This window comes from Paracoccus sp. SSJ (assembly GCF_030234105.1).
GTDB lineage: Bacteria > Pseudomonadota > Alphaproteobacteria > Rhodobacterales > Rhodobacteraceae > Paracoccus > Paracoccus denitrificans.
Genome location: NZ_JASSPE010000012.1, coordinates 1 through 56,620, shown reverse-complemented (window position 1 = coordinate 56,620; position 56,620 = coordinate 1). Strand labels below are relative to the sequence as shown.

53 protein-coding genes and 2 pseudogenes (1 of these 55 cut by a window edge) are annotated in these 56,620 nt (G+C 66.9%); 31 read left to right on the top strand and 24 right to left on the bottom strand.

The features are described 5' to 3' along the window. Both QPR87_RS14180 and QPR87_RS14175 read left to right on the top strand, forming a co-directional pair. On the top strand, positions 1–2 hold a 2-nt sliver of the coding sequence (locus tag QPR87_RS14180) for an ABC transporter permease (protein ID WP_011751177.1). 841 nt of this gene lie to the left of the window's left edge; just 2 of its 843 coding nucleotides fall inside the window; its start codon lies beyond the left edge, outside the window; its stop codon straddles the left edge of the window (only 2 of its three bases are visible, at positions 1–2). Further along, positions 2–1,663 carry an ABC transporter ATP-binding protein gene (locus tag QPR87_RS14175; protein WP_011751176.1) on the top strand — a complete coding sequence of 554 codons (1,662 nt, stop codon included), beginning with the start codon at positions 2–4 and terminating at the stop codon, positions 1,661–1,663. Before QPR87_RS14180 ends, QPR87_RS14175 begins: the two co-directional genes overlap by 1 nt. 18 nt (positions 1,664–1,681) lie before the next feature. Here the strand turns inward: QPR87_RS14175 and QPR87_RS14170 are convergent, their stop codons facing one another. Continuing rightward, on the bottom strand, positions 1,682–2,158 hold the full coding sequence (locus tag QPR87_RS14170) for an Lrp/AsnC family transcriptional regulator (protein ID WP_011751175.1): 477 nt from the start codon (positions 2,156–2,158) through the stop codon (positions 1,682–1,684). A 236-nt stretch (positions 2,159–2,394) separates the two neighbouring features. On the opposite strand from QPR87_RS14170, the gene QPR87_RS14165 reads away from it, so the two are divergent. Further along, positions 2,395–3,714: an NAD(P)/FAD-dependent oxidoreductase gene (locus tag QPR87_RS14165; RefSeq protein WP_104492930.1), complete on the top strand. Its 1,320-nt coding sequence runs from the start codon at positions 2,395–2,397 to the stop codon at positions 3,712–3,714. A gap of 15 nt (positions 3,715–3,729) precedes the next feature. Further along, complete coding sequence (locus tag QPR87_RS14160; RefSeq protein ID WP_285049934.1) at positions 3,730–5,058, top strand: NAD(P)/FAD-dependent oxidoreductase; 1,329 nt, start codon at positions 3,730–3,732, stop codon at positions 5,056–5,058. Positions 5,059–5,108: 50 nt separating this feature from the next. On the opposite strand, the gene QPR87_RS14155 is transcribed toward QPR87_RS14160, so the two are convergent. Further along, positions 5,109–5,987, bottom strand: coding sequence for an N-acetyltransferase (locus QPR87_RS14155; protein ID WP_285049933.1), 879 nt, complete (start codon positions 5,985–5,987; stop codon positions 5,109–5,111). A 149-nt stretch (positions 5,988–6,136) separates the two neighbouring features. On the opposite strand from QPR87_RS14155, the gene QPR87_RS14150 reads away from it, so the two are divergent. From QPR87_RS14150 to QPR87_RS14130, 5 genes are all read left to right on the top strand, one after another. Further along, positions 6,137–7,201 carry an AbrB family transcriptional regulator gene (locus tag QPR87_RS14150; protein WP_285049932.1) on the top strand — a complete coding sequence of 355 codons (1,065 nt, stop codon included), beginning with the start codon at positions 6,137–6,139 and terminating at the stop codon, positions 7,199–7,201. A 58-nt stretch (positions 7,202–7,259) separates the two neighbouring features. Next, entirely contained in the window at positions 7,260–8,219 is a 960-nt protein-coding gene (locus tag QPR87_RS14145; protein ID WP_285049931.1) for a LysR family transcriptional regulator, read from the top strand. Between the two features lie 151 nt (positions 8,220–8,370). Beyond that, complete coding sequence (locus QPR87_RS14140) at positions 8,371–10,425, top strand: oxidoreductase (RefSeq protein ID WP_285049930.1); 2,055 nt, start codon at positions 8,371–8,373, stop codon at positions 10,423–10,425. Between the two features lie 292 nt (positions 10,426–10,717). Continuing rightward, the gene (locus QPR87_RS14135) at positions 10,718–11,512 is read left to right on the top strand and encodes a DUF72 domain-containing protein (protein WP_285049929.1); all 795 of its coding nucleotides are present in this window, start codon (positions 10,718–10,720) and stop codon (positions 11,510–11,512) included. 139 nt (positions 11,513–11,651) lie between these two features. Beyond that, positions 11,652–12,278: a hypothetical protein gene (locus QPR87_RS14130; protein WP_285049928.1), complete on the top strand. Its 627-nt coding sequence runs from the start codon at positions 11,652–11,654 to the stop codon at positions 12,276–12,278. A 164-nt stretch (positions 12,279–12,442) separates the two neighbouring features. On the opposite strand, the gene QPR87_RS14125 is transcribed toward QPR87_RS14130, so the two are convergent. From QPR87_RS14125 to QPR87_RS14095, 7 genes are all read right to left on the bottom strand, one after another. Continuing rightward, on the bottom strand, positions 12,443–12,640 hold the full coding sequence (locus QPR87_RS14125; protein ID WP_285049927.1) for a DUF1127 domain-containing protein: 198 nt from the start codon (positions 12,638–12,640) through the stop codon (positions 12,443–12,445). Between the two features lie 331 nt (positions 12,641–12,971). Then, entirely contained in the window at positions 12,972–13,766 is a 795-nt protein-coding gene (locus tag QPR87_RS14120; protein WP_285049926.1) for an ABC transporter permease, read from the bottom strand. Continuing rightward, positions 13,763–14,623 (bottom strand): ABC transporter permease, encoded by an 861-nt coding sequence (locus QPR87_RS14115; protein WP_011751163.1) that lies wholly within the window; start codon positions 14,621–14,623, stop codon positions 13,763–13,765. The genes QPR87_RS14120 and QPR87_RS14115 overlap by 4 nt, the downstream gene beginning before the upstream one ends. A gap of 3 nt (positions 14,624–14,626) precedes the next feature. Beyond that, complete coding sequence (locus tag QPR87_RS14110; RefSeq protein WP_199766651.1) at positions 14,627–15,763, bottom strand: ABC transporter ATP-binding protein; 1,137 nt, start codon at positions 15,761–15,763, stop codon at positions 14,627–14,629. Between the two features lie 36 nt (positions 15,764–15,799). Beyond that, entirely contained in the window at positions 15,800–16,822 is a 1,023-nt protein-coding gene (locus tag QPR87_RS14105) for an ABC transporter substrate-binding protein (protein ID WP_011751161.1), read from the bottom strand. A gap of 99 nt (positions 16,823–16,921) precedes the next feature. After that, the gene (locus tag QPR87_RS14100; RefSeq protein WP_285049925.1) at positions 16,922–18,616 is read right to left on the bottom strand and encodes a thiamine pyrophosphate-binding protein; all 1,695 of its coding nucleotides are present in this window, start codon (positions 18,614–18,616) and stop codon (positions 16,922–16,924) included. 5 nt (positions 18,617–18,621) lie between these two features. Beyond that, on the bottom strand, positions 18,622–20,112 hold the full coding sequence (locus QPR87_RS14095) for an aldehyde dehydrogenase (RefSeq protein ID WP_285049924.1): 1,491 nt from the start codon (positions 20,110–20,112) through the stop codon (positions 18,622–18,624). A 296-nt stretch (positions 20,113–20,408) separates the two neighbouring features. Here QPR87_RS14095 and hutC point away from each other — a divergent pair, with 296 nt between their 5' ends. The 8 genes from hutC to QPR87_RS14055 are packed head-to-tail and all read left to right on the top strand — an operon-like array spanning position 20,409 to position 27,180. After that, positions 20,409–21,161, top strand: a complete 753-nt coding sequence (hutC, locus tag QPR87_RS14090; RefSeq protein WP_041530732.1) for a histidine utilization transcriptional repressor HutC — start codon at positions 20,409–20,411, stop codon at positions 21,159–21,161. Between the two features lie 33 nt (positions 21,162–21,194). Next, positions 21,195–22,526, top strand: coding sequence for a UbiD family decarboxylase (locus QPR87_RS14085; protein ID WP_231000759.1), 1,332 nt, complete (start codon positions 21,195–21,197; stop codon positions 22,524–22,526). A gap of 1 nt (position 22,527) precedes the next feature. Beyond that, positions 22,528–23,121 carry a UbiX family flavin prenyltransferase gene (locus QPR87_RS14080; RefSeq protein WP_231000760.1) on the top strand — a complete coding sequence of 198 codons (594 nt, stop codon included), beginning with the start codon at positions 22,528–22,530 and terminating at the stop codon, positions 23,119–23,121. Continuing rightward, positions 23,118–23,831 carry an aspartate/glutamate racemase family protein gene (locus tag QPR87_RS14075; protein ID WP_285049923.1) on the top strand — a complete coding sequence of 238 codons (714 nt, stop codon included), beginning with the start codon at positions 23,118–23,120 and terminating at the stop codon, positions 23,829–23,831. Before QPR87_RS14080 ends, QPR87_RS14075 begins: the two co-directional genes overlap by 4 nt. Then, positions 23,828–24,943 (top strand): NAD(P)/FAD-dependent oxidoreductase, encoded by a 1,116-nt coding sequence (locus QPR87_RS14070; protein ID WP_285049922.1) that lies wholly within the window; start codon positions 23,828–23,830, stop codon positions 24,941–24,943. Before QPR87_RS14075 ends, QPR87_RS14070 begins: the two co-directional genes overlap by 4 nt. Then, positions 24,924–25,238, top strand: a complete 315-nt coding sequence (locus QPR87_RS14065; protein WP_285049921.1) for a (2Fe-2S)-binding protein — start codon at positions 24,924–24,926, stop codon at positions 25,236–25,238. Before QPR87_RS14070 ends, QPR87_RS14065 begins: the two co-directional genes overlap by 20 nt. Next, positions 25,235–26,617, top strand: coding sequence for an FAD/NAD(P)-dependent oxidoreductase (locus QPR87_RS14060; protein WP_285049920.1), 1,383 nt, complete (start codon positions 25,235–25,237; stop codon positions 26,615–26,617). The genes QPR87_RS14065 and QPR87_RS14060 overlap by 4 nt, the downstream gene beginning before the upstream one ends. Then, positions 26,614–27,180, top strand: a complete 567-nt coding sequence (locus QPR87_RS14055; protein WP_285049919.1) for a TIGR02444 family protein — start codon at positions 26,614–26,616, stop codon at positions 27,178–27,180. The genes QPR87_RS14060 and QPR87_RS14055 overlap by 4 nt, the downstream gene beginning before the upstream one ends. A gap of 73 nt (positions 27,181–27,253) precedes the next feature. Here QPR87_RS14055 and QPR87_RS14050 read toward each other — a convergent pair whose 3' ends face one another. From QPR87_RS14050 to QPR87_RS14010, 9 genes are all read right to left on the bottom strand, one after another. Then, positions 27,254–28,021, bottom strand: coding sequence for an SDR family NAD(P)-dependent oxidoreductase (locus QPR87_RS14050; protein ID WP_285049918.1), 768 nt, complete (start codon positions 28,019–28,021; stop codon positions 27,254–27,256). After that, complete coding sequence (locus tag QPR87_RS14045; protein WP_285049917.1) at positions 28,018–29,031, bottom strand: zinc-binding alcohol dehydrogenase family protein; 1,014 nt, start codon at positions 29,029–29,031, stop codon at positions 28,018–28,020. Before QPR87_RS14045 ends, QPR87_RS14050 begins: the two co-directional genes overlap by 4 nt. Before the next feature lie 57 nt (positions 29,032–29,088). Next, a complete protein-coding gene (locus QPR87_RS14040) occupies positions 29,089–29,751 on the bottom strand; it encodes a 2-dehydro-3-deoxy-6-phosphogalactonate aldolase (protein ID WP_285049916.1) in 663 nt (220 codons plus the stop codon). Continuing rightward, positions 29,748–30,662, bottom strand: a complete 915-nt coding sequence (locus QPR87_RS14035; RefSeq protein WP_285049915.1) for a 2-dehydro-3-deoxygalactonokinase — start codon at positions 30,660–30,662, stop codon at positions 29,748–29,750. The genes QPR87_RS14040 and QPR87_RS14035 overlap by 4 nt, the downstream gene beginning before the upstream one ends. 27 nt (positions 30,663–30,689) lie before the next feature. Beyond that, positions 30,690–32,216, bottom strand: a complete 1,527-nt coding sequence (locus QPR87_RS14030; protein ID WP_285049914.1) for a UxaA family hydrolase — start codon at positions 32,214–32,216, stop codon at positions 30,690–30,692. Positions 32,217–32,266: 50 nt separating this feature from the next. Further along, positions 32,267–33,067: a transporter substrate-binding domain-containing protein gene (locus QPR87_RS14025; RefSeq protein ID WP_285049913.1), complete on the bottom strand. Its 801-nt coding sequence runs from the start codon at positions 33,065–33,067 to the stop codon at positions 32,267–32,269. 84 nt (positions 33,068–33,151) lie between these two features. Further along, complete coding sequence (locus QPR87_RS14020) at positions 33,152–33,886, bottom strand: amino acid ABC transporter ATP-binding protein (protein ID WP_285049912.1); 735 nt, start codon at positions 33,884–33,886, stop codon at positions 33,152–33,154. After that, positions 33,870–34,514: an amino acid ABC transporter permease gene (locus QPR87_RS14015; RefSeq protein ID WP_011751143.1), complete on the bottom strand. Its 645-nt coding sequence runs from the start codon at positions 34,512–34,514 to the stop codon at positions 33,870–33,872. The genes QPR87_RS14020 and QPR87_RS14015 overlap by 17 nt, the downstream gene beginning before the upstream one ends. A gap of 10 nt (positions 34,515–34,524) precedes the next feature. Beyond that, entirely contained in the window at positions 34,525–35,208 is a 684-nt protein-coding gene (locus QPR87_RS14010; protein ID WP_041530730.1) for an amino acid ABC transporter permease, read from the bottom strand. A 279-nt stretch (positions 35,209–35,487) separates the two neighbouring features. Here QPR87_RS14010 and QPR87_RS14005 point away from each other — a divergent pair, with 279 nt between their 5' ends. The 3 genes from QPR87_RS14005 to QPR87_RS13995 all read left to right on the top strand — a co-directional run bounded on the left by QPR87_RS14005 (position 35,488) and on the right by QPR87_RS13995 (position 38,706). Continuing rightward, the gene (locus QPR87_RS14005) at positions 35,488–36,273 is read left to right on the top strand and encodes an IclR family transcriptional regulator (RefSeq protein WP_285049911.1); all 786 of its coding nucleotides are present in this window, start codon (positions 35,488–35,490) and stop codon (positions 36,271–36,273) included. 274 nt (positions 36,274–36,547) lie between these two features. Next, positions 36,548–37,651, top strand: coding sequence for a hypothetical protein (locus tag QPR87_RS14000; protein WP_285049910.1), 1,104 nt, complete (start codon positions 36,548–36,550; stop codon positions 37,649–37,651). 86 nt (positions 37,652–37,737) lie between these two features. Next, positions 37,738–38,706 (top strand): alpha/beta fold hydrolase, encoded by a 969-nt coding sequence (locus QPR87_RS13995; protein ID WP_285049909.1) that lies wholly within the window; start codon positions 37,738–37,740, stop codon positions 38,704–38,706. Here QPR87_RS13995 and QPR87_RS13990 read toward each other — a convergent pair. The 3 genes from QPR87_RS13990 to QPR87_RS13980 form a co-directional block, all read right to left on the bottom strand. Then, entirely contained in the window at positions 38,661–39,239 is a 579-nt protein-coding gene (locus tag QPR87_RS13990; RefSeq protein WP_011751138.1) for a VTT domain-containing protein, read from the bottom strand. The two genes, QPR87_RS13995 and QPR87_RS13990, sit on opposite strands and share 46 nt — an antisense overlap. 285 nt (positions 39,240–39,524) lie before the next feature. Continuing rightward, positions 39,525–40,274 (bottom strand): type I methionyl aminopeptidase, encoded by a 750-nt coding sequence (gene map, locus QPR87_RS13985; RefSeq protein WP_285049908.1) that lies wholly within the window; start codon positions 40,272–40,274, stop codon positions 39,525–39,527. Then, positions 40,271–40,648 carry a hypothetical protein gene (locus QPR87_RS13980; protein WP_285049988.1) on the bottom strand — a complete coding sequence of 126 codons (378 nt, stop codon included), beginning with the start codon at positions 40,646–40,648 and terminating at the stop codon, positions 40,271–40,273. The genes map and QPR87_RS13980 overlap by 4 nt, the downstream gene beginning before the upstream one ends. On the opposite strand from QPR87_RS13980, the pseudogene QPR87_RS13975 reads away from it, so the two are divergent. Then, positions 40,560–40,804 (top strand): annotated as a pseudogene (locus QPR87_RS13975) (transposase); the annotation flags it as partial. The gene QPR87_RS13980 and the pseudogene QPR87_RS13975 sit on opposite strands and share 89 nt — an antisense overlap. 149 nt (positions 40,805–40,953) lie before the next feature. Here the strand turns inward: QPR87_RS13975 and QPR87_RS13970 are convergent. Then, on the bottom strand, positions 40,954–41,508 hold the full coding sequence (locus tag QPR87_RS13970; RefSeq protein WP_011751135.1) for a helix-turn-helix domain-containing protein: 555 nt from the start codon (positions 41,506–41,508) through the stop codon (positions 40,954–40,956). Positions 41,509–41,747: 239 nt separating this feature from the next. Between QPR87_RS13970 and QPR87_RS13965 the strand changes: the two genes are divergently transcribed. Next, a complete protein-coding gene (locus QPR87_RS13965) occupies positions 41,748–44,195 on the top strand; it encodes a GcvT family protein (protein WP_285049907.1) in 2,448 nt (815 codons plus the stop codon). Positions 44,196–44,218: 23 nt separating this feature from the next. On the opposite strand, the gene QPR87_RS13960 is transcribed toward QPR87_RS13965, so the two are convergent. Then, positions 44,219–45,001 (bottom strand): DeoR/GlpR family DNA-binding transcription regulator, encoded by a 783-nt coding sequence (locus QPR87_RS13960; protein WP_285049906.1) that lies wholly within the window; start codon positions 44,999–45,001, stop codon positions 44,219–44,221. A 310-nt stretch (positions 45,002–45,311) separates the two neighbouring features. On the opposite strand from QPR87_RS13960, the gene QPR87_RS13955 reads away from it, so the two are divergent. From QPR87_RS13955 to QPR87_RS13940, 4 genes are all read left to right on the top strand, one after another. Then, positions 45,312–46,121, top strand: coding sequence for an inositol monophosphatase family protein (locus QPR87_RS13955; RefSeq protein WP_011751132.1), 810 nt, complete (start codon positions 45,312–45,314; stop codon positions 46,119–46,121). Between the two features lie 28 nt (positions 46,122–46,149). Then, positions 46,150–47,211, top strand: coding sequence for an ABC transporter ATP-binding protein (locus QPR87_RS13950; RefSeq protein ID WP_285049905.1), 1,062 nt, complete (start codon positions 46,150–46,152; stop codon positions 47,209–47,211). Beyond that, positions 47,208–48,851: an ABC transporter permease gene (locus tag QPR87_RS13945; RefSeq protein WP_104492958.1), complete on the top strand. Its 1,644-nt coding sequence runs from the start codon at positions 47,208–47,210 to the stop codon at positions 48,849–48,851. The genes QPR87_RS13950 and QPR87_RS13945 overlap by 4 nt, the downstream gene beginning before the upstream one ends. An 86-nt stretch (positions 48,852–48,937) precedes the next feature. Then, positions 48,938–49,939, top strand: a complete 1,002-nt coding sequence (locus tag QPR87_RS13940) for an ABC transporter substrate-binding protein (protein WP_285049904.1) — start codon at positions 48,938–48,940, stop codon at positions 49,937–49,939. 196 nt (positions 49,940–50,135) lie between these two features. Here the strand turns inward: QPR87_RS13940 and QPR87_RS13935 are convergent, their stop codons facing one another. After that, positions 50,136–51,302, bottom strand: coding sequence for a GlxA family transcriptional regulator (locus QPR87_RS13935; RefSeq protein WP_285049903.1), 1,167 nt, complete (start codon positions 51,300–51,302; stop codon positions 50,136–50,138). Between the two features lie 125 nt (positions 51,303–51,427). Here QPR87_RS13935 and QPR87_RS13930 point away from each other — a divergent pair, with 125 nt between their 5' ends. The 5 genes and pseudogenes from QPR87_RS13930 to QPR87_RS13910 form a co-directional block, all read left to right on the top strand. Then, positions 51,428–52,678: a sarcosine oxidase subunit beta family protein gene (locus QPR87_RS13930; protein ID WP_285049902.1), complete on the top strand. Its 1,251-nt coding sequence runs from the start codon at positions 51,428–51,430 to the stop codon at positions 52,676–52,678. 7 nt (positions 52,679–52,685) lie between these two features. Continuing rightward, on the top strand, positions 52,686–52,970 hold the full coding sequence (locus QPR87_RS13925) for a sarcosine oxidase subunit delta (protein WP_041530728.1): 285 nt from the start codon (positions 52,686–52,688) through the stop codon (positions 52,968–52,970). Then, on the top strand, positions 52,967–55,909 hold the full coding sequence (locus QPR87_RS13920) for a sarcosine oxidase subunit alpha family protein (RefSeq protein ID WP_285049901.1): 2,943 nt from the start codon (positions 52,967–52,969) through the stop codon (positions 55,907–55,909). The genes QPR87_RS13925 and QPR87_RS13920 overlap by 4 nt, the downstream gene beginning before the upstream one ends. Continuing rightward, positions 55,902–56,468, top strand: a complete 567-nt coding sequence (locus QPR87_RS13915) for a sarcosine oxidase subunit gamma (protein ID WP_285049900.1) — start codon at positions 55,902–55,904, stop codon at positions 56,466–56,468. The genes QPR87_RS13920 and QPR87_RS13915 overlap by 8 nt, the downstream gene beginning before the upstream one ends. 2 nt (positions 56,469–56,470) lie before the next feature. After that, positions 56,471–56,620, top strand: a pseudogene (locus QPR87_RS13910) (bifunctional methylenetetrahydrofolate dehydrogenase/methenyltetrahydrofolate cyclohydrolase); the annotation flags it as partial.

Genomic DNA, 56,620 nt, shown 5'->3' with positions numbered 1-56,620 from the left:
GATGGCCAGTTTTGTTGAAATCCGCGATCTGAAACTGGGTGCCGTGACCGATTCCGGCCGCGACATCGACATCATCAAGGGCGTCAGCTTCGACATCGCCGAGGGCGAGATCGTCGCGCTGATCGGCGAGTCCGGCTCGGGCAAGACCACCATCGCCATGACGCTGATGGGGCATTGCCGGCCCGGCTGCTATGTCCAGTCCGGCGCGGTGGTGGTGGACGGCAAGGACATGGTGCAGCTGTCCGAGCGCCAGCGCGCTGCGATGCGCGGCACCGAGGTGGCCTATGTCCCGCAAAGCGCCGCCGCCGCCTTCAACCCCTGCAAGCGGCTGCTGGACCAGGTGGTCGAGGTGGCGCGCATCCACAAGCTGATGCCGATGGACCAGGCCCGCGCCAAGGCGGTCGAACTGTTCCGCGCCCTGGCGCTGCCCGATCCCGAAACCATCGGCCAGCGGTATCCGCATCAGGTCTCGGGCGGGCAATTGCAGCGGCTTTCGGCGGCGATGGCGCTGATCGGCGGTCCCAAGCTGGTGATCTTCGACGAGCCGACCACCGCGCTGGACGTGACCACCCAGATCGAGGTTCTGCGCGCCTTCAAATCTGTGATGACGGCGGGGGGCATGGCCGGGGTCTATGTCAGCCACGACCTGGCGGTGGTCGCCCAGATCGCCGACCGCATCGTCGTGCTGCGCGGCGGCGAGGTGCAGGAGGTGGGCACGACCCAGCAGATCCTGCACGATGCCCAGCACCCCTATACCCGCGAATTGCTGGCGGCCTTCCATCCCGTGCCGCATGCCGCGGTGGCACCGGCGCCCCAGGCGGCGCCCGTGCCGGCGCTGGAGGTCGTCGGCGTCACCGCCGGTTATGGTCCGGTGGATGCCAGCGGCGTGCCCCACAAGCTGGCCTTGCGCGATGTCGGCTGCGCGCTGGAAAAAGGCCGCAACCTGGGCGTGATCGGCGAATCCGGCAGCGGGAAATCCACGCTGGCGCGGGCGATCGCCGGGCTGTTGCCGCCGTCCTCGGGTTCGATCCTGCTGGGCGGAAAGGTGCTGGCCGGCGATGCGCGGCAGCGCAGCAAGGACGAATTGCGCCGCTTGCAGATCGTGTTCCAGCTTGCCGATACCGCGCTCAACCCCGCGCGGCCGGTCGGCGATATCCTGGGCCGGCCGCTGAGCTTCTATCACGGCATGAAGGGCGCCGCCCGCGAGGCGCGGATCGTCGAGCTGCTGGACATGGTGCGCCTGCCCGCCGCCATGCGCCACCGCCTGCCGGGCGAGCTGTCGGGCGGCCAGAAGCAGCGCGTCAACCTGGCCCGCGCGCTTGCCGCCAACCCCGAGGTGATCCTGTGCGACGAGATCACCTCGGCGCTGGACACGGTCGTGGCCGCCGCCGTGATCGAATTGCTGAAGGAATTGCAGCGCGAGCTGGACCTGTCCTATGTCTTCATCAGCCACGACCTGTCCACGGTCCAGGCGATCTGCGACGAGGTGATGGTCATGTTCGCCGGCGAGAAGGTCGAGCACCTGCCCGCCGACCGCATCCATGGCGGTGCGCAGCATGCCTATTCCCGGCTGCTGTTCGCCTCGGTTCCCAAGCTGGATACCGGCTGGCTGGACGGGCTGTCGCGCGACCCCGAATTCAGCGCCGCCCTTGCGCGGCGCTGAGCCATGCCCGGCCGGTCCCTAGACGTCGAACAGCGTCCTGAGCGGCAGGTGGGACTTGGCGAAGGGCGTCTTGATGACGACGAAGCTGAAATACTTGTCGATGCCGACCTCGGCGTCGATCAGCCGCTCCATGATCGACTGGTAGTCCGAGATCCCGGCGGTGACGAATTTCACCAGGTAGTCGTAGCCGCCCGAGATCAGGTGGCATTCGATGGCTTCCTCGATCTTCTCGATGGCCTGCTGAAAGCGGGAAAAGTCGATCTGGCGGTGGTTCTTCAGCGTGATCTCGGTGAATACGGTCAGGGTCGGGCCCAGCTTGGCGATGTCGATCTGGGCGGAATAGCCGGTGATATAGCCGGATTTCTGCAGCTTCTTGACGCGCATCAGGCAGGGGCTGGGGGACAGGTGAACCAGTTCGGCCAACTCGACGTTGGTGATGCGGCCGTTTTTCTGCAATTCGTGCAGGATGCGAATATCTATGCGGTCGAGCTTCACCGGACACCTGTCTGCGCCATGTCCCGCGACCGGGACTCCGAGTCGTTGCGCAGACTAGCAGAAACTGCCGCCATCTCAATCGAAAGCACGAGGTAGACCCGTGGCGTGTCGCGAATATATCTTGTGGCATAAGGCGCTGCCGGATGGTTTTCGTGCAAAAGGAAATGCTGCAATTCCGGCAACTGCGGCAGAATTCATCCCGCCCCGCCGGTAATCTGTGCTGAAAGGAGACTGGCATGCCCGCGCCATTGCTGCATATCCGAACCCCTGACAGCCTGCCCCCGGAAGCCGACGCGGTCGTCATCGGCGGCGGGATCGTCGGCACCTGCACCGCCTATTATCTGGCCCGTCGCGGCGTCCGGGTGGCGCTGGTCGAAAAGGGCCGGATCGGGGCCGAGCAGTCCAGCCGCAACTGGGGCTGGTGCCGCCAGCAGAACCGCGATGCGCGCGAATTGCCGATGGCGACGAAAAGCCTGGACCTGTGGGACGCGCTGGCCGCCGATATCGGCGAAAGCGTGGGGTTCCGCCGCTGCGGGCTGCTGTATCTTTCCGACGACGAGGCCGAGATCGCGGGCTGGGCGCGCTGGCGCGATTTCGCGCGCGGGCAAGGGGTCGTGACCCATATGCTGACGCCCGCCGAGGCCGCCGGGCGCGGCCGCGCCACGGGCAAGGCGTGGAAGGGCGGCGTGTTCTCGCCCAGCGACGGCATTGCCGACCCGGAACGCGCGGCCCCCGTCATCGCGCGCGGGGTTCAGAAATTCGGCGGCTCGGTCCATCAGTCCTGCGCCGCGCGCGGGCTGGAGCTCGAGGCAGGCCGGGTCGCGGGCGTCGTCACCGAAAAGGGCGTGATCCGCACCCGGATCGTGATCCTGGCCGGCGGGGCCTGGGCCTCGTCCTTCTGCCGGCAATACGGGGTGGCGTTCCCGCAAGCGGCGGTGCGGTCCTCGATCCTTGCCGTGGGGCCGGGGGTCGAGGGGCCGGACGCGCTGCATACCGCCCGCGTCTCGGTCACCCGGCGGGGCGATGGCGGCTATACGCTGGCGGTCTCGGGCTATGCGCGCGTCGATCCGACGCCGCAGCAATTGCGCTTTGCCAGGCATTTCCTGCCGATGTTCGCCCGGCGCTGGCGCGTGCTGCGTCCAGGCGGGGCAGAGGGCTGGCGCTCGGGCCACGAGACGCTGGCCCGCTGGCGGCTGGACCGCCCGACCCCGATGGAGCGGATGCGTATCCTGGACCCCAGGCCCGACGCCGCGATGATCCGCGAGACGCTGGCCCGTGCCCGCGTGCTGCTGCCGGGGCTTGCGGATATTCCGGTGACGGCGCAATGGGCGGGCTATATCGATTCGACCCCCGACGGTGTTCCGGCCATCGGCGAAACCGAGGTGCCGGGCCTGATTCTGGCCGCGGGCTTCAGCGGCCACGGTTTCGGCATCGGTCCCGGTGCGGGCCATATGATCGCCGACATGGTGACCGGCGCCACGCCCATCCTTGATCCCGCGCCCTACCACCCCTCGCGCTTCCGACAGGGAAGCTGGGGCAAGGTTTCGGATTTCTGAACGGAAAGCAGACCCATGACTCCTCCCGTCCGTGCCGTGCCATCGGATGCGCAACTGCCCGCCCGCGTCGATGTGGCGATCGTCGGGGGCGGCATCGCCGGCGCCTCGACCGCCTGGGAACTGGCACGGGCCGGCCTGCGGGTCGCGCTGCTGGAAAAGGGCCGGATCGGGGCCGAGCAGTCCTGCCGCAACTGGGGCTGGTGCCGCCAGCAGAACCGCGACGAGCGCGAATTGCCGCTGGCGATGCTGGCGCTGCGGATGTGGGAAACCCTGTCGCATGATCTGGGCGGCGATACCGGCTTTCGCCGCGCCGGGCTGGTCTATGCCAGCAATGACGAGGCCGAACTGGCGCAATGGGAGGAATGGGGCCGGATGGCGCGCGGCTATGGCGTCGATACCCGGATGATCTCGGGCGCCGAGGTTGCCGGGATGGTCCCCGGCGCTGCGCCGCGCTGGCGGGGCGGGGTGCATTCGCCGACCGACGGCCGTGCTGAGCCGGCGCTGGCCGCTCCGCTGATGGCCGAGGCCGCGCGGAGCCATGGCGCGACCGTTCACCAGTCCTGCGCGGTGCGCGAGATCGAGTTCTCGGCCGGCCGGGTCAGCGGCGTGCTGACCGAGCGCGGGCGGATCGGCTGCGATGCGGTGCTGGTCGCAGGGGGCGCATGGGCCGGGATGCTGCTGCGTCACCATGGAGTGCCTTTCCTGCAAGCCTCGATCCAGTCCACCTCGTTTGCGACCGGCCCGATGCCCGAGATCACGGCAGGCGGCTTTTCGGCGCAGGACATCACCATCCGGCGCCGGCTGGACGGCGGCTATACGGTCGGCACCTCGGGCTTCGGTCGGCTGCATGTCTCGCCGCGCGGGATCATGCAGATGCGGCCGTTCTGGAAGACCTTCGTGAAGCGCCGCGCCAAGCTCAGCTATGCCATCGGCAGCAGCTTCTTCACCGGGCCGGATTCGCTGCAACGCTGGAACGCCGCCGGTCCCTCGCCCTTCGAGCGGGCCAGGATCCTCGACCCGAGGCCCGAGCCGCGGCTGCTGAAACGCGGGCTGGCCGACCTGGCCAGGACCTTTCCTGCGCTTGCGGGCGCGCAGGTGGCGCATTCATGGGGCGGCATGGTCGATTGCACGCCCGACGCCATCGCGGTGATCGGGCCGGTTGCGTCGCGGCCTGGGCTGTTCGTCTCGGCCGGCCATAGCGGGCATGGGTTCGGCATCGGCCCCGCCGCGGGGCGGCTCGCCGCCGAGCTGATCCGTGGCGTGACGCCTTCGGTCGATCCCGCGCCGTTCCGGCATGGGCGGATGATCGACGGCAGCGACCTTGGCGAAATGGGGATGATGTGACCGCCGGGGCCGGCATGCGTCTGCCGGCGGCCCGCCCGCATCGGGTGCGGCTATCCCAGCGCCTGGCTGAACAGGCCGAAGATGCGCGGGGTTTGCTGCTGGAACCGCTTGGCGCCCCTGGACATCGAGGTCGCCGTCTCGTGCAGCTTCATCCCGCAGGCGGTCAGGTGGTCGCGCAGCGGCCCTTCGGCCTGGCGCGTATCCATCCGCACGAAGCCTCCGGCATGGGCGCGGATATGGGGCGAGATCAGCGCGATGGCCTCGGCCTCGGTATCGGCGACGACCGGGCCGATGACATGGCCGCGTCCGAAGCGGCGGCAAAAGGCGAAGCCGGCGATGTGGCCCTGACGCAGCAGGACGGTTCCCTGGCCGACGGACAGCAGATGGTCGAGGACGGCTTGCCGCTGGGCGGTGAAGGCGCGGGCATCCAGCGCGCGGATCGCGGCCTCGTCCTCGGGGTGCAGCGGGCGCACCTCGGCCTCCGGCGGCGCGGTTCCGGGCGGCGTATCGGTCACGAAGCCGTTGTGCTGAAAGATCGTCGGACCCGGCTGCAGGCCCAGCGAACAGTAAAGCTTGTAGGCCGCATGCGTGGCGCTGAGCATGAGGTCGCGCCCCGTGGTCTGGCCCAGGATCTGTTCCATCAGCCAGCGGCCGGTGCCGTATTCCTGCAACCGTGGCGCCGTGATGACCATGCCGATCGAGGCGAGTTCGTCCCCCATCGGGAACCACATGGCCGAGGCGACGGCACGGCCGATCTCGTCCACGACGAAAAGCCCCTTGCCCAGGCCAAGCACCGCCTCCCAATCCTCGGGGCGGTGCATCCAGCCGACGCCGACCGAAAGCTCGTGCAGCCGGGGAATATCGGCCCTGGTCATGGGTTGTGCGACCAGCGCAAAGGTCTCGACCGTCTTGGTGGGATTGGCCTGCATGCGATCACCTGCTCTTGCTTGCGGCTTATCTTACCGTGCGCCCTGGAAAATTTTCTACTTCATTGCCTTGTCCGGTTGGCAGGAACTGCCTTCCGGACGGGCAGCGGCGATGCGGGGACGGATCCCGCCCTTGGGAAAGGAGCCTTCGGATGGGACTGACGCGGTGGCCTCTTGGCCTCAGATGGCTGGTCGTCGTCTCTGCCGGGCTGTTGCTTGGGGGCGTTCTGGGTGCGCTGCACCTGCCCGCCGCGGCCATGGTCGGGCCGATGATCGCGGGCGTGGGCATGGCGCTCATGGGTGGCAACCTGCGCGTCGCCGCCGGCGTCGGCCAGATGGGGCAGGGCGTCGCCGGCTGCCTGATTGCGCTGAACCTTGACGCCGCCGCGTTGAGCCAGACCATCGCCATCTGGCCGGTCGCGCTGGTTTTCGTGGCCCTGACCTTTGCCGTGGCCTGCCTGACCGGGCTTGTCGCCTCGGACTGGACGGGTCTGGACCGCGAGGCCACGCTGTGGGGGTTCCTGCCCGGCATGATGAGTACCGTCATCGCCGTCGCGCATGAGCGTGGGCTGGACAGCCGGATGATCGCGCTGATCCAGATCCTGCGGCTGATGCTGGTCATCGCGGCCATGGTCGTGGTGGCGATGATCGTCAGCGGCCCGGCCATGCCCCATACCGGCAGCGGCGCCGGCGCCACCCTGCAATCGACCGCGACGGCGGTGCTGCTTTGCGTGGTCGGCACGGCGGTGGCGCGCTGGCTGCCGGTCATTCCCGCCGCGGCTTCGCTGGTGCCGCTGAGCCTTGCAACCGCGCTGACGCTGAGCGGGTTCGACCTGTCCATGCCGGGCTGGCTGGTGTCGCTGGCGTTCCTTGCCATCGGATTGCAGGTCGGGCTGCGCTTCACGCCCGAGCTCTTGCGGCGGGGCGTTTCGGCCCTGCCCGGGCTGGCCGCCGCCTGCCTGCTGCTGATCCTGCTTTGCGGCGTGACCGGGGTGGCCTTGTCCTGGATCGCCGGCGTCAGCCTGATGAGCGGCATGCTGGCCACCGTGCCGGGCAGCATCGACTCGATCGCCATCCTTGCCATCGGGACGGGCGCCGACGTTGCCTTCGTCATGACGTTGCAGACCGTCCGGCTGTTCGCCGTGGTGATCTTCGGCCCGCTGATCGCCACCGGGCTGGCGCGGATGCTGCAACGGCAAAGACGCGGCAGGATGTAAGCCCCGCCCGATCCCGACCGGGCCTTGAAATGCCGCCCTTCTCCTATACGCTTGGCGTATGGCTTCGTTTTCCAGACTGATCCCGTCGGGCCGCAAGCTGCTGGTCTTCGAGGCCGCGGCGCGCACCGGCAGCTTTACCGCTGCGGCGCGCGAGTTCAACCTGACCCAGCCCTCGGTCAGTCGCAGCATCGCGCAGCTTGAGGACAGCCTTGGCATGGCCCTGTTCGAGCGGGGCCCCGCCGGGCTTGCACTGACGCCCGAGGGGCGCGAGTTGCATGCCGTCGTCCATGGCAGCCTCGAGCGGATCGGCGCCGTCATCCGCTCGCTGCAAGAGCGCAGGAAAACCGCGCGCCCCGTCGTCACCCTGTCGCTGTCCAGTTCCTTCGCGATGCATTGGCTGGTGCCGCGGCTGGCGGCATTCCAGGCCAGCTTTCCCGGCGTGGACCTGCGTTTCGACCTGGCCGCCGGCGTCTTGCGCGGCATTCCCGACAATGTCGACCTGGCGACGCGGATCCTGCCCGACCAGGGTTTGGACTGCCCGGCATGGGATTTCGCCCCCGAGATCATCCTGCCGGTCTGCAGCCCCGCCTATCTGCGCCGCCACGGCCGGCTGGATCATGACGGGGACGGCCGGGGCCATGTCTTCCTGCATCTGACCGACCACGACATGGCGGCATGGGGCCGGGTCTGGGGCGGGGTTTCCGACCGCGCGGCGGGCGGGGGAAGCTGGCTGGAGTTTTCCGATTACGCGGTCATCCTGCAAGCCGCGATGAACGGCGAAGGCATCGCGCTTGGCTGGGTCAGCGTGATCGCCGATGCGCTGGTCCGGGGGGTTCTGGTCTCTGCCTCGGATTGCGTGATCCGCACCGGCAAGCAGCACCAGCTGGTCCGCCCCAAGGGGCGCCCGGCCTCGCCCGTCGTCGATGAGATCAGGGCCTGGATGACCGCCGAGATGGGCCGAAGCCTGGCCGCGCTTGCGCAGATCCTGCCCGATTTTCCCAAGGCTCCGCCCGGCTGATCGGGGCGGAGTTGGGCAACCCCATACGCAGGACGAATACCCCCCTGCGTTTATTCGACCTTCCGGCGCTGGCGGGGATCGCCGATGCTGATGGCGGGCCGTCATGCCGGGATGTCCCGGCAAGCCCCATCAGCCGACAGGAGGAACCCCCGTGTCCGGGACAGAAGCCCGCCGCCAGCCAAGCGCGTCCGATCCGCTCTTGCAGCCGTTCCGTCTGAAGCATCTCGTGCTGCGGAACCGCGTCATCAGCACCAGCCATGCCTCGATGCTGGACGCGGGCGGCCTGCCGCTGGAACGCTACCAGCGCTATCATGAGGAAAAGGCGCGCGGCGGGCTGGCCATGACGATGATCGGCGGATCGGCCATGACCTCGTCCGATTCAAGCTGGGGCGGCGGGCAGCTGGACCTGACAAGCGACCGGATCATCCCCCATCTCCAGCAGCTTTCCGAACGCATTCACGGCCGCGGCGCGGCGGTCATGGGCCAGCTGTCGCATCTGGGGCGGCGCGCGACGGCGTTCGGCGGCAACTGGCTGCCCGTGCTGGCGCCCTCGCGGGTGCGCGAATCCCGCGGACGCGCCTTTCCGAAGGAAATGGACGCCGCCGACATCGCCCGCATCATCGGCGACTATGCCCAGGCGGCCCGCCGCTATTTCGCGGGCGGCATGGACGGGATCGAGACGCTGACCGGCGGTCACCTGATCGGCCAGTTCCTGTCGCCGCGCACCAACAAGCGAACGGATGCCTTTGGCGGTTCGCTGGAAAACCGCGCGCGTTTCGGGCTGATGGTGCATGAGGCGATCCGCAAGGCGGTGGGCGACAAGGCCATCGTCGGCATCCGCTTCGTCATCGACGAGGGGGTGGAGGACGGGCTGGGCTTCGACGACGCCGTGGCACTGGCGCAGCTTTTCGAGCGCGAGGGCCATGTCGATTTCTTCAACTGCATTTACGGCCGCATGGACAACGACCTCGTGCTGTCCGAACACAACATGCCTGGCCTGTTCCAGCGCAGCGCGCCTTTCCTACCCCAGGTCGCCGCCTTTCGGCGCGAGGTCCGGCTGCCCGTCATGCATGCCGCCGGCATCCGCGACGTTGCCACCGCCCGCCATGCGCTCCGCGAGAATATCGTCGACCTGGTGGGCATGACGCGCGCCCATATCGCCGACCCGGATCTGGTGAACAAGATCGTGCGGGGCGAAGAGGCGCGCATCCGTCCCTGCGTCGGGGCCTCCTATTGCCTCTACAAGAAGGTCAACTGCATCCATAACCCGGCCAGCGGGCGCGAGACGATGCTGAGCCACAGGATCGACAAGGCGCCCGCCCGCAAGAAGGTCGTGGTGATCGGCGGCGGGCCGGGCGGGCTGGAGGCGGCCCGCATCTGCGCCGAACGCGGCCATCGGGTCACGCTGTTCGAGGCCGCGCCCAGGCTGGGCGGGCAGGTCCTGGTCGCGGCTGCGGCACCGGAACGCCGCGACCTGCTGGGGATCGTCCAATGGCGCGAGGCGGAGCTGGCGCGGCTGGGGGTCGAGCTGCGCATGAACACCTATGCGGACGCCGCGGCCGTGCTGGCCGAGGGGCCGGATGTGGTGATTGCGGCGACCGGCGGCGTCCCCGACATGGACTGGCTTCGGGGCGGCGGCCTTTGCGATACGGTCTGGGACATCCTGACGGGCGCCGCCGCCCCCCGCGAGGACGTCCTGATCTATGACGGCACCGGCCGGGCGGCGGCCCTGTCCTGCGCGCTCGACCTGGCGCGAAAAGGCAAGTCGGTGACCATCGCCACCCCGGACGAGGCGCTGGCGCTGGAAATGCCCTATCAGGACCGGACCGGCTTTCGCAAACGCGTCTCAGAGCTTGGGATCGGCGTCATGGTCGAGGCCAGGCTTGTCGGCGTCGAGCGCCGGGGCGACAGGCTGCTTGCGCAGTTCCGCCACGAGCTGACGGATCGCGCCTGCGAGATCGGCGCGGCGCAAGTGGTCATAGAGAGCGGCACGATCCCTGTGGACGACCTTTATCATGAGCTGCGTGACCGGGCCGCGAATCTGGGGGTGACCGATATTGCCGATATGATCGCTGCGGATGACAGGCCCGATATGACCGGCCCGGCCGGCAACGGCCCTGTCCTGCACCGCATCGGCGATTCGGTCGCAAGCAGAGACATCCATTCGGCCATCTACGACGCCTATCGGATTTGCGTGCGGATCTGAAAATACCAGCGCAGCCTGCCTTCACGCGGGCCGTCTTGCGTGAGGACGGCCCGCCGCGCGTGGCTTTGCAGGCAGGGGTCTGGCGCTTGCCCAATCCCTGTCTGGATCGCGCGGAAAGGTGACTGCTTGGGTATGGCGATCCGACGGAAACATGGCATCCTGAGGGCAAGGCGGTTCGCGGCGCTGGCATGTCGGGGACCGCTCCTGGTGGGGGTAGCAGAGCAAGGAACGGAGTGACCACCCTGTCCCGCTGCGCCATTCATGGGTCAGGCAGAAAGCGAGGCACATCTTCATGGCGACCGGAAAGATCCGCATCGGTATCGGCGGCTGGACCTATGAGCCCTGGCGGGGCAGCTTCTATCCCGAAAAACTCGCCCAGAAGCGGGAGCTGGAATATGCCAGCCGCCAGCTCAGCTCGATCGAGGTGAACGGCACCTATTACGGCAGCCAGAAGCCCGAGAGCTTTCAGAAATGGCATGACGAGACGCCCGAAGGGTTCGTCTTCTCGCTGAAGGCTCCGCGTTATGCCACCAACCGCAAGGTGCTGGCCGATGCGGGCGAGACCGTTGAGCGGTTCCTGAACAGCGGCGTGACCTTGCTTGGCGACAAGCTTGGTCCGATCAATTGGCAGTTCATGGCGACGAAGAAATTCGACCCGGTCGATTTCGAGGCTTTCCTGAAGCTCTTGCCGCCGTCGCATGAGGGCCGCGCGCTTCGCCATGTGGTCGAGGTCCGGCATGACAGCTTCCGCGTGCCCGAATTCATCGAGCTGATCCGCGCCCATCATGTGGCGGCGGTGCTGTCGGCGGACGGAGAGTTTCCCCAGATCGCCGATCCGACCGCCGATTTCGTCTATGCGCGCATCATGGGCACGGCCGAGGACGAAGCCCTGGGCTACAGCCCCGAGATGCTGGACCTCTGGGCGCAACGGGCCCGGACCTGGGCTGCGGGCGGTGCGCCCGAGGGGCTGGACCATGTCGGAAACGCCGCCGGGTCGGGGCCGCGCGATGTCTATCTTTACGTCATCAGCGGCCACAAGGTCAGGAATCCGCATGCGGCCATGGCGCTGATCGAACGGCTGGGCTGAGGGCGCTGCAACACCGCATCACGCGCTTGGGCGAACCGTCGCCACGCCTTCCGTCCCCTTGCCGGAAACTGTCGCCTATCGTTGCCGGCCCCGGCCAGCCCGGCTAACACCCTGAAAACGACAACCGGACGGGACGATCATGAAAGCTTTGCTGGCTGCCGGGATGCGGCTGACCGCCGAACTGAGCAGCGCCGACCTGCATCTCGACTATGCCATCGATCCGGCGGCGAAACGGCTGGTCCTGACCAGCCTGGATGTGGCGCAGACCGGCGGCAACCGCCTGGCCCTGAGCGGCACGGTCGAGAATTTCGACCTGGCGGCCCTGATGACGCAACCGCCGCAACTGGACAAGGTGATGCAGTTCCGGCTGACGGATCTGGACCTCAGGCTGCGCAATGCCGGCCTGTTCGAGGGCATGGCGATGCTGTGGCTGAGCGCGATCCAGCCGCAATTCGGCGACACGCCGGAGGTGGCGGTCGGCAATGCCAGGGCATGGCTTGCCGAACAGATCGGCGGCATGCCCGATTACCTGGTGACGCAGGACAGCCGCGCGGCCATGGCGGCGATGGTGGACACCTTGCCGCATCCCAAGGGGGTGATGCACCTGAAGCTGAGCACTGAGAACGGCATCGCCGGTCAGGATGTGATGCCGGCCTTCCTGCTGGGCCTACCGACATGGGCGATGCTGGAAAAGCCCCTGGCCGGGGTTCGGCTTTCGGCGGACTGGCAGCCGCCGAAAGAGTGCGACTGCGGCGCCGACTGGTAGGGGGGCGTTGCCGGTTTGGACCGCCCCCCTTCGGCATTCGCATTCCGGGAAGGAACCGGCATGAAGCCCTATCTCCTGCGCCCCGGCACCGAGGTTCCAGGCGTCCGCGCATGAAAAAACCCCGCAGCCACCGCCACGGGGTCCGTTCATCGATCAGGATGGCTTTAGAGGCCGCGGGCAACGCGCTCGATATCGCCGCGGGTCAGGCCGATATCGGTCAGTTCGCGATCCGTCAGCGCGCTCAGCTCGCGGCGGGTGATGCGGGCATCGTTCCAGGCGGTGACCATCGCGGTCACGCGGGCAAAGAACTGACCCAGGCCACCGGCAGCAACACGGCTATGGCTCATTTCGACAGCGGACATCTCGGCACCTTTTTCATCTTGCCCATTCGGCGGGCATGTTTCGGACAAGGCGGATATAGTCCGGGCACCGGGTGGAAAGTAGTCGCGATCCCGGCAAACCAGCCATGCATTCCGCGCTGCAGCATAAAGCGGGATCCACCCATGCCGGGACCGGGCAGGTGCAGGATGATCGGGCTGTCCGTTCCGGCAAGCTCTTTGGGCATGGCGCCGGGAACGGCACCCTCCCGGCACGGGCCGGGAGTCGCGGCGGATGCCGTTCAGGGCGCTTGCCGTCGAGCGCCAGGCGATGCTTCTGGATGCGGTGATCGCCGCCCTTCTGGGGCTGCGCAGGTCAGGAGCGCAGGACGCGGCGCAGGCCCGCCAGCCGGTCGATGATCACCATGGCCAGCGCCGACAGCAGGATAAGCGATCCGGCCAGCGCCGCGGCCACCGCGTCATACTGGAACTTGATGTAGGAAAAGAGCTCGACCGGAAGCGGCGTCCAGCCCGGCGGCGCCAGGAAGACCGAGATCGGGAAATCGTTCCAGGACAGGATGAAACACAGCGCGAAGCTGGAGATCAGCCCGGTGCGGATAACCGGCAGCGTGATCGAGAACAGCGTGCGCGTCCGCCCGGCGCCCACGTTGCGCGCAGCCTCTTCGTAGCTGGGATCGAGATTGTGCAGGCTGGCCGTCAGGATGCGCAGCGCATAGGGCATGACGTGGATCGTATGCCCCACCAGCAGCGGCACCAGGCCCGAGCCGTAGCCCACCCGCACGAACCAGATATAGAGCGCCAGGCTGAAGATGGTGGTCGGGATCAGCAGCGGCGACATCAGGACAAGGTTGACGGCGCCCTTGCCGCGGAAATCGTTCCGCACCAGCGCCATGGCCGCCGGCAGCGCCAGCGCATTCGCCAGGGTGGCCGCGACAAGGCCAAGCACCAGGCTGACGCCCATGCCGCGCAGGAAGGTCTTGGAGCTCCAGGCTGCCTTGAACCAGTCCAGCGTGAAGCCGTTCGGCGGCAGGATGAACTCGCGCGGGTTGACCGCCACGACCAGCGTCACCGCGATCGGGAAGACCAGGAAGGCCATCATCAGCAGCGTGAAGAACCGCAGGGCAATCGTGCCAAGATCAGGCCGCGTCATCGCTTTGCCTCCAGCCGGTTGAGGATGATACGGCCGAAAAACGCGGCCATGCCCACAAGGATCAGCGCATTCACCGCCACCATGATCACCGACAGCGCCGAGGCAAAGGGCAGGTCGTTGTTCAGCAGCGCCTCGCGATAGATGATCAGGCCGATCATCTGCGTATTGCTGTCGCCGATCATCAGCGGCACCGCGAAGGCCGAGAAGTTCAGCGAAAAGACGATGACGAGACCGGCATAGAGCCCCGGCATGGTCATCGGGAAGACCACCTTCCAGAAGGCGGTCCAGCGGCTGGCGCCGACATTGCGCGCGGCCTCGACCAGGTAGGGGCTGATGCGTTCCAGGCTGTCGAGCAGCGACAGCACCACATAGGGCGCGCCGATATAGACCAGCAGGATTACCACGCCCTTGATGTCCCACATGTAGCGCACCGGGCGGTCATAGACATGCAGCGCGATCATCAGCGAATTGAGCAGCCCGCCGCCGCGAAAGATCACGATCCAGCCATAGACCAGGGTCACCAGGCCGATCAGCAGCGGCGCCATGACCAGCGCCATCAGGATGTTGCGCTGCAATCCCGTCGTCTTCACGATGTAGAGCGCGACTGGATAGCCGCATATGACCGAGATCGCTGTCGCCACCAGCGCGATGCGGATCGAGAACCACAGCGTGTTTACCAGATACCAGGGATCGCCCAGGAAGCGGGCGTAGTTGTCGAGCGTCATCGCCTCGACGACATAGGCGCCGTCGGCCAGTTCGTTGAAGCTGGTGCGCAGCACCCAGAACATGGGCAGCGCGACGAAGATCAGCAGCGCGACCAGCGCGGGGGCAAGCGGGGGAAGCAGGCGTCGGATCATCGCTCAGCCCCGCGGGTCATGCGGGATCACCCGCAGGTGTTCGGGCAGCGTGCAGATCCAGACCCTGCTGCCGCCGGCGATGAATTCGTCGAAGTTATGCACTTCCGCGCGCAGGATCTCGCCGCTGTCGAGCCGGACGGTATAGCGCAGCACGGCGCCGAAATATTCCGAAAGCTCGACCCGGCCGGCCAGCACGTTCGGCCCCGAAAGCTCGGCCGGGGAAATCGTCACCCGCTCGGGGCGGATCAATGCGCGCACGGCGCCTCCTTGCGCGACCGGCACCCGCGCCTGGGCGTGCAGCACCTGGCCCGAGGGCAGCCGCACCCCGACCATGCCGCCGCCCATGTCGCTGGCGGTGCCTTCCAGGAAATTGGTGATGCCCACGAAATCCGCGACGAAGCGCGTGGCCGGATTTTCGTAAAGCTCGTAGGGCGCCGCGATCTGCTCGACGCGGCCGCCGTTCATGATCACGACCCGGTTCGACATCGAAAGCGCCTCTTCCTGGTCATGGGTCACATAAAGCGTGGTCATCTTCATGCGCGCCTGCAACTCCTTGAGTTCCCGGCGCATGACCACCCGCAGCGCGCGGTCGAGGTTTGACAGCGGCTCGTCCATCAGCAGCACCTGCGGCTCAAGCGCCAGCGCGCGAGCCAGCGCCACCCGCTGTTGCTGCCCGCCCGAAAGCTGGCGCGGCAGCCGGTCCTCGTAACCCGAGAGGCCGGTGACGGACAGCGCCTCTTCGATCTTGTTGCGGATGACATCCCGCGGCTTGCGGCGCAGCTTCAGCCCGAAGGCCACGTTCTCGGCGACCGTCATATGCGGCCACAGCGCATAGTTCTGGAACACGAAGCCCAGGTCGCGCTTTTCGGGCGGCAGGTGGGTGACCTCGCGGCCATGCACGCGGATCGCACCGCCCGAGGTGTCGGTGAAACCGGCGATCATGCGCAGCGTGGTGGTCTTGCCGCAGCCGCTTGGGCCGAGGAGCGAGACGAACTCGCCCTCGGCGACGTTGAACGAGACATCGTCCACGGCCAGCATGGTGCCGTAGCTTTTCATGACTCGCCGGACTTGAATGGCATCATCGGACATGGGCTGCATTTCATCCTGGTTCTTGCGGCCGTCGCCGGCCCTGCGGGTCATGGCGACCTGGTCCGGTCGCCACGGGGATCGAACCGCTCAGCGCCCGATCTTCTGGTTCAGCTGCTGCTGCCAGTCGGCCTTGTTGGCGGTGATCTTTTCCTGATCCGGCAGGTAGAGGCGCTCGAAGGCGTCGCCCATCACCAGCAGGTCGCGATAGGGGGTGTCCTCGGGCACCTCGGCATTCTTCACCGTGGGCGCATAGAGGTTGCGCGTGGCAAAGGCCACCTGGACCTCGGGGCTGAGGACGTAGTCCACGAATTTCGCCGCCATGTCGGGATCGGTCGCGTCCTTGTGGATGTTGATGGTCGAGATCAGCGGGAAGGTGCCCTCCTCGGGCCGCACGAAGGCGATGTTCTCCGCCCCCTTCGACAGCAGGTCGCGCATCCGCCCGGTGGCCAGCATCCCGATCCAGGCATCGCCCGTCTCGAACAGCGACACCATCTGGCTTTCCACATCCAGCGCCCCGATCAGGTTGCCGCTCTTGAACAGCTCGGCCATGCGGTCCAGGCCCGGCTCGATATTGTCGATGCCGCCGCCGTTCTGTTCGGCCTCCATCACCGTCAGGCTCAGCGTCGGGATGTGGTCGATGCCATAGATCACCGCCGCGCTTCTGTAGTCGGGATTCCACAGCGCGTCCCAACTGGTGGGCGGCTCGGAAATCTGCTCGGTGTTATAGGCCAGCACGTAATCGCCGACATTGGCGAAGATCGTATGATCCGAATAGACGGCATTGTCGTAGAGATTGGCCATGTTCGGGATTTTCTGGGGATCGAGCGGCGCCCAGAGCCCCTCTTTCTCGCCGGCGATGGAGTTGAGCAGCGTGTTGGTCACGACGTCCACCTGCCCAAGCCGGGCCTTGATCAGGTGATCCGGGCTTGAGCCCACGACCCATTCGATGCGGCAGTTGTTGGCCTTTTCAAAGGCTTCGGCCACGGATTCATAGGTAGCCTGGTAGCTGCCGCCCCAGGTGGTGACGCGCAGCATGCAATCCTGGGCCGAGGCCGCGCCGGCCCAGGAGGCCGAAAGGGCGAGGCCGGCGAAAAGAAGCTTGGTGTTCATGGGGGGGGACTCCTGTTGGGGATGAAGGGGCGGCTGGAGCGTCGCTCCCGGGGGTTCTGCCGGCCCGCTTCTGCGGCGGGCGCGGCGGGTTTGCGATGCTCAGCCCTGCGCCCGCGCTGCACGCCGGGCACGAAGATCGCTGAGCGAATAGCGGCAATGGATGGCTTCGGGGTCGATCACCATCTCGATCAGGGCGGGCCTTCCGGCTGCCAGGGCGCGTTCGAAGGCCGGGGCGAACTCCTCTGTCGTGGTCACGCGTTCGCCATGGGCGCCATAGGCTTTCGCCAGCAGCACGAAGTCGGGATTGGTCAGGTCGGTGCCGTTGCTCCGCCCGTCGAGGCGGTTTTCCTCATGGATGCGGATCGTGCCGTAAAGCCCGTTATTGTAGAGCAGGATGACGATATTGGCGCCATATTGCACTGCCGTCGCCAGTTCCTCGCTGCTCATCTGGAAGCAGCCGTCCCCGACGAAATCCACCACGACCCGCTCGGGATGGGCCAGCTTGGCCGCGATGGCGGCCGGCAGGGAATAGCCCATGCTGCCGCTGATGGGGCCAAGCTGGGTATGCAGGCGGTAATGCGGGAAATAGCGCTGGCTCCAGGTGGCATAGGCGCCGACGCCATTGGTGACGATGGCATCTTCGGGCAGGCGTTCGCGCAGCCAGCCCATCACGCGGGGCAGGTCGATCGCGCCGGGGCAGGGCTGGGGCTCGCGCTCGGCCAGCAGGGTCGCCCGCAGCCTTGCGGTCCATTCCGCATGTGCCGGCAGGGGGCGGGCATCCCGGCTGGCCAGGGCGCGGGCGGTGGCGTCGTTGTCGGCCGCCAGTGCCAGGTCGACCTGGAACACCCGGTTCAGATCGCCGTGGTCGGCCATGACATGGACGATTTTCTGCTTTGGATGCGGGATCGAGAAAAGCGTGAATCCCTCCATGTAGCCCGCGCCGATGGTGTTCACGTCGCTCAACGCATCGTTGAGCATCAGCACGAAATCCGTTTCCTTGATATGGGCAAGCAGCGCGGGATTGGCGCCGATGCCGATCTCGCCCGCATAGCAATCCAGGCGGTGGTCGATGATGTCGCGGCGCCGGAACGTCGTCACCACCGGCAGGCCCAGCCGGCCGGCGAAGTCCTGGATATCCTCGCGCGCTGCCTCGCTCCAGTCCGAGCCGCCGACGACGACCAGCGGGCGCTGGGCCTGGGCGAGCATGCCGAAGATCTGCGCCATGTCCTCGTCCCGGGGCGCCCCGGCGCGCGACGGCCGGGCCGGGCGCGCCGAGGGGGGAACGTCGCTCATCTCTTCCAGCACGTCCTCGGGCACGACCAGCACCACCGGACCGCGCCGGCCGGACAGGGCCGTGGCCCAGGCGCGTTGGACGAATTCGGGAATGCGGGCGGGGTCGTCGATCTGCGCCACCCATTTCGCCATGGGCGCGAACATCGTGCGGAAGTCGTAGGACATGAAGGCTTCGCGCTCCAGGATCGCGCGTTTCACCTGGCCCACGATCAGGATCATGGGCGAGCCGTCCTGAAAGGCGGTGTGGACGCCATTGACCGCATTGGTCGCGCCGGGGCTGCGGGTGACGAAGGCCACGCCCGGCTGGCCCGTCAGCTTGCCATGCGCCTCGGCCATCTGCGCCGCGCCGTTTTCGTGGCGGCAGCTGATCGCGCGGATGCCGGGATGTCGTGTCGCCAGCGCGTCGAGCGCAACCAGAAAGCTTTCGCCCGGCACATGATAGACGATCCGCGCGCCGTTCAGCGCCAGTTCGTCGGCAAGGATTTCGGCACCTTTTCTCATGACGCTCATCCGATGACGAAGGGGTTGGCGATTTCCTCGGCGGTCGAAAGCCAGACGGCCTTGGTCTGGAGGAACTCGCGGATGCCCTCGATGCCGTTCTCGCGGCCGATGCCGCTTTTCTTGTAGCCGCCGAAGGGCGTGGTGTAGGAGACGTCGCGATAGGTGTTGACCCAGACGCTGCCCGCCTCGATCCGCTGGGACATCAGCAGCGCGCGGCGCATGTCGGCGGTCCAGACCCCGGCAGCCAACCCGAATTCGCTGTCGTTGGCGATGGCGACGGCCTCTTCGGGCTCGTCGAAGGGGATGGCCGCCAGAACGGGGCCGAAGACCTCCTCCCGGGCGATGCGCATGTCGTTGTTCACGCCGGCAAAGATCGTCGGCTCGATGAAGAAGCCGCTTGCGCATTCCTCGATGTCGGGGCGCTTGCCGCCCAGGACCAGTTCGGCACCCTCATCGCGGGCGATGTCGATATAACCCAGCACCTTTTGATATTGCATTGCGTTGGCGATGGGGCCGATCCGGGTGTCCATGTGCCTGGGGTCGCCGATGCGGGCGGTCCTGGTGAATGCTGCCAGTTTCTCCAGGAACTGGTCATGCACCTTGCGATGCACCAGAAGCCGCGAGCCGGCGATGCAGGTCTGGCCCACGGCGCCGAAGATGCCGCCCACCACGCCGCGCACGGCATTGTCCAGGTCGGCGTCGTCGAAAACGATGTTGGGGGACTTGCCGCCCAGTTCCAGGCTGACGCGCTTGATGTCCCTGGCCGCCAGCGAGTAAAGATGCGCGCCGGTCTTGGTCGAGCCGGTAAATCCGACATGGCGCGTCAGCGGATGGGTGACCAGGGGCTCGCCCACCTCGGGGCCGTAGCCCGTGACGACGTTGATGACGCCCGGTGGAAACCCCGCCTCCTCGACCAGTTCCATCAGCTTGAGCGCCGTGGCCGAGGTATGTTCGGCCGGCTTCATCACCAGGGTGCAGCCCGCCGCCAGTGCCGGCGCGGCCTTGAGCGAGAACAGGAACAGCGGCGCGTTCCAGGGCACGATGCCGACGCAGACGCCCAGCGGCTCGTGGCGCGAAAAGCTCAGCGCCTCCTTGTCGCAGGGATGGACCGCCCCCTCGATCTTGTCGGCCAGGCCGGCATAATAGTGATACCAGCGCGGGATATAGCGGATCTGGTGGCGCATCTCGGCCAGCAGGCGGCCGTTGTCGCGCACCTCGATCTCGGCCAGCGCATCGGCATTCGCCTCGATCAGATCGCCGAATTTCGAGATGATGCGGCCGCGCGCGCTGGGATGCATCCTGCCCCAGGGCCCCTCCCTGAAGGCGCGGTGCGCGGCCTGGACGGCCCGGTCGGCATCCTGGGCATTGCCGCGCGGAACCAGCGCCCAGGGCTTGGCCGTATAGGGGTCCACCGTCTCGAGATATGCCCCCGACGCCGAGGCGACCCATTGGCCGTCGATATACATGGACAGTTTCGGCAGGCTTTCGGCGGGCATGGTCACTCCATTCTTGCAGGGCTGCTGCGTGCCGTGTCGCGACCTAAAGTCCTGAAATCGACTCGGCTACCATATGCCTTATCATAGAAAATGATATTGTTATTGTCTGTCAACAACAGAATCTCCGATAGTAAATGATAGCGTTATGTGCCTATAATTTAGGCAAATATGCAGGGAAAGGCTTCTTTCGGGCGATTTTCGGTCTCTGAAACGGATGAAATGACCAGATTCCACTTGCAATGCCGGGAAGTGTGGAATGATAACGGATCAATAATGATATTACTTTGGATGGTGCAGTGAATACGGATCAGCCCCTTTACGAACAGATCAAGAGCGCGATCGATCGCAGGATCGAGACCGAGGAATGGCCGGCGAACTTCCAGGTGCCCTCGGAAGAGGATCTGGCGGGCGAATTCGGCGCCTCGCGGCTGACCGTGCGCCGGGCGCTGCGAGAGTTGCAGACCGATGGCGTGCTGCTGCGCATCCAGGGGCGGGGCACCTTCGTCATCGGGCCGCGGATGCAATGCGCGGTCTTCAACCTGCCCGACATCTCCGAGGAGATCGCCTTCTCGGGCGGCGCGCATTCCTGCCGGGTGCTTCAGCATGCGATCCTGGGGCGCGACAGTCCGGGGCGCAACATGCTGCAGCTTTCGCCGGACGACACGGTCTTTCACTCGCGCCTGCTGCATCTTGAGGACGGCACGCCGATCCAGCTTGAGGATCGCTATGTGAACGCTGCCGAGGCGCCGGCCTATCTTGAGCAGGATTTCTCGCGCATCACGCCGCATAACTGGCTTTTGCGCGAGACCAGCGTGACGACCGTGGACAACACGATCCGCGCCATCCGTGCCGACGAAGAGGTGCGCAAGCATCTGCAGATCGACGAGAACCAGCCCTGCCTGCTGCTGGACCGTTCGACCTGGCGGGACGGCATTCCCGTCACGCGCAGCCGCTTCATCTATCCCGGCGACCGTTATCGCCTGCGCTCGACCCATGAGGCGCGCTCCAACCGCATCGTGCCCACGCTTCAGGGCGGAAAGACCCGCTGATCCCGTGCAGGGAAACACCCCAAGGAGTCCGACATGAGAGAGTTCGTCCGCAAGCTCGAGGCCCGCGGCGACCTGCTGGTCGTCGATCGCGAGATCGATCCCGCGCATGAGCTTGCCGCCGTCACCCAGCTTGCGCAGAAGAAATGGGCCAGGCCGGTGATGTTCACCAATGTGAAGGGCACCCGCTTTCCTGTCGTGAGCAACGTCTACAGCACGCGCGAGCGGCTGGGCGAGGTGATCGGCATCGATGCCGCCGATTTCTGCCGGCAGTGGAGCAGGCTCTCATCGCTGGGCGCGGCCGACATGAAGCAGCCGCTTGTTGCCGCCGCCCCGGCCGATCTGCCGGAATATGAAGAGGTCAGGCTCTCCGACCTGCCCCTCATCACCTATTCCGACCGCGATGGCGGGGCCTATTTCACCTCGGCCATGTTCATCGCGAAGGATCCCGAGACGGGGGTGGGCAACCTGTCCTATCACCGCTCGATGTATATCGACGACGGCGAGTTGCGCTGCCGCCTTGCGCCGCGCCACCATCTGACGATCTATCACGAGAAAGCCGAAAAGATGGGCCGGCCGCTGGAAGCCGCGATGCTCATCGGACCGCCGGCCCATGCCTTCCTGACCGCGGCCGCGCCCTTGCCCTATGACGTGGACGAGCTCGAGGTAGCGGCCCGGCTGCGCGGCAAGCCCGTCGCCATGCGCAAGTGCAACCATATCGACCTCGAGGTGCCGGCCGAGACCGAGGTGGTGATCGAGGGCCGCTTCCTGCCCAACGTCCGCCTGCCCGAAGGGCCATTCGGCGAATTCATGGGCTATTATGTGGCCGAGGCCCCCAATGCGGTCTTCCAGGTGCTGGGCGTCACCGTGCGCAAGGATGCGATGTTCCATTCCATCCTTTGCGGCTCGCCCGAAGAGGTGCTGACGCTGGAGCTTTCGGTTTCGGCCAACATCTACCAGCGGCTTTCCGCGGCCTTGCCGGGGATCGTCAACGTCACCTGCCAGCCCTTCGTGAACCATGCCGTCGTGCAGATCGAGCCGCAGTTCGAGGGCCATGCCCGCCAGGTCATGCTGGCCACCATCGGCGCCGAGCCGATCTGGGCCAAGCAGATCACCGTGGTCGATACCGACGTGGACATCTACGACATGGACGACGTGCAATGGGCGATCCTGACCCGCTGCCGACCCGACAAGGACATGATGATCATCCCCGAAACCCCGTCCTTCTATCGCGACGAGCAAAAGGACCACTGGGGCCGGCTTCTGGTCGATGCCACCAAGCCATGGGGCCGCGAGGCCGAGTTCGAGCGCAAGCGCCTGCGCCTTGGCGAACAGGTCCGCGCCGAAGACTGGTTCCCGGGGCACTGATATGGGCGCACGGCGGCTGGTCATCGGCATCTCCGGCGCTTCGGGTGCCGCCTATGGCATCGCGGCCCTGGCATTGGCGCGGCAGGCGGGCGTGGAAACCCATCTGGTGGTGTCCCGCTCGGCCCTGCTGACGCTGAATCAGGAGCTTGGCCTTAGAGGTGCGGACCTGGAGGGCCGCGCGGACGTGATCCATCCGGTGGCCGATATCGGCGCCAGCATCGCCTCGGGCTCGTTTCGCACCATGGGCATGCTGGTCGCGCCCTGTTCGGTCAGGACCATGTCCGAGATCGCCACCGGCGTCACCTCGACCCTGATGAGCCGTGCCGCGGATGTCGTGCTCAAGGAACGCCGCCGGCTGGTGCTGATGCTGCGTGAGACGCCGCTGCACCTGGGCCATCTGGAGACGATGACGCGGCTGACGCAGATGGGCGCGATCATCATGCCGCCCGTGCCGGCCTTTTACGCCAGGCCGCGGGATCTGGACGAGGTGGTGACCCATTCCACCGCGCGGGCGCTGGACCTTTTCGATATCGACACCGGGGCGGTGCGGCGCTGGAGCGGGTTGAAGGACGCCCTTGCCGGAGAGATGCCATGACCCCCGCGCGCCGCACGGTTCACGGGGTTATGCTGGGCATCATCGTGCTGGATACCGGGTTTCGCCGCCTGCCCGGCGACATCGCCCATGCCGGCACCTGGCCCTTTGCGGTGCAGTTCCGCGTGGTGCGTGGCGTCAGGCCGCGCGACGTGATCGAGGGCGATCCGCGCCATGCCCTGGACGCCTTTCGCGCCGCGATAGACGACCTGGCCGGGCTGGGCTGTTCGGCGATCACCACCAGTTGCGGTTTCCTCGCCGCGCTCCAGGACGAGCTGGTCCGGCATTCGCCGGTGCCCTTCCTGTCCTCGGCGTTGCTGCAGATCCCGATGATCCGGCGCATCCTGCCCGCAGGGCGGGTGCCGGGGCTGATCGTCTCGGATCTTTCGGCGCTGGACGAGCGGCATTTCCGCGGCGTGGGTGCGCAAGCCGGGCTGCCCATCGCGGCGCTGCCCTTCGACGGGCCGTTGCTGCGCAACATGCGCGAGCAGGCGCCCGAGGTCGACCGCGCCGCGCAAGAGGCCGACGTGATGGCCACGGTGGCGGAACTGCTGGAGCGTCACCCCGAGGTCGGCGCGCTGGTCTTCGAATGCGCCAACCTGCCGCCCTATTCGGCGGCGGTCTCGCGTCGGTTCGGTCTTCCGGTCTTCGATATCGTCACGCTCCTGCGCTGGATGCACCTGTCCCTGCAACCGCCGGATTGGCCGGGATGAGCGTGGCCGGCGAACTGGTCGTCATCGGCGGCGGCCTGATCGGCGCGGCGCTTGCCTGGGGTGCTGCGCGGGCGGGTGCCGACGTAACCCTGCTGGACGAGGGCGACATCGCCTTTCGCGCCTCGCGCGGGAATTTCGGCCTGGTCTGGCTGCAGGGCAAGGGGCTTGGCCATCCCGACTACATGCATTGGTCGATCCGTGCCGGCAGGCGATGGCCCGAGCTTGCCCGCATCCTGGGCGAGGAAAGCGGGATCGACATCGGCTGGCGCGGCGGCGGCGGGCTGCATTTCTGCTGCTCGGCAGAAGAGATGGAACAGCGCCGGGCGCTGATCGCCCGCACCCGTGCTGAAGCCGCCGATATCAGCATCGAGTTGCTCGACCGCGAAGCCCTGCGCGAGATGGCGCCGGGCATCGGTCCGCAGGTGCTTGGCGCCTCGCTTTCCGACCTCGATGGCGAGGTCAGCCCGCTGTTCGCCTTGCGCGCCTTTCACGAAGGGCTGGTCCGGCACGGCGGCCGGCTGCGGACGAATTTCTCGGCGCGCGAGATCCGGCGGGATCCGCATCGGGGCTTTGCGATCCGCGATGCCTCGGGGGCCGAGGTGACGGGCCGCCGGATCGTCATCGCGGCCGGCCTTGGCGCCGATGCGCTGGCGCGCCAGATCGGGCTGGAGCCGCGTCTGATGCCCGAGCGCGGCCAGATCGTGGTGACAGACCGGGTGGCGCCCTTCCTGCACCATCCTGCCAGCGCCATCCGCCAAAGCCGCGAGGGCACGGTGCTGCTGGGCAGCACGCATGAGGATGCCGGCTTTTCGACCGCGACCGAGGTCGAGGCCATCGCCCGGCTTTGCCGCATCGGCACGCGGCTGTTCCCGGCCCTGCGCGCGGCGCGCCTGGTCCGGGCCTGGGCCGCGCTCAGGATCATGACGCCGGACGGCCTGCCGATCTATGACGAATCGCCCGAGATGCCGGGGGCATTCCTCGTCACCTGTCACAGCGGGGTCACGCTGGCGAGCCTGCATGCGCTCGACCTCGGCCCCGCCTTGGCCCGGGGCGATCTTGGCCCCGCCCCCCGATCCATGCGGAGTGCGCGCCTTGCCGTTCATCCGACTTGACCCCCCCGCCCCCGCGGCGGGTCCCGAACTGTTCTTCGAAGGCCGCCCGCTGCGCTTCCGGCCCGGAGAGACGGTGGCCGGCGCGTTGATGGCCGCTGGCGTCACGGCTTTCCGCGAAACCCCGGTTTCCGGCGCCGCGCGCGGGCCATGGTGCCTGATGGGCGTTTGTTTCGATTGCCTCGTGAGCATAGACGGCCAGGACAACCAGCGTGCCTGCATGGTGGCCGCACGGGCCGGGATGAAGGTGCGCCGCCAGATCGGCGCGCGGCGCGATGCGGCGGGGGCGGGGAAATGAGCCGCTGGGACGCGATCGTCATCGGTGCCGGCCCGGCCGGGATCGGCGGCGCCAGCCTGTTGGCCGAACGCGGCGCGCGGGTCCTGCTGGTCGACGAGGCGCCCGGTCCCGGCGGCCAGATCTGGCGCGGTATCGAGACCGTTCCCGAAAGCCGGGCCGCCATCCTTGGTCCCGACTATCGGGCCGGTGCGGCCGAGGTGACGCGGCTGCGGGCCAGCGGCGCCACGCTCGCCTTCTCGACCGAGGCGTGGCGGGTCGAACCGGACGGCACGGTCTGGCTTAGGGATGCGGGCGGCCTGCGCCGCGAAGCCGCGCGGCACCTGCTGGTCGCCACCGGCGCGATGGAGCGGCCGGTCCCGCTGCCCGGCTGGACGCTGCCCGGGGTGACCACCATCGGCGGCCTGCAGATCCTGCTCAAGCGCGAGGGGCTGCTGCCCCGGGGGCCGCTTGCGCTGGTGGGGACGGGGCCGCTTGTCTATCTTTATGCCGCGCAATGCCTGACGGCGGGCAAGCGCGATCTGGTGCTGGTCGATACCGCCCGCCCGGGGCCCATGCTTGCGGCGCTGCCGCACCTGCCGCGCGCGTTGTTGGGGCACGGTCCGGCCTATCTGGCCAAGGGCGCGGGGCTCTTGTGGCAGCTGCGCCGGGCGGGGATCGCCGTCCATACCAATGCCCGTCAGATCGGGATCGAGCCCGATGGGGACGGCGGCCTTGTTCTGCGCTTTCTCGGCCGCGGCCGGCACAGGCTGCGGCTGTCCCGCATCGGCCTGCACGAAGGTGTCATCCCTGAAACCCATCTGCTGCGCAGCCTGGGATGCCGGATGCTCTGGTCCGCGGCCGCGGTCGCCTTCCATCCGGCGCGGGACCGCGATCTGTGCAGCTCGCTGGGCCATGTCCATGTCGCGGGCGATGCCGGCGGGATCGGCGGTGCCATGGTGGCCTTGCTCGAAGGGCGCATCGCCGCCATGGCCATTCTGGAACGGCTTGGCCATCAGGTCGATCCGCTGCTTGTTTCGGCCACGCGCCGCGCGCGTCGCGCCCATCTTGCCGCGCGCCCGCTGATCGAGCGCCTTTACCGGCCTGCGCCGGAATTGCTGGCGCCCCCGGACGAGGTGGTCGCCTGCCGCTGCGAAGAGGTGCGCTGCGGCGAGATCCGGGCAAGCCTTGCCGCCGGCGCTGCCGGGCCGAACCAGCTCAAGGCGTTCCTGCGCTGCGGCATGGGCCCCTGCCAGGGCCGGATCTGCGGCCCGACCCTGGCCCAGTTGACGGCCCGGATACGCGGCGTGACCATGGAGGAGGCGGGCTGGCTGACCGTCCGGCCGCCGCTTCGGCCGGTGAGTGTGGGCGAGATCGCCGCGCTGGCGAGCGAGGAGCCATGACGATGCAAGCCGGCCCCAAAGGGAAATGCGCCGCCGAGAAAGACGAGGCGACGGCACTCTGGCCCTTCATGCTGAAGATCTATGCCGCGCCGGGCGTGGCCCCGGCCTGCCTGCGCCTGCAGGAGACATATGGGCTGGACATCCCGCTGTTTCTCGCCGTCCTTCACGGCGCGGTTCTGGGCAAGGCGCTGGATGCCGCCGCCATCCGGGCGCTGGACGCCTCATGCGCGCAGTGGCGGCAAGACGTGATCCATCCGCTGCGCCGCATCAGGACGGCGATGAAATCCGACGCCAGCCTGGCCTGGAACCCGCGCGTGCCCGCCCTGCGCGAGGCGATCAAGGCGCAGGAGCTCACGGCCGAGCGGATCGAGGCCGAGGTGCTGGAAGCCCTGATCCGGTCGCTTCCGCCAACGGCGGGGCCTGGCGGCGAGAAACCCTTGCAGGAAGCGGCAAGCCTTGTGCTGGACCTTCAAGCCCCGGATCGTGCCGCGCTGCTGCCCGAAGATGCCCGGCATGTTTGCGAGGCCCTGGCGGGGCTGGAGAAAGGATGCGCATCGACCTGAGCCAAGCTGCGGCATCCTTGCAAACCGGCCCCCAACGGCTGGCATCTCGGAGCAAAGGCGCGCCCGGCGAAGGTCAGAAACCCGCCAGGGCTCCGCCATCCACGGCCACTGTCTGTCCCGTGATATAGGCGGCCGCGTCCGAGGCCAGGAACACGCAGGTCCAGCCGACATCCTCGACCTCGCCGATGCGTCCCATCTGGATTCGGCCAAGGGCCTTGGCCTTGCGTGCCGGATCGGCGCCCGTGGCCCCGCGATAAAGCGGCGTGTCGATCCAGCCCGGCGCGATGCCGTTCACCCGGACGTTCTGGCCGGCGAACTCGGCGGAAAGGGCGCGCACGACACCCAGCAGGGCGGTCTTGGCGACGGTATATCCCATCACATAGGGCAGGCCCATGTAGGAGGCCATCGATGCGGTGAAGATGACACAGCCGCCACCGGTTTCCGCCTGCCGCGCGATGATCGGGCGCGAGAACTCCAGCGCACCGCGCAGATGCACGTCGACCACAGCGTCTATATCCTCGTATGTCGTCTCAAGGAACGGCTTGCGGATCGTGTTCCCGGCATTGTTCACGAGGATGTCGATCTTGCCATGCCGCTCCAGGATGGCTTTCGCGGCCGCGTCGAGCGCGGCGATGTCGGCCAGGTCCACGGTCTCGACCTTGGCGCCGGGGATGCGGCCGGCCGCCTGTTCCAGCACGTCCTTGCGGCGTCCGACCAGGATGACCTCGGCGCCGGCGGCGGCCATGGCGGCGGCCATCGCCTCGCCAAGCCCGGAACCGCCGCCGGTCACCAGCGCACGCTTGCCTTCCAGGCTGAAAGCCCGCTTGAAGCTGTCGTTCATAGTGCCACCATCACCTTGAGATTGTCGCGATTGTCGTTCCAATAGGGGAATGCCTGATCCGCCTGCGAGAAGGGGAAGACCTTCGAGATCAGCAGGTCCGCCATGTCGCCGATCTTTTCCAGATGGGCGATGACGTCCCTGAAATCCTGCATCGTCGCATTGCGCGAGCCCAGGATGTCCAGTTCCTTGAGGTTGAAGAAGGCCGTGTCGTAGCTGACAGGCGCCTTGGAATAGCCGACATAGACCACGCGTCCCGCATAGCCCGCCAGCGCGATGCATTGGGTGAAGGTTGCGGGTGTGCCCACCGCCTCGAAGACCACGTCCGCGCCCAGGTCGCCGGTCAGTTCCGCAACGGCTTGCTCGACATCCTGTTCGGAGGGGTTCAGCGTGACCGCCGCGCCGAAACGGCGGGCCAGGTCCAGCTTCTGCGCGCTCATGTCCACGGCCGCGACCCGGGCGCCCCGCGCCGCCGCGCCGATCAGGACGCCCATGCCGATCATGCCGCAGCCCAGCACCGCGACCGTATCGCCCGCGCCGACCTTGCCGCGCGCGACGGCATGGAAGCCGACGGCCAGCGGCTCGACAAGCGCCAGGTGTTGGGGCGGCAGCGTGTCGTTCGGGATAAGCTTTTCCGCCGGCACGACGATCTCGCGCGTCAGGCCGCCCTGCTGCTGGACGCCCAGGGTCTTGTTGTAGCGGCAGGCGTTCAGCCGGCCCTTGCGGCACGAGGAACATTCGCCGCAATTGGTATAGGGAACCACGACCACCCGGCGGCCGGGCGCGAACTCGGCAGGAACGGATGCGCCTGCCTCGATGATCTCGCCGCCGATCTCGTGGCCCGGCACGCGCGGCAGCGTGACGAGCGGATTGAGCCCGCGATACGAGTTGAAGTCGGTGCCGCAAAGCCCGACATGGCACACCCGGACCCGGACGTCACCCGGGCCCATCCGGGGCTCCGCGATGTCGCCGATGACCGTGTGGCCTTCCTTTTCGATGATAAGCGCCTTCATGCACCCCTCCATCTGGGTAGAAGCTGAATTGAACGTGCCGGTGGGCAAAGCGCCACGTCAGCCCTTTTGCACCGAGCGCGCGGCAGCCGTGTAGGCCGCGGCGATGCTGCGCGCCCGGGCGCCGACCTCGCTGGCCGACAGGCCGGGGCGGAACAGGTTGGAGCCGATCCCGAAGGCCGAGACGCCCGCCGCCAGATAGCTGGCGAAATTCTCCTCGCCGACGCCGCCGACCGCCGCGATGGTGGTATCCGGCGGCAGGATGGTGCGGATCGCCGAGATGCCGGAGGGACCCAGCACGCTGGCCGGGAAGAATTTCAACGCCGAGGCGCCAAGCCGCAACGCCCTCAGTGCCTCGGTGGGCGTCAGGACACCGGGCATCGTCACCATGCCGAGGCCGCGCGCGGCCTCCATCACCGCATCGTCGATATTGGGCGAGACCAGCAGCCTCCCACCCGCATCATGCAGGCTCGCGACCTCTTCGGCGCGGGTGACGGTTCCGGCGCCGATCAGCACGCCCTCGGGCGCAAGTTTCGCCGCGATCTCGATCGAGCGAAAGGCGTCGGGCGAGTTCAGCGGAACCTCGATGGCCTGCAACCCGGCGTCGAGCAGTTCGTGGGTGACCGCCTCGGCCTCGTCGGGCCGGATGCCGCGCAGGATGGCGACGATGGGCAGGTTCAGGGCAGGGAAGGACATATGCGGCACTCCGGTTTGCGTGGTCATGGCCAGATCCGGCCGGCGGCGAAGGTCAGGCCGGCAAGGGTCGCGCGGTCGGCATCCTCGACGGCGAAGGCGATGCCGAGCAGTTCGAAGGCTTCGATATAGAGATCGGCGAGCCGGCCCGAGGCGAGGATGCGGAGGGGTGATCCGCCCGCACCCTGCGCCAGCCCCGCGGCGATCTCGGCGCCGATCAGGATGCCGGAAATCCGGTCCCTTGCGGCATCGGCAGCCGCCCCGAACAGAAGCTGCCGGCCGCGCACCTCGAACAGCCGGCTGGACCAGCCGGCCGGCACGGCGAACGTTTCGCGGACGCCGGCACGGAACGCGGCGTGGTCGCGCTGGCCCGTGGCGCCCTCGACCGCGTGCTTCAGCAGGGTCGCACTGGTCAGCGCCTGGAAGATCTCGCCGGTCATGTGGGTTGCGAAACCGGCCAGGGTGGTCCCCTCCAGCCGCACCCATTTCGAATGCGTCCCGGGCATCACCACCGTCAGCGCGCCCTCACCATGCGCGAGGCCCAGAAGCTGGGTTTCCTCGCCCCGGATGACGTCGGGATGATCGGCATCGCGCTGCGCCACGCCGGGCAGGATGCGGATGTCCCGGGTTTCGTGCCCGACGCGGATGGCCCGCGCAGCCAGAGCGTCCAGCGGCGCGGGGCAGTCGAGATAGCCGGCTTCGACCCAGCCCTGCCGCGCGCCGGCCATGCCGCAGATGACGACGCCCAGGTCCTGGGGGGCCTGCATCGCGGCAAGGTGGCCGTCGAGGATCTTGCGAAAGCCCGTCTCGCGGGCCACGGTCATGCCCTCGGCGCTGCGGCGTTCGGCAAGGGCCTGTCCCCTTGCGTCGACAAGCCAGATCCTGAAGCTGCTGGTGCCCCAATCGACCGCCGCGAAGCGGGGGGTGCTGTGAGTGGCCATGTGTAAGCCCTGCTTGCTGGGTTGGGGTCAGGTGACGACGGCGATCTGCCAGGGCACGAATTCGTCCTGGCCATAGCCGTGGATCTCGCTTTTCGAGGGCACGCCCGAGGCGCAGGACAGCATCCTGTCAAAGATCTGCCGGCCGACCTGTTCGATGGTGGCATCGCCCTCCAGGATCACGCCGCAATCGATGTCCATGTCGTCCTGCTGCCGGCGCCATGTCGCCGAGTTCGTGGCCAGCTTCAGCGAAGGCGTGGGCATGCAGCCGAAGGCCGAGCCGCGCCCGGTGGTGAAGCAGATCAGGTTCGCCCCGGACGCGACCTGCCCGGTGGCTGAGATCGGGTCGAAGCCGGGGGAGTCCATGAACACGAAGCCGCGCTGCGTCACCGGCTCGGCATATTCGTAGACCTCGGTCAGGTTCGTGGTCCCGGCCTTGGCCACCGCGCCCAGGGATTTTTCCAGGATGGTGGTCAATCCTCCGGCCTTGTTGCCGGCCGAGGGGTTGTTGTTCATCTCGGCGCCGTTCTTGGCGCAATAGGATTTCCACCAGTCAATGCGCGAGATCAGCTTCTGCGCCACCTCGGGCGAGGCCGCGCGGCGGGTCAGCAGATGCTCGGCGCCGTAGACCTCGGGTGTTTCGGACAGGATGGCGGTGCCGCCGTTCCTGACCAGCAGATCGACCGCCGCGCCAAGTGCCGGGTTGGCCGAAATGCCCGAATAGCCGTCCGAGCCGCCGCATTGCAGGCCGACGGTCAGATAGGAGGCGGGCACCGGCTCGCGTTTCACGTCGTTCAGGCCGGGCAGCAGGGATTTCACCAGCTCGATCCCCTGCCGGATGGCATTGGTGGTGCCGCCGACATCCTGGATCGTGTAGCTGTGCAGGGTCGGGCTTTCCGCCAGCCCGCGCGAGGCGAGGATGTCGCCGATCTGGTTCGCCTCGCAGCCCAGGCCGACGAAGATGACGGCGGCGAAATTGGGATGCACGGCATAGCCCGACAGCGTCCTGCGGATGATCGCCATGCCTTCGCTTTTCACGTCGATGCCGCAGCCGAAGCCATGGGTCAGCGCGACGACGCCGTCGATGTTCGGATAATCCCCCAGCGCCTCGGGCCGCAGGTCGCGGCGGAAATGGTCGGCGATGGCGCGGGCGACACGGGCCGAGCAGTTCACGCTGGTCATGATGCCGATGTAGTTCCGCGTCGCCACCCGCCCATCCGGGCGCCGGATGCCCATGAAACTTGCCGGCGGGGTGACGTATTCGGTCGGCGCGGCGTCGGCGCCGATGGCATAGTCGTTCTTGACGCTGGCCATCATGACATTCTGGACATGCACATGCTGCCCCGCCCGGATGGGCTGCGTCGCCAGGCCGATCACCTGGTTGTAGCGCCGGATCGGCCCCTGGGCCGGAATGTCGCGGGTGGCGAGCTTGTGGCCCGCCGGGACGGGTTCGCGCACGTCCAGACCTTCGGCCTCGATGCGCGAACCCGGATCAAGGGGTTCAAGGGCGATAACGACGTCGTCGTCGGGATGCAGCCGGATCGTCTTAGCTTTCATCACCATGTTTCCTGTGGCTTGGTATGAAGGTCGTCATCGCCCGTTCCCGATCACTCCTCGGGGATCACGTCGGGCAGGGGCGACAGGTGATAGGTCTGGTAGATCTCGTTCAGCTTGCCATTGGCGAGGTTCTCGTCGACCCAGTTGTCCAGCCAGTCCTTCAGCTCCGGTTCGTTCTTGCGCAGGCCGATGGCCAGCGGATAGGTGCGCAGGACGAATTGCGGCTCGATCTTGCGCGACGGGTTGGCCTCGTTGATCGGCACCAGCAGCGATTGCGCCACGACATAGACGTCGTGCTGGCCGCTGAGCACGGCATTGGTGGTCATGGCGTTGTCGTCGTAGCGGACGATGGTGGCCTTCACGTCGTTTGCGGCGATCGCATCGGTGACCAGCGTGTCGTTGGTGGATGCGCGGGTGACTGCGACCTGACGGCCTTCCAGATCGGCCGGACCGGACAGTTCCAGCCCGCCGGTGGTCGCCACGACGACTTCGCTGACCGCGTAGGGTTTCGAGAAATCGACCTGTTTCTTGCGCTCTTCGGTGATCGAGAAGCTGGCGACGACGACATCCACCTTGCCGGTCAGCAGGAAGGGGATGCGGTTCGCCGGAGCGACCGAGACGACGTTCAGCTTGACGCCCAGATCCTCGGCCAGCTTGCGGGCGGTGTCCACGTCCGAGCCGGTCTGGTTCATCGACCCGTCCACCATGCCGAACGGCGCCTGGCCGATATCGACGCCGATATTGATGGTGCCGCGGTCGCGGATATCGCTCAGCGTATCCGCGCCGGCAGGCAGGGCTGCGGCCAGGCCGACCGCGGTCAGCGCGGCAAGCGTCAGGTTGCGAATGGTCATGATGTTCCTCCCATGAGTGCAGGTTCGGGTAAGCGCCGGCCGCCGGGGGCGACCGTCGAATATCAGTTGAGTGTCAGTCGAACGTCAGAGGCCGTTGCCGACGAACTGGCGCAGTTCCGGGGTCTGCGGCGCGGACAGCATCTCTCCGCCGCCTTCCTCCCAGACCCGGCCCTGGTGCATGAAGACGATCTTGTCGGCCACGCCCTTGGCGAAGGCCATTTCGTGCGTGACGAGGACCATCGTCATGCCGTCCCTGGCAAGGCTTTCCATCACCTTCAGCACCTCGCCCGTCAGTTCTGGATCGAGCGCCGAGGTCACTTCGTCGAAGAGCATCAGCTTCGGCTCCATCGCCAGCGAGCGCGCGATGGCCACCCGCTGCTGCTGGCCGCCGGAAAGCTGCTCGGGATAGGCGTCGAACTTTTCGGCCAGCCCGACCTTGCGCAGCACCTCGGCGGCATGTTCGCGGGCCTCGGATTTCGACTGCTTCCGAACCCAGCGGGGCGCCAGCATGATGTTCTGGCCGACGGTCAGGTGCGGGAAAAGATTGTAGCTTTGGAAGACGATGCCCACGTCCAGATGCAGGGCGCGCAACTGGGCCCGGGTCACGTCGTGATGCAGGTGGTGGTTGCAGACGGTGATCTCGCCGCTGTTGATCTTTTCCAGCCCGTTGATGCAGCGCAGCGCGGTGCTTTTCCCCGAGCCGCTGCGACCGATGATGGCGACCACGCTGCCTGCCGCGACGTCGAAGGACACGCCTTGCAGGACATGCAGGCTGCCGAAGCTTTTGGAGACGTTGTTCAGTTTAACGATGGGCGACATTCAGTTTGTCCTCGAGTTTGCGGCTCCACCAGGCCAGCGGGTAGCACATGCAGAAGTAGAGCACGGCGACGACGCTGAAGATGATGAAGGGCTGGAACGTCGAATTGTTGATGAGCTTGCTGGTATAGGTCAGCTCGGCGACGCCGATCACCGAGGCCAGCGAGGTGTTCTTGACGATCTGGACCATGAAGCCGACCGTCGGCGGTGTCGAGATGCGCAACCCCTGCGGGATGATGACCAGCCAGAACCTCTGGACCGGATGCAGGGCCAGGCACTCGGCCGCCTCCCACTGGGTTTTCGGAACCGCAAGGATGCCGCCGCGCCAGATCTCTCCGAAATAGGCGCTGGAATAGATCACCATCGCGAAGCTTGCGGCGGCGAAGGGCGTGAGGTCGAAGCCCAGGATGGATAGGCCGAAGAAGGCCAGCATCATCATCACCAGCAGCGGCGTGCCCTGCACGATCTGGATGTATGTGAAGGCGATGCCGCGCAGCACCCGGTTGGCCGAGACCCGCATCACCGCGATGAGCAGGCCGACCGCGCCGCCCAGGACGAAGGCGATCAGCGACAGCCCGGCCGTCCAGACGGCGGCGGTCAGCAGCGCCTGCATTTGGAAAGTCGTGAGCATCGTTTGCCTCCTAAAGCGGCGTGCCGAGGCGGCGCAGGCGCGGGAAGACCAGCCGCGACAGCGCCCAGAACCCCAGCCGGAACACGAAGGCCAGGCCGATGTAGATCAGGGCGACGACCGTGTAGATTTCGAAGGAGCGGAAGGTCATCGAGTCGATGCGCGCCGCGGTCGAGGTCAGTTCCTCGGCCGAGATCTGCGAGACAAGGCTGGTGGCGAGCATGATCAGGATGAACTGGCTGACCAGCGCCGGATAGACGCGCTCGGTCGCGGGCGGCAGCACGACGAGGAACAGGGACTGAAGCCAGGTGAGGCCAAGGCAGTCCGATGCCTCGCGCTGGCCCTTTCTCACCGATTCGATGCCGGCGCGCATGATCTCGCAGGTATAGGAGCTGACATTGATGACGATGGCCAGCACGGCGCAGAACTCGGCCGACAGCTTGAAGCCCACCGAGGCCAGCCCGAAATAGATCATGAACATCTGCACCAGCAGCGGCGTGTTGCGGATCGCCTCGACATAGATGGCGCAGATCCGGCGCAGCAGCTTGCTTTGCGCCGTGCGGCCGATCGCCAGCAGGGTTCCAAGCAGGAAGCCGAAGATGATCGACAGAAGCGAAAGCTGCGCGGTCTGGACCAGGCCCTTGAGCAACTGGGGCCAGTATTCCGCGAGAAAGCTGAAATCGAATGTGTAGGTCATGCGCAAGGCACCTGCACATCCCGTGAGGCCGGGCGGATCAAATGTGGAATGCCTCGCTGTGCGGACAAGCATAACTTATCCGGCCCCGGCCTTGCCGGGTTCATTGCTGGCAACGGAATCACGGTCGCCTCCCATATCCGATTGTTCGCTGCGTCCTCCCGGCGCAGTCAGCGTTTCATATTATGGGAACAAATCCCATGTCAAGCGAGAATCATAAAAATCTTTTAAATTATGGTTTGATGTGCCATAATATGGGATAATAGGATGGATGGGGTAGAAATGGACGCCGACAGCACCAAACCGGGCACGCAATCTCTGTCGCGAGTATTCACAGTCCTGGAGGCGGTGAGATCCGGCTGTTCCGATCTCGCCTCCATCGGCCGTCATGTGGGAACCGGCAGAAGCACGACACATCGCCTTGTAAGCTTTCTCGTGCAGCACAGCTACCTTCGTCATATCGATGGAAGGGGCTATGTCCTTGGTCCGGCGCTCATCAGCCTGGGCAGTGCCGCATTGGAGCAGATGCCCCTGACCAGTTGCGCGCGTCCGCATATCGAGCAGCTCGCCCACGAAACCGGCGACTCTATCCATCTGAGCATCCGCGAGGGCGACAACATCATCTATGTGGACAAGATCCCCGGGACGAAGGGGCTTGAGATGCGGTCGCGCATCGGCCTGCAAAAACCCATGGCGACGACGGGGACGGGAAAGGTCCAGCTCTTCGATCTGCCCGAACAGGAGTGGCTGCGGCTTTACGAACTGGCGCGGGCGGACGCCCTGGCGAACGAGATGACCCCCACGGGCTTTCTGGAGTGGGACGTCTTCAGAGCGAAGCTGGCCGAGTTCCGGGACAAGGGCTTCGCGATCGAGCGCGAGGAAAACGAAGTCGGGATCTGCTGTGTGGCGGCGCCGATCCGCGATGCCAGGGGAAAGGTCGTGGCCGGCGTCAGCGTCGCAAGTTCCGTCCATTACATGTCCGAGGAACGGCTTGGAACACTCGTCGCCCCTGTGATGCGCTGCGCCGAGGCGATTTCCGCGGAGCTTGGGTGGTGCAGGCCCGTCTGACGAAGCGATGCCTGCGGCGCAAGGCAAGCGGGCGACCGCGGCGGTCGCGCACTTTGCGGCCGGCCCGGATGCGTGGACGAATACGCGGATCCGGCCCGCGCATCGGGTAGCGTGGCCGCACGGAGGTTGGGCGAATCTGGACCTTTTGGCTGAATTGCGCCATGGTCGCTTCTTCCGGGTGGCGCGTCGGAAGCCGGGACGCATTGCCTGCACAAGGTGGCTCGGCCGTGACCGGAGCACCATCCGAGACCCCGGCAAAGGACGACCCGAACCATTGACCTGCACGCCTAAAGCCGCCTCTCTCCAGTTCCGTCCGCCGGAGGGAGAGCGTTATCCCGCCTTCAAGCGCCACATCCCCGAACGGCTGTTCTATGTGGTCCCCGCGCTGATGTGGCTGGTGCTGGCGATCCGTTATCGCAGCCTGACGCTTCCCAGCGCCGCCAATCCCGCGATGGAGGCCGGCGGGCTGTGGGGCGAAAGCAAATCGCAGGGGCTGGACCTGTTCGGGCCGCAGGGCAAGGCGCGGCTGGCCCGCTTTGCCCGCCTTCGTTGCGACACCGGAGCGGATACCCCCGTCGATTGCGCGCTGGCCGCGATGGCCGAGGCCGGGCTGGATTTCCCGGTCGTCGCCAAGCCCGACCGCGGCTATCAGGGCTGGGGCGTCAGGCTGATCCAGCGGGCCGAGGATCTGGCGGATTATCTGGCGGTGCAGCCTCCGGGCACCATGATCCTGTTGCAGGAACTGGTCGACTTGCCCGGCGAGGCGGGGATCTTCTATCTGCGTCATCCCGACCAGGTGCGGGGCCGCATCGTCTCGATGGCCTTCGTCTATCCGCCGCATGTGATCGGCGACGGCTGCCGAAGCGTGGCCGAACTGGTCCGGGCCGACAAGGTCCTGCGTCCGAACAGCGCCATCTATCGCGACCGCCATCCCGAAAGCTGGGAGACCGTGCCCGGCCCGGGTGCCTTCCATGTCCTGACCAATGCCCGCAGCGCAAGGCTCGGCGCGGTCTATCGCGACGCGCAGTCCCTGGTGACGCCGCAACTGGAAGCGCTGATCGACGAGATCTCGCGGGAGATACCGGATTTCCATTTCGGGCGCTTCGACATCCGCTTTCGCAGCGTCGAGGATCTGGGCGCGGCCAGCGATTTCAGGATATTGGAGCTGAACGGCGCCGGTGCCGAGATGCTGCATTTCTGGGCCGGCGGCAGCACGCTGCGACAGGCATACCGTGCGCTGTGGCGGCAGTATCGCTGGCTTTTCGCCATCGGCGATGTCATGCGAAAGCGCGGGGCGCGGCCCGTCGGCCTGCGCGGCATGATCCGGTTGCAGCGACAGCAAGAGGCGCTGCGGCGCGTCTATCCCCAAAGCTCGTGAACACCCCTTGCGCAGCCTCGCGCCGGGCGAGACAATCCCGCCGTCGAGCGGTGCGGCGGCCTTGGTCCTCCGCAAAGGAGTCTTGCATGATCCCCGACCTGCCCATCTGCCCGCCCCCCGGCGAAACCATCGTGATCCCCGCGCCGGAACAGACGCTGGCCGAAGGGGCGCTGGGTTTCGTGCTCGAGCCGTTCCAGCCGTTGCGCGAACAGTTCTCGGCGATCACCGGCATCGGGCTGGAGCCCGACGACGCCTGGCCCGGGGAGCAGGGCCGCACGGTCCGGCAAATGCGGCTGGCGCGCGGGAACGGGCAGGCCCAACTGGGCTATCTGGCGGCGGGCCAGCCCGGCGGGCGGCGGGTGATCTTCCTGCATGGCAGCCCCGGCACTGCCGAGGAATGGGACCGCTTCCTGCTGGACGTTCCGGTCGGGCAATATCACCTGGCCGTGGATCGCCCCGGCTTCGGCGCCAGCGGGGAAGAGCCCGAGATCGACCTGGCCGGCCAGGCCGCGGCCGTCGCGCCGCTTCTGACGGCGGGCGGGACCGGAGCCGCGGTCTTGGTCGGCTATTCCTATGGCGGCCCGGTCGCGCTGCGACTTGCCGCCGATTATCCCGACCGGATCGCGGGGGTTCTGCTGATCGGCGCCGCCGCCGATCCGGCGCTGGAGGAAACCCATCCCCTGCAGCAACTGGCGGCGCTTGATTTCTTTGCCGGGCTTCTGCCCACGGAACTGGCCAACGCCAATGCCGAGCTGATGAATCTCCGGCCGGGGCTTGAGGAGCTGACCCCCGACCTGGCGCGTATCACCGCCCCCGTCACCATCGTCCAGGGGCTGGCCGATACATTGGTGCCGCCGGAAAACGTGGGTTTCCTGCAGGCGCATCTGCCCGCCAGTCCCGGCCCGCGGGTGATCCTGATCGAAGAGGCCGACCATTTCCTGCCCTGGACGCATGCCGACCTGCTGCGCGCGGCCCTGGGTTGCGTCATCGGTGATGGAAAGCTGCCGTCTCAGTCGCCCGAGTTGCCCCCTTCGTCCTTGTCCGAGGCGAAATAATAGACCGTGAATCGATGGCTCAGCCAGACCACCCCGATGACCAGCCCGACCATGACCGGCCAGGCCCAGTTGCCCAGCAGATCGAACAGGACCAGGTTGAGACCGAACGCGCCGAAGAACAGTGCCGCCGTATAAACTGCCGCGACCACGCCGTTCACGATCGCGAAGCGGCGAAAGTCGACGCGCACGAAACCGCTGGCCATGAAGACCGGAGGCAACAGCCGTGCCAGCAACGCCGCCGGCAGGACGCCGCGGTCCAGCAGCCGCCGCCCCCGCTCCAGCATCTTCCCGTCGACCCAGCGACGGACGAGAGGGCTGCTTCCGGCCAGCGCGCCGATTCCGTAAAGCGCCCAGTCGCTGACGATGTTCCCGGTCACCAGCGCCACCAGAGCCAGTCCGGTGCCGATCTCTCCTGCGGCGGCCAGCGCCGCACCGGCGATGATCGCCCCTTCCTCCATGACGAAATTGGCAAGAAACAGCAGGACGGCCAATATCAGCGGATTGCCCAGATATTGTTCGATAAGGGCCTCCACCGGGCGGGTCCTCCTGAGCCATGGGGCATGATGGGTCTAGCTAATGATGCCCGCCAGCATGCACAAGTCACGTTCCCGGTTCCGGCAGGAAGGGCGGGAAAACCGCGCTCGTCGGACATGATCGCGGCCCGCGCGGGCCTGCTCGGGGAAAGCCGGCCGGTTTGGACAGCCGCGATCCGTGACACGGCATGATCCCGAGGTGTATTCGCTCTCGTGCCCGGGCGCGAGCATTCGGACAAGCGGAGAGGGATTCGCCGGTCCGGGTCCAAGGGACGGCTGGCACGCTCAGCCCGGCAGGGTGACGGTGATGGCCCCGCGATCCGTCGCGACGACCGTATGCTCATATTGCACGACCGGGGCCGAGGGTTGGCTGTAAAGCGTCCAGCCGTCATCCCCTTCGACCGCCCAGAGGCCACCGGCCGAAAGGAACGGCTCGACCGTCAGCACCAGCCCCTTGTCGATGCGGCGCTTTTCGCTGCGGCTGGGCCAGGTCGGGATTTCCTCGGGATATTCGTGCAGCGCCCGCCCGACGCCGTGGCTGGCAAGGTTGCGGATCAGCGTATAGCCGCGCCCCGCGGCGAAGCGGCCAATGGCACGTCCGATGCCGGCAAGCGGCCTGCCGCTGCCGACCTGTGCGATGCCGATCTGCATGGCACGCCTGCCGTCGCGGCACAGCCGATCCAGCGAGGGCCGCACGGGTGCTGTGCGATACGTCGCCCCGGTATCGGCGAAATAACCGTTCTTCGAGGCCGATACGTCGATATTGACCAGATCCCCCGGCGCGATCACCCTGTCGCCGGGAATGCCATGGGCGATTTCCTCGTTCACGCTGATGCAGGTCGCTGCGGGAAAGTCATAGGTGGATTGCGGCGCCGAGACGGCGCCCTCGCGCTCCAGCAATGCACGGCCGATTTCGTCCAACTCGCGGGTGGTCATGCCGGGCTCCATCGCCCTGGCCATGGATTGCATGGTGTTGGCGACGATCCGGCCGATATCCTTCAGCCCGTCAAGCTCATCCTGGTTGGTGATCGTCATTCCCGGTTTCCCTGAAGCAGCGGATGGATTGGCCAAGCTAGCAGAAAGCGATCACGATGTCCCGTATTGCCGGTGCCATCGGGCGTGGGGCTGGTCGGCGCCGGCGCCGTCTGAATCACCCGCCTGTCTGCCATGCCGACATTGCGCCGCCGGATTGGGTCATGCCACGGCGCGTAGACGTTCACCACCAGGTCGGTGCAGGGAAACACATGCGGCTGGATACGGGGTCTGGGCGGGGTCAGGCTGGTGATCGGCGACGCCGCATTCACCGGAGGAGGGGCGCCCTGGCGCGAGGTCTCCAAGCAGTTGCGCCCGCGCTGGCCCAGGCTCGCCGACCTCATGGGCACCAGCAAGCACGACGTGCTGGCTTGCATGCCCTTCCCGCGCCAGCACGCACCAAACTGCATTCCAACCCCATCGAGCGTCAGAACGAGGAGATCAAGCGGCGAGCCGACATCGTCGGGATCCTTCCCAACGAACCTTCCATCATGCGTCTGATCGGCGCGGTGCTGTTCGAACAGAACGACGAATGACAGACCGCCAGCCGCTGCATGATGGTCGAAGCCTTCGCCCAGATCGACAAGGAAGCGATCGACTCCATTTGCGGCATGACCATGAAAGCCGCCCGATCATGCCCTAAGGCCATCCGGGGAATTACAACACCTTGACGGGCATGCCGCTAGTAGATCGGCGGCGAGACGATCCAGATGGCGACGGCAGGTTCCTTGCCATCGTTGCGCCAGGCATAGTCGGTCTCGCGGAACTGGAAGCTGTCGCCGGGCTCCAGCTGGATCTCGCGGTCGCCTATGATCAGGGTCAGGCGGCCCGAGATCAGGACGCCGCCATCCTCCTTGGGCCGCGCCTTTCGCCGTCCGCCGCTGGACGCGCCGGGCGCGAAGGTCGACTTGATCATCTCGAACGAGCCGCTGAGCGTCGGGGACAGCAGCTCCTCGACGAGACCGCTTTCCTGCGAGCCGATGGGCGTCCGGTCCGCGGCGCGCAGGACCAGCCCCCGTTCCTCGGGCGCCCGGCTGGAGGAGCGGAAGAAGAAGCTGATGTTCACCCCCAGCCGATCCGAGATCTGCCCCAGGTCGTGGACCGATGGCGTCGTCTGCCCTCGCTCGACCTGGCTCAGCCAGCCGACCGAACGCCCGACATCGCCCGCAAGCTCAAGCAGGGTCATGCCCCGCGACTTGCGCAGCGACCGGATGTCTTCACCAACGTGATGGCCCATCGGCTCTCCTTCAGAGGCTGCCGACAGGGTGCAGCAATCCTGCTGAAATCTCAACATGTCTGCAGCGGGGTAGATGAAATTTTTACCAGTCGCAGCGTTAAAATGAAAATTATAGTTGAATTTTCATTCACGGCATGAGTAGCTCCATCCTGCCGAAAGAACAGAATCGCCCGGTCGCCCCGATCCCGTCGCCACCGGCCCTGCGCGCAGCCCACCCAGTCCAACAGCGGATAACCATCATGGTCGAACTCCCCAGCCCAGCCCGCGTCGTCATCATCGGAGGTGGCATTTCCGGCTGTTCCGTCGCCTATCACCTTGCAAAGCTGGGCTGGACCGACATCGTGCTGCTGGAACGCAAGCAGCTGACATCCGGCACCACATGGCACGCAGCGGGGCTGATCGGCCAGTTGCGCGCCAGCCAGAACATGACGCGGCTGGCGAAATACTCAGCCGACCTCTACACCAAGCTGGAGGCCGAGACGGGGCTTGCGACGGGGCTGCGGCAATGCGGTTCGATCACCGTTGCCCTGACAGAAGAGCGGCGCGAGGAGATCCTGCGCCAGGCCGCGCTGGCCCGCGCCTTCGGGGTGGACGTGAACGAGCTTTCCCCGCGCGAGGTGCTGGAGCTTTATCCGCATCTGGAGATCTCCGACGTGGTCGCCGGGGTGCACCTGCCACTGGACGGCCAGGCCGATCCGGGCAATATCGCGCTGGCGCTGGCCAAGGGCGCGCGGATGCGCGGCGCGAGGATCGTCGAGCAGGTCAAGGTCGCGCGGATCGTCACTGCCAATGGCCGCGTGACCGGCGTCGAGTGGGAGGCCGGCGGCGAACGGGGCCATATCGCCGCCGAAAACGTGGTGAACTGCGGCGGCATGTGGGGCCGCGATCTTGCCGCCGATAATGGCGTCACCCTGCCGCTGCATGCCTGCGAGCATTTCTATATCGTCACCGAGAACATCCCCGACCTGGCCCAGCTTCCGGTGCTGCGCGTCCCCGACGAATGCGCCTATTACAAGGAGGACGCGGGCAAGATCCTGCTCGGCGCCTTTGAGCCCAGGGCCAAGCCCTGGGGCATGGCGGGCATCCCCGAGGATTTCTGCTTCGACCAGTTGCCCGAGGATTTCGACCATTTCGAGCCGATCCTGGAGAAAGCCGTGGCACGGATGCCGCTGCTGGGCCAGGCGGGCATCCACACCTTCTTCAACGGCCCGGAAAGCTTCACCCCCGACGACCGCTATTACCTGGGCGAGGCGCCCGAGCTAAGGGGCTACTGGGTCGCGGCGGGCTACAATTCCATCGGCATCGTGTCCTCGGGCGGCGCCGGCATGGCGCTGGCGCAATGGATGGAGGACGGCGAGCCGCCCTTCGACTTGTGGGAGGTCGATATCCGCCGCGCCCAGCCCTTCCAGCGCAATCGCCGCTATCTGAAGGAACGGGTCAGCGAGACGCTCGGCCTGCTTTATGCCGACCATTTCCCTTATCGGCAGATGGCGACCTCGCGCGGCATCCGCCGTTCGCCCCTGCACGAACACCTCAAGGCGCGCGGCGCGGTCTTTGGCGAGGTGGCGGGCTGGGAACGCGCCAACTGGTTCGCCGCGGACGGGCAAGAACGCGAATACCGCTATGGCTGGAAGCGCCAGAACTGGTTCGACAACCAGCGCGCCGAGCATATGGCCATGCGCGAGGGCGTGGGACTGCTGGACATGACCAGCTTCGGCAAGATCCGGGTCGAGGGGCGCGATGCGGCTTCCTTCCTGCAGCGGCTCTGCGCGAACGACATGGATGTGCCGGCGGGCTGCATCGTCTATACCCAGATGCTGAACGCCCGCGGCGGCATTGAGTCCGACCTGACGGTGACGCGGCTTTCGGAAACCGCCTTCCTTCTCGTCGTGCCCGGCGCGAGTTTGCAGCGCGACCTGGCCTGGCTGCGCCGGCATCTGGGCGAGGAATGGGTGACGATCACCGACATCACCGCGGCCGAGGCCGTGCTGCCGCTGATGGGCCCGCGCTCGCGCGAGTTGTTGTCGCTGGTCTCGCCCGACGACCTGTCGAACGAGGCGCATCCCTTCGGCACCGCGCGAGAGATCGAGATCGGCATGGGCCTCGCCCGCGCTCATCGCGTCACCTATGTCGGAGAATTGGGATGGGAGCTTTACGTCCCGACCGACCAGGCCGCCCATGTTTTCGAAGCCCTGGCCGAGGCGGGTGAGCAGGTGGGCCTGAAGCTATGCGGGCTGCACGCCATGGATTCATGCCGGATCGAAAAGGCCTATCGCCATTTCGGCCATGACATCACCGACGAGGATCATGTGCTGGAGGCCGGCCTGGGCTTTGCGGTCAAGACCGGCAAGGGCGATTTCATCGGTCGCGAGGCGGTGCTGAAGAAACGCGAGGCCGGGCTGGAACGCCGCCTGGTCCAGTTCCGGTTGCGCGATCCCGAGCCGCTGTTGTTCCATAACGAACCGATCCTGCGCGACGGCAGGATCGTCGGCTTCCTGAGCTCGGGCAATTACGGCCATGCCCTCGGCGCCGCGATCGGGCTGGGCTATGTGCCCTGCCGCACCGATGAAACTGCGGCCGAGATGCTTGCATCGGATTATGCCATCGACGTGGCCGGCCGCATCGTCCCCGCCGAGGCCAGCCTTGCCCCCCTCTACGATCCCAAGTCGGCCCGGGTGCGCGGCTGAGCGCATCGGCAAACGACCGGCAGTCAGGCTTGCGCCACGATCAACTGGGCGACCGTGTTTTCCAGCTCGGTAAAACCGGAACGGGCTCGTGCCTTGGCATCGACGACCAGGTAATCGATCTCGGCCGTGGGGCAGACACATTTCCGGCTGGTCACGCCTATTTTCGCATGATCGGCAAGGATCGCGGTCTTGGTCGATTGGCGGGCCATCGCCTCGGCGATCTCGGCGCCGTGGAGATGATGATAGGTCGCGCCCAATGAGGCATCTATCCCAAGGGGCGAGAGAAGCGCGACATCGGCATGATAGCTGTAAATGTCGGCAACCGTGGCGCCGCCCCAGGTTTCCAGCGGGTCGCGCCTTACCGGACCCCGCAGGAGCTGCACCCGGACGCCGCTCTCTTGCGGGCTTTGTGCAAGCCGCATGGCCGCCTCGAGGGAATTGGTGACGACGGTCAGATCCGTCAGGCTGGTCGGCCCTGCCAGCACCTCGGCCATGATCGTCATGGTCGAGCCGGCATCCATGAAGATGGTCTGGTGGCTTCTCAGAAGCTGAAGCGCCGCCACGCAGATCGCACGCTTTTCCTGCAGGCGCTGGGTGATGCGGACGCTGAACTCCATGTCCTCGGTTTCGACCGGGACGGCGCCCCCGCGGACGCGGCGCAATATTCCAGATTGTTCCATCTCGATCAGATCGCGCCGAACGGTTTGACGCGACACGCCGAAGCTTTCGACGATCCGGTCGATGGAGACCTGGCCGAACGATGCCAGCATCGCCCGTATTTTCTGATGGCGCTCTTCTTGCCACATGGCTTCTCCAATCGCTGAACAGACGTCGTCTGCTGTCCCTTACCCTCCTCGACCTGTTCCATGCAAATTACAGATTGACGCATTTGCTACAAAATGCAACATCTCCGTATCGAAGATCGAATCTCAGTCTGACGGCGGGCGCGCGGCAAGGCGCAAGCAAATCGGGAAAAGGCAAGATGCCCCGGCACGACCGGGACCGGGCCGGCATCCGCATCGGGTGCCTGATCGGCCTTGCTCTCCGACGGGCTGTCGGTGCGCGACCGAAGCACGGTCCGCCATGCGGTGCAGGCTATCTGGAGAAAGAACCAAGGTGTTGACGAACAGTAACAAATCGAATGACGCGATCCTTGATGGGCTTGCGAGCTTTGCCGCGGTCCTGGCCGATGAAAGCCGCCGAATGCTTCTGGACGTGGTCGCGCAGGACCGCGCGATCGAGATGAAGGCCGACCGCAGCTTCGTCACCGACATGGACCTGGCCATCGAGATGCGGTTGCGCGAGCTGATCGCTGACGCCCATCCCGACCATGGCGTCGTGGGCGAGGAGCAGGACGCCTCGGACCCGGATGCGGAGTTCGTCTGGGTGCTGGACCCCATCGACGGCACCGCACCCTTCATCGCCGGGATGCCGGTCTTTGGCACGCTGATCGCGCTGATGCATCGCGGCAAGCCGGTGATCGGCATCATCGACCACCCTTCGGGCAGCAACCGCTGGACCGGGATCGCGGGCCGGCCGACGCTGCTGAACGGCAACCCTTGCCGCACGCGGGGCTGTGCCGACATCGGCAGCGCGATCCTGTCGGTCTGCAACCCGGATTTCTTCCACCCTTCGGAATATCCCGCGCTGGACGCGCTGCGCGAGGCGACGGCATGGCGCATCTATGGCGGCGCCTGCCTCAGCTTCGGGCTGCTGGCCTCGGGCCGGACGGATGTCCATATCGACACGCAGTTCAAGATCCACGACCTGGCCCCCTATACCCCGATCATCGAGGGCGCGGGCGGCGTGGTCACCGACTGGGACGGCCAGCCGCTGACCCTGTCAAGCGGCCCGCGCATCCTGGCGGCGGGCGATCCGGCACGGCATCGCGACGCGCTGGATCTGGTCCAGCGCGCGATGCGCTAGGCGGTTTTCGGGGGAGGAGACAGACCGAATGGGGATTGATATCCAGAAACTGGGCGTCGCCTATGGCGATCACCGTGTCATCGACGGGCTTTCGCTGAAGATCGAGCCCGGCTCGTTCTTCACCCTGCTGGGCCCGTCCGGTTGCGGCAAGACCACGCTGCTGCGCACCATCGCGGGCTTCATCGATGCGGCGGCGGGGCGGATCCTGTTCGGCGACAAGGATGTGACCGGGCTGCCGGCGCATCGGCGCGACATCGGCATGGTGTTCCAGGATTACGCCTTGTTTCCCGACAAGACCGTGAACGACAACGTGGCCTACGGGCTGCGGGCGCGTGGTCAGGACGGCGCCACGATCCGGCGCAAGGTCGGCGAGGCGCTGGAGCGCGTGGGCCTGGGCCACCTGGGCCAGCGGCATCCGGCGGCGCTGTCGGGCGGCCAGCGCCAGCGGGTCGCGCTGGCCCGGGCGCTGGTGATCCAGCCGACGGTGCTGTTGATGGACGAGCCGCTGTCGAACCTGGACGCCAAGCTGCGGGTGCAGGTGCGCGACACCATCACCGAATTGCAGCGCGAGGCCGGGATCACCACCGTTTTCGTGACCCATGACCAGGAGGAAGCGCTGGCCATGTCCGACCGGATCGGGGAGATGAAAAGCGGCCGGCTGGAACAGGTCGGCACGCCATCCGAGATCTATCGCGACTCGGTCTCGTCCTATGTCGCGGATTTCGTCGGCGCGGCCAATACGGTCGAGATCGACGCACCCGGCGCGGCGCAGGGCATGGTCACCGTCGGGCTGGGCGGGCATTCGATTTCGGCGCGCGTTCCGGCCCCCCTGGCCGGGTCCAGGGCCGTGCTGATCGCGCGTCCCGAGGATATCGCCTTGTCCCCGCAAGGCACGGGCGGCGCCAACAGCGTGCAGGGCACCGTCAGCCGCCGGCAATATCTGGGCGGCAAGACGCATTACCTGATCGGGATCGGCGCCGATGTCGCGCTGGCGGTCGAGACCCATGGCGACGGCCATGACCGCTACATGCCCGGCGCCGATGTCGACCTGTCCTTCGATCCGATGAAGACCCTGGTGCTGGCGTCATGAGCGGGGGGATCGGCAACCGCACCGTATGGTGGTGGATCTCGCTGGCCGCGATGGTGGTCATGGTGGTGTTCCTGCTCTATCCGCTGCTGACCATCCTGACCGGCAGCCTGGGCGGCGGCGACAGGAATGGCTGGGCGCAACTCTTGGCCGATCCGCGCTATCTGGAGGCCGTGCGCAACACGCTGGTCCTTGCGGCGGCGGTGACGTCGCTGTCGGTCTGCCTGGGCGTGCCGCTGGCCTATCTGGCCTCGCGTTACGAATTTCCCGGCAAGTCGGCGCTGGCGCTCTTGCCCCTGATCGCGCTGGTGATCCCCGAGGTCATCGCCGCGCAGACCTGGCTGATGCTGGTCGGCAACAACGGCGTCGTCACCCGCGCGCTGCGCAGCGTCGACATCATCCTGCCCAGCTTCTACGGCTGGCCGGGGCTGATCGTCTCGCTGACCTTCACCTATTACGCCTATGTCTATATCAGCACGCTGGCGGCGATCCGCGGCTTCGACGTGCAGCTTGAGGAAGCCGCGCGCAGCCTTGGAACCTCGCCGGTCAGGTCGCGGCTCAAGGTGCTGGTGCCGGTCATCATGCCCTCGGTCATGGCCGGCGCGCTGCTGGTCTTTACCATGGTCATGGGCAATTTCGGCACCTCGTCGATCCTTGGCGGCAAGGTGCGGCTTCTGTCGGTGATGACCTACCAGGCCGCCGTGGCCGAGGGTGGGGCCGACCCGGTGATGCAAAGCACGCTGGCCAGCGTCGCGGTCGGGCTGATCGTGATCGTGCTGTTCCTTCAGCGCTGGATCCTGTCGCGCGGGCGCTATCAGGTGGTGCAGGGCCGCAATGCCCGGCCGGTGCCGCTGTCGGGCCGCCAGGGCTGGCTGATCGGCGGCGCGGCGGGCGCGGTGGTGATCGTGTCGCTGATGCCGCTGATCATGCTGGTCACCGGGGCCTTCACCGTCTCGCGCGGGCCGGTGATGCGCTGGGGCGAGTGGACGCTGGCGAATTTCGAGCGGCTGCTGCTGACCAATCCCACGCCGATCCTCAACACGCTGATCTATTCCGCCGTCGCCACGCTGATCGGCATCGGGATCAGCACGCTGGTCAGCTATATGATCGTCAAGAAAAAGAACCTGTTCACCCCGGCGCTGGACTATCTCAGCACCCTGCCGCTGGCGCTTTCGGGCACGGCGATCGGGATCGGGCTGGCCATGTCCTTCAACAGCGGCTGGCTGCACCTGACCGGAACCGGGGCCATCGTCGTGCTGGCCTATGTCATCCGGCGGCTGCCCTTCTCGATGCGCAGCGCCTCGTCCACGCTCTACAACATCCCCGATTCCATCGAGGAGGCGTCGATCAGCCTGGGCGTGGCGCCGGTGCCCAGCTTCTTCAAGGTGGTGCTGCCGCTGATGGTGCCGGCCATCGCCTCGGCCATGGTGCTGACCTGGGCGGTGACGGTTTCCGAACTCAGCGCCTCGATCATCGTCTATTCCGGCGGGCGCGAGACCATGCCGATCCAGATCTACAAGCTGATCGACAGCAACCTGATGGCGCAGGCCTCGGCGATGGGGGTGCTGCTGCTGGCGGTGATCCTGGTGCCGATCTTTGTCGCGACCAAGCTGTTCCGGGTCGAGCTGTTCTCGTCCCGCTAGGCACCCAAACAGGGCCGGCCCGTCCGGGGCAGGGCCGGCAGCCGTCACATCGAAACATCGCCCCGGATATGCAGAGGAGGAAAGACATGAACCCTGGATTGACCCGCCGCGTCGTGCTGTGCGGCCTTGCCGCCACGCTGCTGCCGACAGTCGGCTTCGCGCAGGACGCCGGCGGCACGGTCGTCGTCTATACGCCCTCGCCCGCGCAAGCGGTCGAGGCGGCGACCGACAGCCTGCGCCAGCTTGAGCCGAACATCTCGCTCAGCACCATCACCGGCGGCAGCGGCCAGCTCCTGCGCCGGCTGGAAGCCGAGGCGGCCGCCCCGCAGGCCGACCTGTTCTGGAGCTCCAGCGAAAACACCCTGGGCGGTTTCCGCGAGATGTTCGAGCCTTATCGCTCGACCCAGCTCGACGCGATCCCCGAGGCGCTGCACCACCCCGAGGACCTGTGGACTGCGACCTTCAGCCATGTCGTCGTCGCGATGGTGAACACCGACCAGCTTGGCGACATTCCCGCCCCGACGAAATGGGAGGATTTCCTGGACCCCGCCTGGAAGGGCAAGCTGGCCATCGCCGATCCGAACAACAGCTCGACCGCCTATACGATCCTGTGGGGGATCGACCAGCTGATGGGCCCCGAGGCGCTGGAGAGACTGGCGCAGAACGTGACCGTGAACAGCTCGGCCTCGTCCATCCTGCGCGGCGTCGCGCAGGGCGAATTCGTGGCCGGCCTGACCTTCGAGGCCAATGCCTATGCCTATGTCGCTGGCGGCCAGTCCGAGATTTCGCTGGTTTATCCCGAGGAAGGCACCTTCGCCTCGACCGAATTCATGGCGCTGGTGAAAGGCGCGCCCAACCCCGAACTGGCGCAGCGGACGATGGACGCGATCCTGTCGAAGGAAACCCAGGTTGCGCTGCTGGAAAGCACCTTCCGTCGTCCCAGCCGCAGCGACATCGTGGTGGGCGACCATGCCGACCTGCCCGCCATCGAAGATATCAAGGTCTTTCCCACCGACGAAACCGAGGCGGCAGCTGGGCGCGATGCATTCCTGGCGCGCTGGCAAGGCTATCTGCAATCCGCCAACTGACGGCCCCTGCTCGCGACGAAATGCCGCCCGGTCCTGGTGCCGGGCGGCGTGACGGGGGAAGTTTTTCGCCTGTTTGTTGGCTGTGATGGGCATCGGCGCCAATCTCACGCAGAGATGATGGAGGCTTCCTAAGGCTGTGATCCCGTTCGGCATCGGCTTTCCTGGTGCATCAAAATGCCAGGGCGCATTCGTTGCATCACGCCAGCCGGCCATGCGGAGCGATGGAAGGGCGCACGGGACCCGATCCGTGCAGAGCGCGGCGCGGAAAACCCGCGGACCCGTTATCCGATCCGCACCGCGCCTCCTCGTCGTCCGAACAAGGCGCGCTGCGCCCGGCCGAAATAGGCGATGCCTTCTGGGATATGCTGCTCGGCGGTGTTGCGGAGCATGCTTGACCCTCGGGCCGCGCATGGTTCTGACGCCGCGATGAGGGGCTGATTCCGAACTGCGCGCGAAAGCTGCGGCTGAAATGGCTGCGGCTGGCAAAGCCGGTCGCCAACGCGATCTCGGCCAGCGGCAGGCCGGATTGCGTCAGCAGTTCCCGGGCCTTGTCCAGCCGCAGTCGGCGATAGAACTGCATCACGCTTTCGCCGAGCTGCGCCTGGGCCAGCCGCTCCAGATGGCGCGGAGTGATGTCGCAAAGCTGGCCCAGGTCCTCCAGCCCCAGCGGATCGGCGATATGGCTGGTCATCAGCTCGACCATGGCAACCAGCGCCGGATGATGAAGGTCGTATTTACGTGCCGGATCAAGCTGCTGTGGCGCCTCGGCTTCGCGGATGCCGGTATGGATGAACCAGTCGCTGACCGCCCGCGCCAGCGCGGCTCCATGCGCCGAAGCGATCAGCGCATGCATCATGTCCAAGGGCGCCATGCCCCCGGCGCAGGTGAAGCGGTCGCGGTCGATGACGAACAGGCGTCGCTCGATCAGCGCATCGGGCCAGGTCTCGCGCATGGCGTCGAGATGCTGCCAGTGGATGGTAAAGCGCCGCGCCGCCATCACCCCCGCCGCAGCAAGAATCGCCGCCCCGCCCGAAATGCCGCCAAGCGCCACCCCGCGCCGCGCCAGCCGACGCACGAAGGCCAGCACCCGGGGATCGCGCTGCGCCAGCGGATCGCCCCCCGCCACCACGAACAGGATGTCCAGGTTCTCGTCGGCCTCGGCCAGTGCGATGGTCTCGAACCCGCCCGCGACCGAACTGGGCATGAAGCCCCCCTCGATCGAGACGAATTGCAGGTCGTAGAGCGGACGGCCGCTCAGCAGGTTCGCCGCGCGCAGCGGCTCGACCGCCGAGGCGGCGGACATCAGCGCGTAATCCGGCAGCAGCAGGAAGCCGTAGCGGCGGGGGCGGGAATCGGGGCGCATGGTGGACCTTGGGTTTCGCCGCCAGCCTGCCATCCATGTCCGAAACAGGCAAGGCAATGTCCCTTTCTGGCGCATCGCTAATGCCAGGCTGTGCCAGATTCGAGTCGAAGAAGGAGATTATCGCCATGCATTTCTCGGGCTTGCGGGTCATCAGAGAGGCGCTGACCGGGCACAAGGGGTGGAAGCCGCTATGGCGCAACCCCGAGCCGCAGCCGGCCTATGACTACATCATCGTCGGCGGCGGCGGGCATGGGCTGGCGACGGCCTATTACCTCGCCAAGACATTCGGCCGCGCGCGCATCGCCGTGCTGGAGAAAAGCTGGCTCGGCTCGGGCAATATCGGGCGGAACACCACGATCATCCGCTCGAACTACCTGCTGCCGGGCAACGAGCCCTTCTACGAGTTCTCGATGAAGCTTTGGGAGGGGTTGGAGCAGGAGTTCAACTTCAACGCCATGGTCAGCCAGCGCGGCATCCTGAACCTGTGCCATACGGATGCGCAGCGCGATGCCTTCCGCCGGCGCGGCAACGCCATGCTGCTGGCGGGCGCGGATGCCGAGTTGCTGGACCGCGAGCAGGTCCGGGCCATGGCGCCGTTCCTGAACTTCGACAATGCCCGCTTCCCGATCAAGGGTGGGTTGTGGCAGCGCCGGGCGGGGACCGCGCGCCATGACGGCGTGGCCTGGGGCTATGCCCGCGGCGCCGACATGCGCGGCGTCGACTTGATCCAGAACTGCGAGGTCACCGGCTTTCGCATCGACGGCGGCCGGATCAGCGGGGTCGAGACGACGCGCGGCTATATCGCCGCCGGCCAGGTCGGCGTGGCGGTGGCGGGCTCATCCAGCCGGGTCATGGCCATGGCGGGGATGCGGCTGCCCATCGAAAGCCATGTGTTGCAAGCCTTCGTTTCCGAGGGGCTGAAGCCCACCATCCCGGGCGTCATCACCTTCGGCGCCGGGCATTTCTACGTCAGCCAGTCCGACAAGGGCGGGTTGGTCTTTGGCGGCGACATCGACGGCTACAACTCCTATGCTCAACGCGGCAACCTGCCGGTGATCGAGGACGTGGCCGAGGGCGGCATGGCGCTGATGCCGATGATCGGCCGGGCGCGGCTGCTGCGCGTCTGGGGCGGCATCATGGACATGTCCATGGACGGCAGCCCGATCATCGACCGCACGCCCGTCGAGGGGCTCTATCTGAATGCCGGCTGGTGCTATGGCGGCTTCAAGGCGACGCCCGCCAGCGGCTATGCCTTTGCCCATCTGCTGGCCACCGGCCGCCCGCACGAAACGGCAAGCGCCTATCGCCTGGACCGTTTCGCGCGCGGCTATGTCATCGACGAAAAGGGCGTGGGTGCCCAACCGAACCTGCATTGAGGTCGCCATGCTGATCCCCCATCCCCTTCTTGGCCTGCGCGACGCACAGGAATTCACCTATCTGGGCGATGCCGTGCTGCTGAACCGCCCCGACGGCATGGCCGAGGGCGCCGAGGCCGCCTTTGCCGAATACGTCTATCTGCGCGACAACCCTGCCGGTGTGCATCGCGAGCTGTGGTTTCACGAGCAGGGCGACCGCTCCTGGCTGGTCGTGACCCGCGACACCACCACGCACGAGATCCTGGGCGCCGAGCTAGCGCGCGACGTCAAGCTGAAAGGCGGTGCCGCATGACCCGGCTGACCGGAGGGCTGATCGACCGCGCCCGCAACCTGCGCTTCACCTTCGACGGCCGGACCTATGCCGGCCATCCCGGCGACACGCTGGCCTCGGCGCTGTTGGCGAACGGCGTGCGGCTGATGGGCCGCAGCTTCAAGTATCACCGGCCGCGCGGCGTCTTTTCGGCCGGGTCCGAGGAACCGAATGCGCTGGTGGAACTGCGCAGCGGCGCCCGGAAAGAGCCCAACAGCCGTGCCACCGTGGCCGAGCTTTACGATGGGCTTGAGGCCGCCAGCCAGAACCATGTCGGCCCGCTGGGCTTCGACCTGCTGGCGGTGAACGACCTGTTCTCGTCCTTCTTCGCGGCGGGTTTCTATTACAAGACCTTCATGTGGCCGCGCGCCTTCTGGGAAAAGCTTTACGAGCCGGCGATCCGCCGGGCGGCGGGCTTGGGCAGCCTGTCGATGCAGCCCGATCCCGATGCCTATGACAAGGGCTTTTTGCATTGCGACCTGCTGGTCATCGGCGGCGGCGCGGCGGGTCTTTCGGCGGCGCTGACCGCTGGCCGGGCCGGGGCGCGGGTCATTCTGGCCGACGAGGATTTCCGCCTGGGCGGTCGGCTGCTTGCCGAAAGCCATCTGTTGGACGATGCCCCGGCGACCGAATGGGTCGCGCAGGCCGAGGCCGAGCTTGCGGCGCTGCCCAATGTCCGCATCCTGCGTCGGACCACGGTGTTCGGCGCCTTCGACCACGGCGTCTATGGCGCGGTCGAGCGTGTCGCCGATCACCTGCCCGAGCCGGGGCGGCAGGTGCGCCAGACGCTTTGGCGGATCACCGCCAGCCGCGCCGTGCTGGCCGCCGGTGCCATCGAACGGCATATCCCGTTCCGGAACAACGACCGTCCCGGCATCATGCTGGCCGGCGCCATGCGCGCCTATGCCAACCGCTGGGCGGCCAGCCCGGCCAGGCGGGTGGCGATCTTTACCAATAACGACGACGGCCACCGCACGGCGCTGGACCTTGCCGCCAAGGGGATCGAGGTCGCGGCGGTGATCGACAGCCGTTCGGACGCGCAGGCGCAGGGCCACTACCGGCTGGTCCACGGCATGGTCTGCGATGCCAAGGGCCGTCTGGGCCTGCGCGGGGTCCAGATCGACAGCGACGGCCGCAGGGAATGGCTGGATTGCGGCGCGCTCGGCGTCGCGGGCGGCTGGAACCCGAACGTGCATCTGGCCTCGCACCATCGCGGCCGCCCGGTCTGGGACGCGGCGCTGCAGGCCTTTGTTCCCGGCGAGGGCGGGCCGTGCGGGCTGATCGCCGCCGGTGCCGCGAAGGGGCAGGGCAGCACCGCTGCCGCGCTGCGCTCGGGCGCCGGGGCTGCGGTCGAGGCGCTGGCCCAGCTTGGCATCGAGGCCCGGTCCGCCGAGCTGCCGGCGGCCGAGGATGCGCCGGCCGGTCTGCGCCCGCTCTGGCATGTGCCGGGCAAGGGTCGCGCCTGGGTCGATTTCCAGAACGACGTGACCGTCAAGGACATCAAGCTGGCGCATCAGGAAAACATGCGCCCGGTCGAACACCTGAAGCGCTGGACCACGCTGGGCATGGCCACAGACCAGGGCAAGACCGCGAATGTCACCGCCCTGGCGGTCATGTCGGAACTGACCGGCAAGCCGATCCCGGAAACCGGCACGACGATCTTTCGCCCGCCTTACAGCGGCGTGTCGTTGTCGGTGCTGGGCGGCGGCGACACGGGGCCGCATTTCCGCCCGCGCCGCCTGACGCCCACGCATGAATGGGCGCGTGCGCAGGGCGCCGTCTTTGTCGAGGTCGGACCCTGGGTGCGGGCGCAATACTTCCCCCGCCCGGGCGAGACGCATTGGCGCCAGACCGTGGACCGCGAGGTCCTGGCCACCCGTGCGGGCGTCGGCATCTGCGACGTGACCACGCTTGGCAAGGTGGATGTGCAGGGCGCGGATGCCGGCGAGTTTCTCGACCGGATCTATGCCAATGCCATGAAAAGCCTCAAGGTCGGCATGGTCCGCTATGGCCTCATGCTGCGCGAGGACGGGATGGCCTGGGACGACGGCACCTGCGCCCGGCTGGCCGAGGATCATTACGTCACCACCACCACCACCGCCCAGGCGGGGCCGGTCTATCGGCAGATGGAATTCGCCCGCCAATGCCTCTGGCCCGAGCTGGACGTGCAGCTGATCTCGACCACCGACGCCTGGGCGCAGATCGCCGTGGCCGGTCCCAATGCACGCCGGCTGCTGGAGCGGATCGTGGACGGGTTCGACTTGTCGAACGAGGCATTTCCCTTCATGGCCTGCGCTGGCCTGATGGTTTGCGGCGGGCTTCGGGCGCGGCTCTTCCGCATCAGCTTCTCGGGCGAGCTGGCCTATGAGATCGCGGTGCCGGCCCGCTATGGCCAGGCGCTGATCGAGCGGCTGATGGAGAAAGGCGCCGATCTGGGCGCCACCCCCTACGGCACCGAGGCGCTTGGCGTGATGCGTATCGAAAAGGGCCATGCCGCCGGCAACGAGCTGAACGGGCAGACCACGGCGCAGATGCTGGGACTGGGCCGCATGGTCAGCAGCATGGTCAGCAGCAAGAAAGACGGCATCGGCGCCGTGATGTCCCGGCGCGAGGGGCTGGCGGCCGAAACCCGGGTGCTGGTGGGGCTGCAACCCGTCGATCCGGCGCAGCCCGTCCTTGCCGGCATGCATCTTTTCGCCGAGGGGGCCGAGCATCGGACCGAGACCGACCAGGGCTGGATCACCTCGGCCTGTCATTCGCCGCATGTCGGGTCAAGCATCGGGCTGGGCTTCCTGGCCGATGGCGGCACCCGCATGGGCGAGACAGTGATCGCCGCCAATCCGCTGCAGGGGCAAAAGGTGGCGCTGCGCGTCGTCCCGCCGCATTTCATCGACCCGGAAGGAGGGCGCCTGCGTGACTGACCTGACCCCCATTACCGCCTTGGGCGCGCACGCCCCCGCCCGGCACGCCTTCGGTGCCCTGACCATCACCGAGAATGCCGGCTTGGCGCTGGCCTCGCTGGCGCTGCGCAGGGGTGCGACGCAGCCCGCGCCCCTGGGCCTGGCCCTGCCGGGACCGGGCGCATGGCAGGCGGGCCAAGGCGTTGCCGCTTTCTGGACCGGCCCCGGTCAATGGATGATCGAGGCCGAGGACCGCGCTGAAAGCGATTTCGCCGCCGCGCTGGCGGCCGAGGCACCGGGCTGCTCGATCACCGAGCAGAGCGACGGCTGGACCGCTTTCGAGGTCGTCTCGGACCGAGGCGGGGCGCCGATCCGGGCGCTGATGGAAAAGCTGGTGAATATCGACGCCGCGGCCTTCGGGCCGGGCTCGGCCACGCGCACCGGCCTGCATCACATGGGGGTCTTCCTGATCCGCCGGGGCGAGGACCGGCTGGCGGTGATCGGCATGCGGTCGCTGGCCGGCGCGCTCTGGCACGCGCTCGAGGAAGCCGCCGGGCGCCTGAAGGGGGAAGGGGCGTGAACATGGCTGCAAGGAACCGCGGCACGATCATCGACGGCAAGGCTTTTGCTTCTGGTGTCCGGGGCCGCGTTGCGTCGGCGGTTGCCGGGCTGGAGGCCGCGCACGGGGTGGTGCCGGGGCTGGCGGTGGTGCTGGTGGGCGAGGATCCGGCG

Coding starts and splice junctions, on each gene's coding strand:
- QPR87_RS14175 (WP_011751176.1), top strand. CDS start 2: ATGGCCAGTTTTGTTGAAATCCGCGATCTGAAACTGGGTGCCGTGACC.
- QPR87_RS14165 (WP_104492930.1), top strand. CDS start 2,395: ATGCCCGCGCCATTGCTGCATATCCGAACCCCTGACAGCCTGCCCCCG.
- QPR87_RS14160 (WP_285049934.1), top strand. CDS start 3,730: ATGACTCCTCCCGTCCGTGCCGTGCCATCGGATGCGCAACTGCCCGCC.
- QPR87_RS14155 (WP_285049933.1), bottom strand. CDS start 5,987: ATGCAGGCCAATCCCACCAAGACGGTCGAGACCTTTGCGCTGGTCGCA.
- QPR87_RS14150 (WP_285049932.1), top strand. CDS start 6,137: ATGGGACTGACGCGGTGGCCTCTTGGCCTCAGATGGCTGGTCGTCGTC.
- QPR87_RS14145 (WP_285049931.1), top strand. CDS start 7,260: ATGGCTTCGTTTTCCAGACTGATCCCGTCGGGCCGCAAGCTGCTGGTC.
- QPR87_RS14135 (WP_285049929.1), top strand. CDS start 10,718: ATGGCGACCGGAAAGATCCGCATCGGTATCGGCGGCTGGACCTATGAG.
- QPR87_RS14130 (WP_285049928.1), top strand. CDS start 11,652: ATGAAAGCTTTGCTGGCTGCCGGGATGCGGCTGACCGCCGAACTGAGC.
- QPR87_RS14125 (WP_285049927.1), bottom strand. CDS start 12,640: ATGTCCGCTGTCGAAATGAGCCATAGCCGTGTTGCTGCCGGTGGCCTG.
- QPR87_RS14120 (WP_285049926.1), bottom strand. CDS start 13,766: ATGACGCGGCCTGATCTTGGCACGATTGCCCTGCGGTTCTTCACGCTG.
- QPR87_RS14115 (WP_011751163.1), bottom strand. CDS start 14,623: ATGATCCGACGCCTGCTTCCCCCGCTTGCCCCCGCGCTGGTCGCGCTG.
- QPR87_RS14110 (WP_199766651.1), bottom strand. CDS start 15,763: ATGACCCGCAGGGCCGGCGACGGCCGCAAGAACCAGGATGAAATGCAG.
- QPR87_RS14105 (WP_011751161.1), bottom strand. CDS start 16,822: ATGAACACCAAGCTTCTTTTCGCCGGCCTCGCCCTTTCGGCCTCCTGG.
- QPR87_RS14100 (WP_285049925.1), bottom strand. CDS start 18,616: ATGAGAAAAGGTGCCGAAATCCTTGCCGACGAACTGGCGCTGAACGGC.
- QPR87_RS14095 (WP_285049924.1), bottom strand. CDS start 20,112: ATGCCCGCCGAAAGCCTGCCGAAACTGTCCATGTATATCGACGGCCAA.
- QPR87_RS14085 (WP_231000759.1), top strand. CDS start 21,195: ATGAGAGAGTTCGTCCGCAAGCTCGAGGCCCGCGGCGACCTGCTGGTC.
- QPR87_RS14080 (WP_231000760.1), top strand. CDS start 22,528: ATGGGCGCACGGCGGCTGGTCATCGGCATCTCCGGCGCTTCGGGTGCC.
- QPR87_RS14075 (WP_285049923.1), top strand. CDS start 23,118: ATGACCCCCGCGCGCCGCACGGTTCACGGGGTTATGCTGGGCATCATC.
- QPR87_RS14070 (WP_285049922.1), top strand. CDS start 23,828: ATGAGCGTGGCCGGCGAACTGGTCGTCATCGGCGGCGGCCTGATCGGC.
- QPR87_RS14060 (WP_285049920.1), top strand. CDS start 25,235: ATGAGCCGCTGGGACGCGATCGTCATCGGTGCCGGCCCGGCCGGGATC.
- QPR87_RS14055 (WP_285049919.1), top strand. CDS start 26,614: ATGACGATGCAAGCCGGCCCCAAAGGGAAATGCGCCGCCGAGAAAGAC.
- QPR87_RS14050 (WP_285049918.1), bottom strand. CDS start 28,021: ATGAACGACAGCTTCAAGCGGGCTTTCAGCCTGGAAGGCAAGCGTGCG.
- QPR87_RS14045 (WP_285049917.1), bottom strand. CDS start 29,031: ATGAAGGCGCTTATCATCGAAAAGGAAGGCCACACGGTCATCGGCGAC.
- QPR87_RS14040 (WP_285049916.1), bottom strand. CDS start 29,751: ATGACCACGCAAACCGGAGTGCCGCATATGTCCTTCCCTGCCCTGAAC.
- QPR87_RS14035 (WP_285049915.1), bottom strand. CDS start 30,662: ATGGCCACTCACAGCACCCCCCGCTTCGCGGCGGTCGATTGGGGCACC.
- QPR87_RS14030 (WP_285049914.1), bottom strand. CDS start 32,216: ATGAAAGCTAAGACGATCCGGCTGCATCCCGACGACGACGTCGTTATC.
- QPR87_RS14025 (WP_285049913.1), bottom strand. CDS start 33,067: ATGACCATTCGCAACCTGACGCTTGCCGCGCTGACCGCGGTCGGCCTG.
- QPR87_RS14020 (WP_285049912.1), bottom strand. CDS start 33,886: ATGTCGCCCATCGTTAAACTGAACAACGTCTCCAAAAGCTTCGGCAGC.
- QPR87_RS14015 (WP_011751143.1), bottom strand. CDS start 34,514: ATGCTCACGACTTTCCAAATGCAGGCGCTGCTGACCGCCGCCGTCTGG.
- QPR87_RS14010 (WP_041530730.1), bottom strand. CDS start 35,208: ATGACCTACACATTCGATTTCAGCTTTCTCGCGGAATACTGGCCCCAG.
- QPR87_RS14005 (WP_285049911.1), top strand. CDS start 35,488: ATGGACGCCGACAGCACCAAACCGGGCACGCAATCTCTGTCGCGAGTA.
- QPR87_RS13995 (WP_285049909.1), top strand. CDS start 37,738: ATGATCCCCGACCTGCCCATCTGCCCGCCCCCCGGCGAAACCATCGTG.
- map (WP_285049908.1), bottom strand. CDS start 40,274: ATGACGATCACCAACCAGGATGAGCTTGACGGGCTGAAGGATATCGGC.
- QPR87_RS13980 (WP_285049988.1), bottom strand. CDS start 40,648: ATGCAAGCCAGCACGTCGTGCTTGCTGGTGCCCATGAGGTCGGCGAGC.
- QPR87_RS13970 (WP_011751135.1), bottom strand. CDS start 41,508: ATGGGCCATCACGTTGGTGAAGACATCCGGTCGCTGCGCAAGTCGCGG.
- QPR87_RS13965 (WP_285049907.1), top strand. CDS start 41,748: ATGGTCGAACTCCCCAGCCCAGCCCGCGTCGTCATCATCGGAGGTGGC.
- QPR87_RS13960 (WP_285049906.1), bottom strand. CDS start 45,001: ATGTGGCAAGAAGAGCGCCATCAGAAAATACGGGCGATGCTGGCATCG.
- QPR87_RS13950 (WP_285049905.1), top strand. CDS start 46,150: ATGGGGATTGATATCCAGAAACTGGGCGTCGCCTATGGCGATCACCGT.
- QPR87_RS13945 (WP_104492958.1), top strand. CDS start 47,208: ATGAGCGGGGGGATCGGCAACCGCACCGTATGGTGGTGGATCTCGCTG.
- QPR87_RS13940 (WP_285049904.1), top strand. CDS start 48,938: ATGAACCCTGGATTGACCCGCCGCGTCGTGCTGTGCGGCCTTGCCGCC.
- QPR87_RS13935 (WP_285049903.1), bottom strand. CDS start 51,302: ATGCGCCCCGATTCCCGCCCCCGCCGCTACGGCTTCCTGCTGCTGCCG.
- QPR87_RS13930 (WP_285049902.1), top strand. CDS start 51,428: ATGCATTTCTCGGGCTTGCGGGTCATCAGAGAGGCGCTGACCGGGCAC.
- QPR87_RS13925 (WP_041530728.1), top strand. CDS start 52,686: ATGCTGATCCCCCATCCCCTTCTTGGCCTGCGCGACGCACAGGAATTC.
- QPR87_RS13920 (WP_285049901.1), top strand. CDS start 52,967: ATGACCCGGCTGACCGGAGGGCTGATCGACCGCGCCCGCAACCTGCGC.